General features: G+C 66.7%; 45 protein-coding genes, 3 pseudogenes and 2 riboswitches (2 of these 50 cut by a window edge). Of the genes and pseudogenes, 23 read left to right on the forward strand and 25 right to left on the reverse strand.

The features are described from left to right. The 3 genes from HWX14_RS24070 to HWX14_RS24080 all read right to left on the reverse strand — a co-directional run. Nucleotides 1–562, reverse strand: the 5' portion of a protein-coding gene (locus tag HWX14_RS24070) for an amino acid ABC transporter substrate-binding protein (RefSeq protein WP_175884871.1). Its footprint begins 380 nt before the window's first position; only the first 562 of its 942 coding nucleotides appear in the window; it begins with the start codon at nucleotides 560–562; the stop codon falls past the left edge of the window. Nucleotides 563–575: 13 nt separating this feature from the next. After that, the gene (locus tag HWX14_RS24075; protein ID WP_175884872.1) at nucleotides 576–1,883 is read right to left on the reverse strand and encodes a dicarboxylate/amino acid:cation symporter; all 1,308 of its coding nucleotides are present in this window, start codon (nucleotides 1,881–1,883) and stop codon (nucleotides 576–578) included. 279 nt (nucleotides 1,884–2,162) lie between these two features. After that, on the reverse strand, nucleotides 2,163–3,080 hold the full coding sequence (locus HWX14_RS24080) for a LysR family transcriptional regulator (RefSeq protein ID WP_175884873.1): 918 nt from the start codon (nucleotides 3,078–3,080) through the stop codon (nucleotides 2,163–2,165). A gap of 176 nt (nucleotides 3,081–3,256) precedes the next feature. Here HWX14_RS24080 and gltP point away from each other — a divergent pair, with 176 nt between their 5' ends. Then, nucleotides 3,257–4,585, forward strand: coding sequence for a glutamate/aspartate:proton symporter GltP (gene gltP / locus HWX14_RS24085; protein ID WP_175884874.1), 1,329 nt, complete (start codon nucleotides 3,257–3,259; stop codon nucleotides 4,583–4,585). Between the two features lie 53 nt (nucleotides 4,586–4,638). Next, nucleotides 4,639–5,898 (forward strand): aminotransferase class V-fold PLP-dependent enzyme, encoded by a 1,260-nt coding sequence (locus HWX14_RS24090; RefSeq protein WP_175884875.1) that lies wholly within the window; start codon nucleotides 4,639–4,641, stop codon nucleotides 5,896–5,898. 243 nt (nucleotides 5,899–6,141) lie between these two features. On the opposite strand, the gene HWX14_RS24095 is transcribed toward HWX14_RS24090, so the two are convergent. The 4 genes from HWX14_RS24095 to HWX14_RS24110 form a co-directional block, all read right to left on the reverse strand. Next, nucleotides 6,142–6,966 (reverse strand): OmpA family protein, encoded by an 825-nt coding sequence (locus HWX14_RS24095; RefSeq protein ID WP_175884876.1) that lies wholly within the window; start codon nucleotides 6,964–6,966, stop codon nucleotides 6,142–6,144. Between the two features lie 12 nt (nucleotides 6,967–6,978). Then, nucleotides 6,979–11,280: a YadA-like family protein gene (locus tag HWX14_RS36800; RefSeq protein ID WP_175884877.1), complete on the reverse strand. Its 4,302-nt coding sequence runs from the start codon at nucleotides 11,278–11,280 to the stop codon at nucleotides 6,979–6,981. A 603-nt stretch (nucleotides 11,281–11,883) separates the two neighbouring features. Continuing rightward, a complete protein-coding gene (locus tag HWX14_RS24105; protein WP_175884878.1) occupies nucleotides 11,884–14,244 on the reverse strand; it encodes a CHASE2 domain-containing protein in 2,361 nt (786 codons plus the stop codon). Between the two features lie 42 nt (nucleotides 14,245–14,286). Next, entirely contained in the window at nucleotides 14,287–15,069 is a 783-nt protein-coding gene (locus HWX14_RS24110; protein ID WP_175884879.1) for a response regulator transcription factor, read from the reverse strand. 647 nt (nucleotides 15,070–15,716) lie between these two features. Here HWX14_RS24110 and HWX14_RS24115 point away from each other — a divergent pair. After that, a complete protein-coding gene (locus tag HWX14_RS24115; RefSeq protein ID WP_175884880.1) occupies nucleotides 15,717–15,866 on the forward strand; it encodes a hypothetical protein in 150 nt (49 codons plus the stop codon). 156 nt (nucleotides 15,867–16,022) lie between these two features. Here the strand turns inward: HWX14_RS24115 and HWX14_RS24120 are convergent, their stop codons facing one another. From HWX14_RS24120 to HWX14_RS24145, 6 genes are all read right to left on the reverse strand, one after another. Next, complete coding sequence (locus tag HWX14_RS24120) at nucleotides 16,023–16,757, reverse strand: ABC transporter substrate-binding protein (protein WP_175884881.1); 735 nt, start codon at nucleotides 16,755–16,757, stop codon at nucleotides 16,023–16,025. 135 nt (nucleotides 16,758–16,892) lie between these two features. After that, a complete protein-coding gene (locus tag HWX14_RS24125) occupies nucleotides 16,893–17,099 on the reverse strand; it encodes a hypothetical protein (RefSeq protein WP_175884882.1) in 207 nt (68 codons plus the stop codon). Between the two features lie 9 nt (nucleotides 17,100–17,108). Next, entirely contained in the window at nucleotides 17,109–17,321 is a 213-nt protein-coding gene (gene rpsU / locus HWX14_RS24130) for a 30S ribosomal protein S21 (RefSeq protein WP_011549147.1), read from the reverse strand. A 33-nt stretch (nucleotides 17,322–17,354) separates the two neighbouring features. Then, a complete protein-coding gene (locus HWX14_RS24135) occupies nucleotides 17,355–17,564 on the reverse strand; it encodes a hypothetical protein (RefSeq protein WP_175884883.1) in 210 nt (69 codons plus the stop codon). A 48-nt stretch (nucleotides 17,565–17,612) separates the two neighbouring features. Further along, nucleotides 17,613–17,897: a hypothetical protein gene (locus HWX14_RS24140; protein ID WP_175884884.1), complete on the reverse strand. Its 285-nt coding sequence runs from the start codon at nucleotides 17,895–17,897 to the stop codon at nucleotides 17,613–17,615. A 305-nt stretch (nucleotides 17,898–18,202) separates the two neighbouring features. Next, nucleotides 18,203–18,487, reverse strand: coding sequence for a hypothetical protein (locus tag HWX14_RS24145; RefSeq protein ID WP_175885555.1), 285 nt, complete (start codon nucleotides 18,485–18,487; stop codon nucleotides 18,203–18,205). Nucleotides 18,488–18,921: 434 nt separating this feature from the next. Between HWX14_RS24145 and HWX14_RS24150 the strand changes: the two genes are divergently transcribed. Genes HWX14_RS24150 through HWX14_RS24160 form a run of 3 tightly spaced genes read left to right on the forward strand, consistent with a single transcriptional unit; the run spans nucleotide 18,922 to nucleotide 21,552 of the window. Further along, nucleotides 18,922–19,884, forward strand: a complete 963-nt coding sequence (locus HWX14_RS24150) for a chromate resistance protein ChrB domain-containing protein (RefSeq protein WP_175884885.1) — start codon at nucleotides 18,922–18,924, stop codon at nucleotides 19,882–19,884. Nucleotides 19,885–19,903: 19 nt separating this feature from the next. Next, complete coding sequence (locus HWX14_RS24155; protein ID WP_175884886.1) at nucleotides 19,904–21,076, forward strand: chromate transporter; 1,173 nt, start codon at nucleotides 19,904–19,906, stop codon at nucleotides 21,074–21,076. A gap of 14 nt (nucleotides 21,077–21,090) precedes the next feature. Beyond that, on the forward strand, nucleotides 21,091–21,552 hold the full coding sequence (locus HWX14_RS24160) for a chromate resistance protein ChrB domain-containing protein (RefSeq protein ID WP_175884887.1): 462 nt from the start codon (nucleotides 21,091–21,093) through the stop codon (nucleotides 21,550–21,552). Between the two features lie 303 nt (nucleotides 21,553–21,855). Here the strand turns inward: HWX14_RS24160 and HWX14_RS24165 are convergent, their stop codons facing one another. After that, a complete protein-coding gene (locus tag HWX14_RS24165; RefSeq protein ID WP_175884888.1) occupies nucleotides 21,856–23,013 on the reverse strand; it encodes a DUF4382 domain-containing protein in 1,158 nt (385 codons plus the stop codon). A 430-nt stretch (nucleotides 23,014–23,443) separates the two neighbouring features. On the opposite strand from HWX14_RS24165, the pseudogene HWX14_RS36595 reads away from it, so the two are divergent. After that, nucleotides 23,444–23,533, forward strand: a pseudogene (locus HWX14_RS36595) (AraC family transcriptional regulator); the annotation flags it as partial. A gap of 132 nt (nucleotides 23,534–23,665) precedes the next feature. On the opposite strand, the gene HWX14_RS24170 reads toward HWX14_RS36595, so the two are convergent. After that, a complete protein-coding gene (locus HWX14_RS24170) occupies nucleotides 23,666–24,562 on the reverse strand; it encodes an oxidoreductase (protein WP_175884889.1) in 897 nt (298 codons plus the stop codon). After that, nucleotides 24,559–25,779, reverse strand: a complete 1,221-nt coding sequence (locus tag HWX14_RS24175) for an MFS transporter (RefSeq protein WP_175884890.1) — start codon at nucleotides 25,777–25,779, stop codon at nucleotides 24,559–24,561. The genes HWX14_RS24170 and HWX14_RS24175 overlap by 4 nt, the downstream gene beginning before the upstream one ends. Before the next feature lie 138 nt (nucleotides 25,780–25,917). Between HWX14_RS24175 and gcvA the strand changes: the two genes are divergently transcribed. Then, complete coding sequence (gene gcvA, locus HWX14_RS24180; protein WP_175884891.1) at nucleotides 25,918–26,850, forward strand: transcriptional regulator GcvA; 933 nt, start codon at nucleotides 25,918–25,920, stop codon at nucleotides 26,848–26,850. Nucleotides 26,851–26,920: 70 nt separating this feature from the next. Here gcvA and HWX14_RS24185 read toward each other — a convergent pair whose 3' ends face one another. Both HWX14_RS24185 and HWX14_RS24190 read right to left on the reverse strand, forming a co-directional pair. After that, complete coding sequence (locus HWX14_RS24185) at nucleotides 26,921–28,087, reverse strand: porin (protein ID WP_175884892.1); 1,167 nt, start codon at nucleotides 28,085–28,087, stop codon at nucleotides 26,921–26,923. Nucleotides 28,088–28,707: 620 nt separating this feature from the next. After that, entirely contained in the window at nucleotides 28,708–29,172 is a 465-nt protein-coding gene (locus tag HWX14_RS24190; RefSeq protein WP_175885556.1) for a GNAT family N-acetyltransferase, read from the reverse strand. 149 nt (nucleotides 29,173–29,321) lie between these two features. Between HWX14_RS24190 and HWX14_RS24195 the strand changes: the two genes are divergently transcribed. The 6 genes from HWX14_RS24195 (at nucleotide 29,322) to HWX14_RS24220 (ending at nucleotide 36,021) form a co-directional block, all read left to right on the forward strand. Then, nucleotides 29,322–29,984: a GntR family transcriptional regulator gene (locus tag HWX14_RS24195; protein ID WP_175884893.1), complete on the forward strand. Its 663-nt coding sequence runs from the start codon at nucleotides 29,322–29,324 to the stop codon at nucleotides 29,982–29,984. Next, a complete protein-coding gene (locus tag HWX14_RS24200) occupies nucleotides 29,968–31,206 on the forward strand; it encodes a dicarboxylate/amino acid:cation symporter (protein ID WP_175884894.1) in 1,239 nt (412 codons plus the stop codon). Before HWX14_RS24195 ends, HWX14_RS24200 begins: the two co-directional genes overlap by 17 nt. Nucleotides 31,207–31,375: 169 nt before the next feature. Next, nucleotides 31,376–31,780 carry a hypothetical protein gene (locus tag HWX14_RS24205; RefSeq protein ID WP_175884895.1) on the forward strand — a complete coding sequence of 135 codons (405 nt, stop codon included), beginning with the start codon at nucleotides 31,376–31,378 and terminating at the stop codon, nucleotides 31,778–31,780. A 389-nt stretch (nucleotides 31,781–32,169) separates the two neighbouring features. Further along, complete coding sequence (locus HWX14_RS24210) at nucleotides 32,170–32,625, forward strand: GNAT family N-acetyltransferase (RefSeq protein WP_175884896.1); 456 nt, start codon at nucleotides 32,170–32,172, stop codon at nucleotides 32,623–32,625. Between the two features lie 121 nt (nucleotides 32,626–32,746). Then, the gene (locus tag HWX14_RS24215; RefSeq protein WP_175884897.1) at nucleotides 32,747–34,159 is read left to right on the forward strand and encodes an HD domain-containing phosphohydrolase; all 1,413 of its coding nucleotides are present in this window, start codon (nucleotides 32,747–32,749) and stop codon (nucleotides 34,157–34,159) included. 92 nt (nucleotides 34,160–34,251) lie between these two features. Next, nucleotides 34,252–36,021, forward strand: a complete 1,770-nt coding sequence (locus HWX14_RS24220) for a histidine kinase (protein ID WP_175884898.1) — start codon at nucleotides 34,252–34,254, stop codon at nucleotides 36,019–36,021. A gap of 59 nt (nucleotides 36,022–36,080) precedes the next feature. On the opposite strand, the gene HWX14_RS24225 is transcribed toward HWX14_RS24220, so the two are convergent. Beyond that, complete coding sequence (locus HWX14_RS24225; RefSeq protein ID WP_175885557.1) at nucleotides 36,081–37,196, reverse strand: PHB depolymerase family esterase; 1,116 nt, start codon at nucleotides 37,194–37,196, stop codon at nucleotides 36,081–36,083. 400 nt (nucleotides 37,197–37,596) lie between these two features. Between HWX14_RS24225 and HWX14_RS24230 the strand changes: the two genes are divergently transcribed. From HWX14_RS24230 to HWX14_RS24235, 3 genes and pseudogenes are all read left to right on the forward strand, one after another. Continuing rightward, a complete protein-coding gene (locus HWX14_RS24230; RefSeq protein WP_175885558.1) occupies nucleotides 37,597–38,718 on the forward strand; it encodes a HAMP domain-containing sensor histidine kinase in 1,122 nt (373 codons plus the stop codon). 4 nt (nucleotides 38,719–38,722) lie between these two features. Continuing rightward, nucleotides 38,723–39,332 (forward strand): annotated as a pseudogene (locus HWX14_RS36600) (transposase); the annotation flags it as partial. Between the two features lie 373 nt (nucleotides 39,333–39,705). After that, nucleotides 39,706–40,608: an SDR family oxidoreductase gene (locus tag HWX14_RS24235; protein WP_175884899.1), complete on the forward strand. Its 903-nt coding sequence runs from the start codon at nucleotides 39,706–39,708 to the stop codon at nucleotides 40,606–40,608. Nucleotides 40,609–40,674: 66 nt separating this feature from the next. Here HWX14_RS24235 and HWX14_RS24240 read toward each other — a convergent pair whose 3' ends face one another. Further along, a complete protein-coding gene (locus tag HWX14_RS24240; RefSeq protein WP_175884900.1) occupies nucleotides 40,675–41,208 on the reverse strand; it encodes a TetR/AcrR family transcriptional regulator in 534 nt (177 codons plus the stop codon). 32 nt (nucleotides 41,209–41,240) lie between these two features. Beyond that, nucleotides 41,241–41,465: pseudogene (locus tag HWX14_RS24245) on the reverse strand (acyl-CoA synthetase); the annotation flags it as partial. 306 nt (nucleotides 41,466–41,771) lie between these two features. On the opposite strand from HWX14_RS24245, the gene HWX14_RS24250 reads away from it, so the two are divergent. After that, entirely contained in the window at nucleotides 41,772–42,536 is a 765-nt protein-coding gene (locus HWX14_RS24250) for a TetR/AcrR family transcriptional regulator (protein WP_175884901.1), read from the forward strand. Between the two features lie 261 nt (nucleotides 42,537–42,797). Here the strand turns inward: HWX14_RS24250 and HWX14_RS24255 are convergent, their stop codons facing one another. From HWX14_RS24255 to HWX14_RS24265, 3 genes are read right to left on the reverse strand one after another with little or no spacing between them, the layout of a single operon-like run. Further along, nucleotides 42,798–44,264: an efflux transporter outer membrane subunit gene (locus tag HWX14_RS24255; protein WP_175884902.1), complete on the reverse strand. Its 1,467-nt coding sequence runs from the start codon at nucleotides 44,262–44,264 to the stop codon at nucleotides 42,798–42,800. After that, on the reverse strand, nucleotides 44,264–47,446 hold the full coding sequence (locus HWX14_RS24260) for an efflux RND transporter permease subunit (protein ID WP_175884903.1): 3,183 nt from the start codon (nucleotides 47,444–47,446) through the stop codon (nucleotides 44,264–44,266). The genes HWX14_RS24255 and HWX14_RS24260 overlap by 1 nt, the downstream gene beginning before the upstream one ends. Beyond that, the gene (locus tag HWX14_RS24265; RefSeq protein ID WP_347879867.1) at nucleotides 47,443–48,528 is read right to left on the reverse strand and encodes an efflux RND transporter periplasmic adaptor subunit; all 1,086 of its coding nucleotides are present in this window, start codon (nucleotides 48,526–48,528) and stop codon (nucleotides 47,443–47,445) included. The genes HWX14_RS24260 and HWX14_RS24265 overlap by 4 nt, the downstream gene beginning before the upstream one ends. 568 nt (nucleotides 48,529–49,096) lie before the next feature. Here HWX14_RS24265 and HWX14_RS24270 point away from each other — a divergent pair. Further along, the gene (locus tag HWX14_RS24270; RefSeq protein ID WP_175885560.1) at nucleotides 49,097–49,726 is read left to right on the forward strand and encodes a TetR/AcrR family transcriptional regulator; all 630 of its coding nucleotides are present in this window, start codon (nucleotides 49,097–49,099) and stop codon (nucleotides 49,724–49,726) included. A gap of 147 nt (nucleotides 49,727–49,873) precedes the next feature. Here the strand turns inward: HWX14_RS24270 and HWX14_RS24275 are convergent, their stop codons facing one another. After that, nucleotides 49,874–50,896: an ABC transporter substrate-binding protein gene (locus HWX14_RS24275; protein WP_175884904.1), complete on the reverse strand. Its 1,023-nt coding sequence runs from the start codon at nucleotides 50,894–50,896 to the stop codon at nucleotides 49,874–49,876. 140 nt (nucleotides 50,897–51,036) lie between these two features. Further along, nucleotides 51,037–51,161: riboswitch (guanidine-I (ykkC/yxkD leader) on the reverse strand. A gap of 443 nt (nucleotides 51,162–51,604) precedes the next feature. Next, nucleotides 51,605–51,736: riboswitch (guanidine-I (ykkC/yxkD leader) on the forward strand. Between the two features lie 57 nt (nucleotides 51,737–51,793). On the opposite strand from HWX14_RS24275, the gene HWX14_RS24280 reads away from it, so the two are divergent. The 4 genes in view from HWX14_RS24280 to atzF are tightly spaced (at most 11 nt apart) and all read left to right on the forward strand, a layout consistent with a single transcriptional unit that may run on beyond the window. Beyond that, nucleotides 51,794–52,549, forward strand: a complete 756-nt coding sequence (locus HWX14_RS24280; RefSeq protein ID WP_175884905.1) for an urea amidolyase associated protein UAAP1 — start codon at nucleotides 51,794–51,796, stop codon at nucleotides 52,547–52,549. Nucleotides 52,550–52,560: 11 nt separating this feature from the next. Continuing rightward, complete coding sequence (locus HWX14_RS24285) at nucleotides 52,561–53,217, forward strand: urea amidolyase associated protein UAAP2 (protein WP_175884906.1); 657 nt, start codon at nucleotides 52,561–52,563, stop codon at nucleotides 53,215–53,217. Further along, the gene (gene uca, locus HWX14_RS24290; protein ID WP_175884907.1) at nucleotides 53,214–56,813 is read left to right on the forward strand and encodes an urea carboxylase; all 3,600 of its coding nucleotides are present in this window, start codon (nucleotides 53,214–53,216) and stop codon (nucleotides 56,811–56,813) included. Before HWX14_RS24285 ends, uca begins: the two co-directional genes overlap by 4 nt. Further along, on the forward strand, nucleotides 56,810–57,671 hold the start of the coding sequence (gene atzF, locus HWX14_RS24295) for an allophanate hydrolase (protein WP_175884908.1). The gene runs 1,010 nt beyond the window's last position; 862 of the gene's 1,872 nt are visible here — the first part of the coding sequence; its start codon is at nucleotides 56,810–56,812; its stop codon lies off the right edge, out of view. The genes uca and atzF overlap by 4 nt, the downstream gene beginning before the upstream one ends.

Genomic DNA, 57,671 nt, shown 5'->3' on the forward strand with positions numbered 1-57,671 from the left:
TGAACCGGTCGTTCAGGTCGCGCAGCGCCTTCTCGTTGGTCGTGCCGGCCGTCACCGCGACTTTCTTGCCCGCGAGATCGCGGAACGAGCGGATCGGCGCGCCGCGTTTCACCATCACCTTCGTGCCGGCCACGAAGAAGATCGGCGAGAACGCCACGCGTTTCTGGCGCTCGAGGTTGCTCGTCGTGGAGCCGCATTCCAGATCGACCTTGCCGCTGACCACCGCGTCGATGCGGTTGTCGGACGTGACCGGCACCCAGCGGATCGTCAGGCTCTTGTTGATCGCGTCCTCGATCGACGACACGAGCGCCTTGCACAGCTCGATCGAATAGCCGATCGGCTGGTTGCGCGCGTTCAGGTACGAGAACGGGATCGACGCGTCGCGATAGCCGAGCGCGATCGTGCCGCTGCCGCGCACCTTCGCGAGCGTGCCGGTCAGTTGGGCCGGCGCGAACGGCTCGACGCGCGGCGGCGTCGACGGCGCATCGTCCGCGCGCGCGGACGCGCCCGTCGCAAGCAGGCCCGCGAGCGCGAGCGCACGCCAGAATCGCTGCATCTTCATCGCCGGGCCTCCGTCAGACTTCGGTCGGATGTGCGATCGTCGCTTCCTGTTCCGCTTCGATGCGCGCCGCGTTGGCTTCGGCTTCCGCTTCCGACAGGAGCTGGCCTTCCCATTTCGCGACCACCGCGCTCGCGATCGAGTTGCCCACCGCGTTGGTGGCCGAGCGGCCCATGTCGAGGAACGTGTCGACGCCGAGAATCAGCAGCAGCCCGGCTTCCGGCAGCCCGAACTGGTGCAGCGTGGCCGCGATCACGACGAGCGACGCACGCGGCACGCCGGCCATCCCCTTCGACGTGAGCATCAGCACGAGCAGCATCGTGATCTGCGTGCCGAGCGACAGGTGCATGTTGTACGCCTGCGCGATGAATAGCGACGCGAACGTGCAGTACATCATCGAGCCGTCGAGGTTGAACGAATAGCCCATCGGCATCACGAAGCTCGAGATCTTGCGCTTCACGCCGAAGCGGTCGAGCGCGTCGAGGATCTTCGGATACGCGGCCTCCGAACTCGCGGTCGCGAACGACAGCATGAACGCTTCCTTGATCAGCACCAGCAGCTTGAACACGCGCGGCCCAAGGAACACCAGCCCGGCACACACGAGCAATCCCCAGAGCAGGAACAGGCTGACATAGAAGTCGCCCATGAACACCGCGAACTTCAGCAGCACCGACAGCCCGTTGACCGCGACGGTGGCGGCCATCGCGGCCATCACCGCGAGCGGCGCGAGCTTCATCACGTAGCCGGTGATCTTGAGCATCACGTGCGACAACTGGTCGATCGCGGCGATGAGGATCTTGCCGCGCTCGCCGAGCGCCGCCAGCGCGACGCCGAAGAACATCGAGAACACGACGATCTGCAGGATCTCGTTGTTCGCCATTGCCTCGGCGAACGACCTCGGCACCATGTGGCCGACGAAATCCTTCAGCGTGAACTTGGACGTCGCGAGGTTCGCCGATGCGCCGATGTCCGGCAGCGGCAGGCCGAGATTGTCGCCGGGCCGCAGCAGGTTCGCCATCAGCAGCCCCAGCAGCAGCGACACCAGCGACGCGGTGATGAACCAGGTGATCGATTTCGCGAACACGCGTCCGACCGAGGCCGCGTCGCCCATGTGCGCGATGCCGACGACCAGCGTGGAGAACACGAGCGGCCCGATCACCATCTTGATCAGGCGCAGGAACACGTCGGAGACGAGCGAGATGTATCCGGCGACTTCGGCGGCGGCCTTCTTGTCCGGAAAGCTCATGAAGACCATGTAGCCGATCGCGATGCCTGCCGCCATCGCGACCAGGATCCAGACGGCCGCAGCATTCTTTTTTCGCATCGTAAGCCTCCCATGCACCGGTTTCGCAATCGGGGATGGAAGGACGATACAGGACCAGAATCGCGCTGAACAGTGCAACCGGGTTCGGGTTTGCGCTAGCGCCGGTGGTGCTTCGTGCGTGCGCGGCGGTGCAACCGGCGTACGGATTGGTGCGACGCAGCACCTCGCGTGTTGGGCGGCCGCCGGACGGCGGTGACCGGCGCCGCGCCGTTCGCCCACGTCCCGCACCCCCGACGATGTTGCGCTGCCGGGATGCCGCCACCTACGGGTCAACAGGCTCTAGTCATGCGCCCTTGGATCGAGCAGGCTCGTGCTGAAATCGCACGCCTGCGCCGCGAGCCGGACGATTTCGGCGGTCAGCGACTGCGCGCGTTCGGCGCGATGCAGCGCGACGTAGCGAACCGGCGGCAGCGCCGGTTGCGTGCGCACGATCTCCAGCGCGTCGCAAGCGACGAGGTGCGCGACGCACGCCTTCGGCAGATAGCTGACGCCCAGCCCCGACAGCGTCAGGCCGATCTGCGCGAGCAGGCTGTTGCTCGACAGCACGCGCTGAGTCGCGACGCCGTGTTCCTGCAGAAAGCGCGTGTACAGGTGCCCGGTGCCCGACAGGTTGCCCTGCAGGATCAGCGGAAACCGCGCGAGGTCCGTCAACGACAGGGCGGCCCGGGACTTCGGGATGAATCCGGCCGCGCACATCCATGCGTTGTCGACCTCGCCGACCACCGTCGCCGTGAACGAATCCGTCGCGTGAATCTGCGGGACCACGATCAGGTCGATCGTGCCGGCCGCGAGCCGGTCGCGCAGCGTCGCGGTCAGGTCGACCTCGGCTTCCACGTGCACGCGCGGATACGCGGCCTGGATCGCCGCGATCAGGCGCGGCAGCCACGTCAGCGCGGTCAGTTCGGTCACGCCGATCCGGACATGCCGCACCAGCGCTTCCTTCGAACTCATCCGCTCGACCACGCGGTCGCGCTGTTCGAGCAATGTCTTCGCATGGTCGAACAGTTCGGCGCCCTTGTCGGTGAGCCGCGCGCTGCGATGCGCGCGATCGAACACGGTCAGGTCGAACGCGCGTTCGAGCTCCTGGATCCGCTTCGAGACGGCCGACTGCGTCGTGTTCAGGCGCGTCGCGGCCGCGTCGAACGAGCCGAGCTGCACGATCCAGTACAGCGCTTCCATCTGCTTGAACGTCAGCATCGCGGGTCACTCGATAAATGAAAAAAAGCGATATGTTCTCATGTCAAAAAATCGCTTTTTTTACATATTTAGGCTGTTTAAGGTGCTCCCGTTGCGTCGCCTGGCGAGTGCGTTCATCAGAAAACGCGCCGCATCGCACCCAGCGTTCAATCGAACCCCCATTTCCTGGAGATTGCATGGACACCGTCATCGATTCCCCGCCCGTCGCCGGCGCGGCCCGCAAGCCGCGCGTCGGGCTCGCATGGCAGATCGTCATCGGCATCGTCATCGGCATCGCGACCGGGCTCGTGCTGAACCGGTTTCCGCAATTGCGCGACACGGCCGTGTCCGGGTTGCTGCAGCCGGCCGGCGACATCTTCATCAAGCTGGTGCGGATGATCGTCGTGCCGATCGTGTTCACGAGCATGGTGATCGGCATCGCCGGCGTGGGCGACGGCAAGTCGCTCGGCCGCCTCGGCATCAAGACGCTGCTCTATTTCGAGGTGATCACGACGATCGCGATCGTGCTCGGGCTCGTGATCGGCAACGTGCTGCAGCCGGGCGTCGGCACCGACATGTCGCAACTCGGGCACACCGACATTTCGCGTTACCAGCAGACTACGCAACAGGTGCAGCAGGCGCACCACGGGCTGATGGCGCTGGTGCTCGGCATCATCCCGGACAACATCGTCGCGTCGATGGCGAAGGGCGACCTGCTGCCGGTGATCTTTTTCTCGCTGCTGTTCGGGCTCGGGCTGCAGTCGGTGCCGGAAGAACATCGCAAACCGGTGCTCGCGATGCTCAAGGGCATCGCCGATGCGATGTTCAAGGTGACGAACATGGTGATGCGCTATGCGCCGGTCGGCGTGTGCGCGCTGATCGCGGTGACCGTTTCCAGCTTCGGCTTCGGCTCGCTGCTGCCGCTGCTGAAACTCGTCGCCGTCACTTACTTCGCGATCCTGCTGTTCGCGATCGCCGTGCTCGGCGTGACCGCGCGGCTGTTCGGGTTCCGCATCCTGACGCTGTTGCGCGTGATCAAGGACGAGCTGATCATCGCGTTCTCGACCTGCAGCTCGGCGACCGTGCTGCCGCAACTGATGAAGAAGATGGAGGACTACGGCGTGCCGAAGAGCATCACGACGTTCGTGGTGCCGACCGGCTACACGTTCAACCTCGACGGCGCGTCGATCTATCTCGGCATCGGCACGCTGTTCGTCGCGCAGCTCTATGGCGTGCACCTCGGCTGGCAGCAGCAGGTGCTGCTGACGCTGACGATGGTCGTCACGTCGAAGGGCGCGGCCGGCGTGCCGGGCTTCATGTTCGTGATCATGCTCGCGACGCTCGCGAGCGCCGGGCTGCCGCTCGAAGGGCTCGCATTCATTGCCGGCGTCGACCGGATCATGGACATGGGCCGCACCGCGCTGAACGTCGTCGGCAACGCGCTCGCGCCGCTCGTCATCGCGAAATGGGAAGGCCGGTACGACGCGGAAAAGGGCCGCGCGTACGTCGAATCGCTGCGCGGCTGAACGCCGCCATGCATGCATCGCACAACATTCCGAAGCAAACAGGAGCATCGAAGATGAGCAGTCCCCGTGGCGCACTTTTTCCCGACGCGTTGATGCAGCAGATCAAGTCGCGCTTTCATCGCGTCGATCGCGACGTCGACGGCCGCGAGCGGCTGTTCTTCGACAACGCGGGCGGCTCGTTCCGGTTGAAGGCGGCAATCGACGCGTACGCGCGGGTCGATGCGCTGCCCGATTGCCCGGAGCGCATCCATGCGCGCGCGCTCGATCTGCAGGCGATCCAGTCGCGCGGCGAGGACGACGTGCGCACGATCCTGAACGCGCAGGGCGGCACCGTGTATGCGTCGCTGACCGCGTCGGGCGCGATGTTCGACATGGTGCGCGCGATCATGGAGAACGTGCCGGGCACCAACGCGGTGACGACCGTGCTCGAGCATCCGTCGTCCTACGACGCGATGACGGTTTACGCGGAACGGACCGGCAAGACGCTGCGCATCGCGCCGAGCAATCCGGGGACCGGCGGCGTGGACGTCGACGCGATCGTGTCGCTGGTCGACGCGGACACCGCGCTGCTCAGCGTGATGGCCGCGTCGAACATCTCCGGCGCGAAATTCGACATCGACGCGATCGTCGCGCGGGCGCGCGAGAAGAAACCCGATCTGTTCATCGTCGTCGACGCGGTCCAGCATGCGCCGCACGGGATCATCGACCTGCAGCGCACGCCGGTCGACGGGATCAACTTCGCGCCGTACAAGTTTTTCGGATGCCGCGGCTCGGGCATGTCGTGGTTGTCGGAGCGTGCGGCCGCATTGCCGCATCACCGGCTCGCCGCGAAGGAGAACGGCGTGTGGGAACTCGGCAGCCCGGCGCCCGCGCAGTTCGCGGTCGTGTCGGCGATCGTCGATTACGTGGCGTGGATCGGCCGGTATTTCATCGATTCGGACGACCGGCGCACGCTGTTCGTCGAGGGCATGCACCGGATCGAACTGCATGAACGCGCGCTGCTCGCCGCGTTGCTCGACGGCTTGCGCGCGAACGACGGCGTCGACGTCTACTGGGATCACGACGACCTGACGCAGCGCGACCTGATCGTCGGGATCGGCTTCGCGCATCTCGAACCGACGCAGGCGGTGCGGGAATACGAGAAGCGCGGTGTGATCGTCTATGAGCGTGTTGCGTCGAGCCTGTACTCGGGCCGGATGCTGAAATCGTTCGGGCTCGCCGGCGCGGTGCGGATCTCGCCGCTCCATTGTCATGCGCCGGACGACATCGCGCGATTCCTCGCGATCACCGAAGCGCTTGCGGTGCGGCGCTGATCGACGACACGGCCCGGATCATCCGGGCCGTGTCGCATCCGGCGTCGTCACACCGGCCGCGCAACACGCTGCGGCGACGGGAAGAGGATGGATCGACCCGTATCGTTACGCGCCGAGCGGATCGTTGTGCCCGCCGCGTCGGTCAGGGGCGGGCGCGCATGATTCGCAGCCCGATACGTCAGAGGACCATCGGCAACGCCGCATCGCACATTCGGCGCAACGGCGGCCCCCTGAAGCGCAAACTCAGCGCTGCCCGTACACGGTAATGGTCACGCGCCGGTCTTTCTGCAGGCACGCGATGACGGCGGGCGTTTCACCGGGCGGACAACGCGACACCGGTTGCGACGATCCGACACCGTCGGCCCGAATGCGTGCGGCGTCGATGCCGTGCGTCACCAGATAGCGTTTCACGGTCTCCGCTCGCGCGAGCGACAGCGCACGGTTGCTGTCGTCCGAGCCGATGCGATCGGTGTGGCCGACCACGTCGATGGTCGTCATGCCGGCTTCGGCGCGGATCTTCGCGATCGCGGCGTCCAGCTCGGCGCGGCCTCCCGGCAGCATCGAGTCGACGCTCGACTTCGCGAACGGAAACAGCGCCTCGCCTTCGATCGTGAACTGTTCGAGCGGCGCGGGCTTGGCGGCGACGGCCGCCGCCGGCGCAGTGTCGCGTACGAAGTCCGCGCACTGCGGATCGCGCCAGTACGTCGCGCTCACGCGCATGTTCCCGTCGAACTGCACCTGGTACTGGCAGGACACCACCGTGTCGCCGCGGCGGAAGTCGAACAGGTAGTTCCACACATGGCTGCCCACGAACCACTCGTGAAACTGCGGCGGCCCGATGAGATCGTAGAGCTGGTCCTTGTTGAGGCCCGTGCTCACGTTGCGCAGGTTCGCGACGTTCACGAACGTGCCGCCCGCGGGCGACGCGGACGCGGCGTCCGGAAACCGGGGCGGCGTGTGGGGCACCGCGCATCCCGTCATTGCGACCGCCGTCGCGACGCACGCCGCGAGCAGCCCAGCCTGTTGAGTTTTCATGGTTCGCTTGTCGTTCCGTTTCAAGTTTCGCATCGTCTCGTACGCCTACCACTGATAGCCGGCGCCGACCACGGCGCCGTACGTGCCGCGCGTGTTGGTCGACACGGCCGCCTTGTAGATCCAGTGGTTGTTCTCGGAAATGGTCGAGATGCCGAGCGCCTGGCCCGACTGGCCACGGTACACGCTGCCCGCGATCGCGACCATGCTCTTGCCGGGGCCGGACGGTTGCGGCAGACCGGCGACGGCCATCGCCGTCGCGGTGCCGCCGTCCGCGTCGCGGCGATAGCTGTCGAGGCTGTTGCGCAGGCCCGCGACCTGGCCGTCCGTGTAGCTGTTCGCCTGCGACACCGCGGTGCCTACGCTTGCGTTGAGCTGGTTCACGTTCACCGCATCGGTACCCTGCGTGCCGGCCGCGACGTTCACGACCTGCCGCGCGGAATCCGCCGAGCCGACCGCGACCACGTTCGAGCGGCCGCCGTCGTTGCTGCCCGTGCCGATCGCGGTCGAATTGTTGCCCGCCGCGGTCGAGCCGACGCCGATCGCCGTCGAGCCGTTGCCGGCCGCCGTCGAGCCGTTGCCGACCGCCGTGCTGTTCGAGCCGGACGCGACCGAACCCGAGCCGCCCGCCGACGAATTCGAACCGCTCGCGCCCGGCGGCACGTTGCCGCCGGACGGATTCGACGTGTACGACCCGCCGAGGTTGGTCGTGCGCTGGTCGATCAGCGTCGTCAACTGGTTCGCGACCGAATCGAGTTGCGACACGTTCACCGCGTCGGTGCCGTTCTTGCCGGCGGCAAGGCCGGTGATCTGGCGATTGCCGATGTTGATTTCGCCGGCCGACGATTGCGGGCTGCTCAGGCCGTATGCAACGTAGTTCGTCAGTGCGCCGACCGTGGTCAGCGAACCGGCGCCCAGCGCGACGCTGTTCGCGAACGTGGCCGATGCACCGGCGCCGAGCGCGAGTGCATCGGTCGCCGTGCTGCGCGCACCCGAGCCGAGCGCGACGCTGCCCACGCTGACCGCCACTGCATTCGCACCTTGCGCGACGGACTGCGCGCCGGTCGCCGTCGCGCCGCTACCCAGTGCGATCGCGTCGGCCTGTGCGGAACTCGCCGCCTGGCCGATCGCCACGCCGCCCGGCGCGGTCTGATCGACGATCGCGCCGTTGCCGATGCCCACGCCGTTGTCGCCGTTGACGACCGTCGTCGGCCCGACCGCGACCGATTCCGCGCCGGCCGCGAGCGAATCCGCCGCCGTCGAATTCGCGTGGAAGTACTTCTGGCCCGTGACCGCGAACGACTGCAGCGCGCCGGTGAGCTGGCGCACCGTCACCGCATCCTGTTGCCCGGTGCCGTCCGCGACGTTGGTGATCTGGCGGTACGTCTTGTTCGTCGCATCGCCCACCGATACCGCGCCGAGCAACGTCTGGTCGGTCGTGTCGAACGGAATCGACGCACTGCCGTTGCGGATGATCCCCGACGCCGGCACCGTCGCGCGATCGGCCACCGAACCCGAGCCGAGCGCGATGCTGCCGTCCACACGCGAGATCGCGTTCGGGCCGATCGCGACGCTGTCCAGCCCGAGCGCCTGGCTGTCCGGCGCGGTCGAATTCGCGTGGAAGTACTTGATGCCGTTCGCGTTGATGTTGTCGATCGCCGAACCGACGTTGTTGTTGATCGTCGTCGAGCCGTCGCTGTTGTACGTCACGTACGACGGTGACGAGATCGTGCCGGTGGTCGGATCGTAGGTGGCGCCGCCGCCGATCGCGCCGGCCGTGCTGTTGCCGAGGTTCGTGTTGTTGCTCGCGATCGAGCTGAGGCCGGTCGACAGCGAACCCATGCCCGTCGACGTGGCGGTCGACAGCGAGGTCAGGTTGCTGTCCGTGCTCGACAGGCCGGTCGACAGCGACGTGATCGAGCTGTTGGTCGAACTCAAACCGGTCGACAACGAACCGATGCTGGTGGACGTGGCGGTCGACAGCGACGTCACGTTGCTGTTCGTCGTGCTCAGCCCCGTCGACAGCGAGCCGATACCGGTCGACAGCGACCCGATGCCGGTGGACAGCGAGCCGACGATCGTCGAGGTCGACGTGGACAGCGACGTGATCGTGCTGTTGGTGGAACTCAGGCCGGTGGACAGCGAGCCGACGATCGTCGAGGTCGACGTGGACAGCGACGTGATCGTGCTGTTGGTGGAACTCAGGCCGGTGGACAGCGAGCCGACGATCGTCGAGGTCGACGTGGACAGTGACGTGATCGAGCTGGTGGTCGAACTCAGGCCGGTCGACAACGAGCCGACGGCGGTCGACGTCGACGTGGACAGCGACGTGACCGTGCTGTTGGTGGAACTCAGGCCGGTGGACAGCGAGCCGACGACCGTGGACGTCGACGTGGACAGCGACGTCACCGAGCTATTGGTCGAACTGAGGCCGGTGGACAACGAGCCGATACCGGTCGACGTGGACGTGGACAGCGACGTGATCGTGCTGTTGGTGGAACTCAGGCCGGTGGACAGCGAGCCGATGCCGGTCGACGTGGACGTGGACAGCGACGTCACCGCACTGTTGGTCGAACTGAGGCCGGTGGACAACGAACTGATTCCGGTCGACGTCGAGGTGGACAACGACGAAACGCCCGTCGACAACGACGTGATGCTCGACGCGGTCGACGTCGACAGCGAATCGAGCGCCGTATTCGTCGCGGCGAGCTGCGAGCCGTTGATCGCGTCCGTGCTCGCCGAACTGATCCGCCCGGCCGCGACGTTGGTGATCTGGCGCTCGGTGCCCGCGTTGCCGACGCTGACGACGCTGGTCGGGTTGATGCCGTTGAAGTTGTACGTGACGCCGCCGATGACCGCGCTGGCCGTCGGGTTCGGTGCGGCCGTCACCGACCCGGAGCCGAGCGCGACATCGTTTGCGTTGTTGGCCACGGCCGATGCGCCGAACGCGACGGCCCCTGCCGCCGCCGCCGTCGACGTATTGCCGAGCGCGAGCGAACCCGTGCCCTGCGCGTTGTTGGTATTGCCGATCGCCACCGCGCCGTCGCCGTTCGCGGTGTTGTTCGACCCCATCGTGACCGCGCCGGTGCCGATCGCGGTGCTCGGATCGCCGATCGCGACCGCGCCGTTGCCGCTCACCGTCTGGCCGAAGCCGAGCGCGACGGCGCCGATGCCGCCCAGCACCTTCGAGTTGTTGCCGCCGGCGATCGAGCCCGCACCCGCGGCTGCGGCGACCGAGTTGGAATCGCCGATCGCGATGGTGGACGTCGCCGCCGCGACGCTGTTGATGCCGACCGCCGTCGCATTCGTGGCCGACGCCGTCGCGCCAGCGCCCAGTGCGGTCGCGGATACGCCGCTGCCGAGCGCGAGATTGCCGAGCGCGACCGCGAACTGCTGCGTCGCGGTCGACTGCACGCCCGTTGCGATCGACCCGACGCCCGACGCATTGGCGTTCAAGCCAAATGCCATCGCCCGATCGGCGCCAGCCTTCGTGTTCGAGCCCATCGCGATCGAGCTCGTGCCGAGCGACTGGGTACCCGAGCCGGGCACACCGGCCGTGCCGCCCCAGCCGATCGCGATCGACGTCGCGCCGCTCGCGCCGCTATTTACCCCCATCGCGATGCTCGACGTGCCGCTGACCAGCGCGCCGCTGCCGACCGCGACGCCGGCCGCCGCCGCCGTCGTCGCCGCGGCCTGATTGCCGATCACGACGGCGCCTTGTGCGGCGGCGGTGGTCTGGTTGCCCAGCGCGACCGACACGTCGCCGGTCGCGCTCGCTGCACTACCCAGAGCGACCGACGCACTGCCGGACGAAAAGGATGCGTTCCCTGCCGCGAGGCTCGCGCCGCCGCTCGCGTTCGCGAATGGTCCGAGACCGGCCGCACCCGCGGCCGACGCCTTTGCCCCGGGGCCGATCGCGGCCGAATTGACACCGCCCGCGGACGCCGACGTACCGAACGCCGATGCGCCCTGCGCCGTCGCCTGCGAAAAGATCCCGACGGCCGTGCCGTTGACGCCGCTCGCCGTGACGTTCGCGCCGATCGCGATTCCCCCGCTGGTCGTCGCGGCGTTCGCGTTACAGCCGATCGCAATGCCGTTGTTCGTGTTCGCGGTCGCCGTACCGGCGCAATTCGTCCCGGAAACGGCCACCTGCGCCGCCGCGCCGCCCGACCACATCGCCACGCTGCCGAGCACGGCAAGCGTCAGCGACTTCAGCGCGACCGACGTGCCGGTGCCGCGCGCGTCGGCTCCGGTTCCGGCTTTCCCCTTGCCGTTCGCCCGATCGAGTTCGGACACCGCGACGATTGCGCCGCGTGCCGCGTTCCACACAGTGCGGTAAGTTCTATTCATGGATTTCTGCCGGTAAGCGGCGCGCGCCATTCACGCACCGGGCCAACCCGGAATACCGGGGTGTGCGGAATGCCTGTCGAGCCGTATGAAAACTGTATTTATCGGGAAACGAGTCTTGCGATAAGACGATTTCGATCAATCGATTTCGTTCGGCGGGCGAAAATAATCAATTAAGCCGAGCCAATTTTTATGCCTTTTCCAAGGGCAAATTCGATTAATCGAAACGGGCAAGAACCCGCTGATCCGTAGAATAAGGGAAAGGTATTCCGGGGCGAGAGGGAGTAAATCTGAATAATTGTGAGCGAAATGTGAACAAAGAAAACGGGCGTGCACGCGCGCCCGGTAGACGCGGCTTGGCGACATGTCGACAGGTGGTCGAGCTATGGTTTTCGGCCGGTTTCGATGGTTTTTCGCAACAAAATTAATGCGCTTTGGTGCGCATTTTGATAACCGTCTGCATACGCAAAAAACCGTAAGTCTTTTAAATCGATGAAATGGAAATTCTGCGGCGTAGCGCGGCGACCTTGCGGAGGCGCTTTCGAGCCGGCGACGGAATCGGGAAGTATTGCGGTGCGCGCGGTTCGCGGCGCCGTGCGCCGGATTTCAACGATCGCGCGGCGCGGTGTGTCGAGGCAGCAGCAGCGTGAACACGGACCCGTGTCCGACGGCGCTGTCGACGTGAATTTCTCCGCCCAGCGCGTCGACCACCTGCTTGACGAACGCGAGCCCGAGGCCATGCCCGGCGGTCGCGCCGCTCGTGTCGAGGCGGAAAAACTCGGTGAACAGGTTCGGCAATTGATGTTCCGGGATGCCGACCCCGGTATCGGCGACCGACACGCGCCAGCGTGCGTCGCTTTCGCCGGCAGTGACGGTCACGGTTGCACCGTCCGGGCTGAACCGGATCGCATTGTCGATCAGGTTCGCGAATGCGCGACGCAGCAGCAGCGCATCGGCGACGACGAGCATCCCCGGTTCCGCGATCAACCGGATCCTGATCCGCTTCGCGCTCGCATGCGCCCACAGGTCGTCGGCCGCGTCGCCGAGCAGCGGCGCGAGATCGACCTCCGTCGCTTTCGGCGAGCGGGCCTGCGCGCGTGCGAGCAGCAGGAACTGGTCGGCGAGCGTGAGCGTCTTGCGCGCGTAATGACCGACGAGATCGGTGAACTGCGCTTCGGGCAACTCGGCCGGCGCTTCCCGGCGCTGCTCGATCAGCGCGAGTATCGCGGCCTGCGGCGAACGCATGTCATGCGACAGGAAGCGCAGCGCGGTATCGCGCTGGCGTTCGGCCGCGCGCATCGGCGTGACGTCGGCGACGTGAAAGATCAGCATCGCGTCGCTCGCTTCGTGCGCGGGCACGATCGCGCATTTCACCAGCAGCGAGCGCTGCCTCGCGTCGACGATCTCGAGGCCGTCCATCGGCGCGGACGGTTCGCGTGCGTTCGCGCCGCCGTTGCGCTCGGCCAGCGTACGCAGCGCGCGCTGCACGTATCGGGCCGCGTCGTTCGAGGCGGTCATGTCGCGCAGCACGTGGGCCGCATGGCGGCCGGCGGCCGGCGGCCGCGAACCGCGCTGCGCCGCATCGGTCCCGTACAGGTCGAGCGCCAGACGGTTCGCGAGCATCACGGCACCCGAGGCGGACGCGAGCAGCGTGGCTTCCGGCAGGCTGTTGATCCATTCGGAAATCAGGTGCGCGGAGCGCCGCAGTCGCGCGATCATCGCGGTCATCACGATCACCCGCCGGCGGAACGGATCGATCGCGTTCGTGTGAGCGGGCGTGTCGCCCGGCAGGTACGGGTCTGCGATCGCGCGCTCGGCTTCACGGGTCAGATAGCGCAGCAACGTTTCCTGCCGCCGCCACGCGCTGAGCGCGTACGCCAGCACGCACGCGGTCACCGCGGTGGCCGGAAAGCAGAACAGTTGCGCGGTCTGGAGCACCAGCAGCGACGTGGCGCATGCCGCGAGCGCGATGGCCGTGGACGCGAGCAGCGCGGCGCGCGGGCCGAGCGCGCACAGTGCGGCACAAAGCCACGGCAGCACGGACAGGCTGAACAGCAGCTGGGCGGTCCACGATGCGCTGCGCACGAGCGACCCGCTGGCGAGTGCGTAAGTGGCTTGCGCGACGAACTCGACGCCCGCGCGCGACGGCGGCTCGCGGCCCGGCGTGACGAACTGCGTGTCCGCGGTGCTCGCGGTCGGGCCGACGAGTACGATCGCGTTCTTGAACAAGCCGGGATCGACGCGGCCTTCGAGCGCGTCGACGAAGGAGACCGTGCGATACGACGGGGCGGAACCGACCGGCACGTAGCGGCGGCATGCGCTGGTCCAGCGAATCGCATGACGTGCCGGCGGCTCGTCGCACTCGTCGAACGGCACGCCGCTCGCCCGGAGCAGCGATGCGCTCATGTGCTCGTAGTCGATGGTCGGCGGCCCCTCGCGCAGATAGAAGCTGCGTGACACACCGTCCGCGTTCGGCGCGGCGTTGACCTGGGCGATCGCGAATGCGCCGCGCGCGATCGGCTCGAGCGGCGGCACCACGTTCGGCAACCCGTCCCCGTCGTCGTCGGCCACCACGACCGGCAGCACCACGCGGCCGTTGCGCTCGATCGCGCTCGCCAGCCACGCGTCACCGGCAGGCAGGATTCTGCCCGGATGCGTGATCGCGACGTCGAGCCCGATGGCGGCCGCGCCGGCCGCGGTCAGCCGGTCGATCAGCGTCGCATAATCGGCGCGCTTGACCGGCCAGCCGCCGAGCGCCTTCGCGCTCGCGCCGTCGATCGCGATCAGCACGATCTTCTGCGGCGACGGCCGCTGCAGCAGCGGCTGCACGACGTCGAAGAAGAACAGGTCGGCGCGACGCAGCACGCCGGACGTCGTCAGCGCCACGCACAGCAGCAGCACGAACGCACCCATCACGATGCATTCGCGGATGAAGCCGTCGGGAATACGCGCGTCGTCGGTCAGCATCGGACGTGACTCATCGTTCGAACGCAGGCGTCGACGGTGGCCTCATTCACACTCGAGCCCTGCGGCCGCGAGCGGCGGCGGCGACGCAGGCTGCACGAGCGGACGGTGGTGCGCCGACGCGCTCGCGTGATCGCGGCCCGACGGCACGGCTTCGAGGCGATAGCCGTGCGTGTAGACGGAACTCAGGCGCAAGCCGTTCTCCGGCCCGAGCGCGAGCTTTTGCCGTATCCGGTAGATGTGGGTATCGAGCGTGCGGGACTCCGGATCGAGCTCGCGCCCCCACGTGCTCATGCACACCAGCTTGCGCGACAGCAGCTTGCCGAGGTTGCCGAAGAAGAGTTCCGCGAGGTCGAATTCCTTCGGGGTGAGCCTGATCGGCTCGCCGCGCAACAGGATCGTGCGCTCGCGCGGATTCAGCACGTAGTCGCCCGCGCGGATCAGGCCGAGGCGGTCGGTCTCGCGCGCCGAGCGCTTCAGCAGCGCGTTCACCCGGCTCGCGAGTTCGGCGACGCGGAACGGCTTCGCGATGTAGTCGTCGGCGCCGGCGTCCATCGCCAGCACGATGTCGTCCTCGAGCGTCTTGCTCGTCACGAACAGCACGACCGGCGACGTGCCGAGCGTGCGGCGAATCCAGTACAGCACTTCGAAGCCGCTCATCGCGGGCAGCAGCCAGTCCAGGATCACCAGGTCGAACGGCTCCGCGCGCAACAGCCGCTGCGCCGACTCGCCGTCACGCACTTCAACCACTTCGTGTCCGAGCGGCGCCACGACGCGCGCGGCGGCTTTCGCATGGACGGGATCATCTTCGACTATCAGCACACGCATCGGGGCGTCATCCTTGTCATCAGCATGTGGGCGACCCCGCCCACGTCGTCACTTCGTCTTCGGGCGCGGCCGCGCGCGGCTTGCGCGACGGCGATGCGCGAACGGATCCTCGCGGGGCGCGCGGATGGCGCGCGTGCCGCCGACAGGCCGATGGACACGACGGCGGCACGAGTCGGGCACGGCGGAGGAACGGGAGCGCCATGCGTGCTGCGCTCCCCAGGAGTCAACATCGAACCGCGGGACTCGACGCGCGCACGGCTGGCAGCAAGCGCGCGCGGCGGCCGCGCTACGCAGTCATGGCCATCTGAGGTGAGCCTTCGCGTTCGGGACCCGATGTCGAACGACACTGGAGCAGGGCGCGCGTGGAAGTGCTAATTGAGGTAAACAGTGAGCATGTTTAAGGGCGTTCTGCCGGGCTCTCAGCATCGGGATGCTCATGGTTGCCATGCTCTCGTCAGGCTGCAGGGGTTTCGATCGTGCTTGGGTCGACCGCGCGGAGCGGTCGTTTTTACGCGCAGCGAATATCGGTTTTCTCTTCGGTCATTCGGCGAGCAAATTCTGCCGATTCGACGAGACGGTCCGCTGCTGCAGTGACAATGGGTAGACCCCAATGCCGGCGGATTTTCGCACAAGGGTAACGGTTTGTCATGCGACGACAGACGTTCGATCATCGCCGCGGTCCGCCGCTCGACGATCACATGCGCGCGCTCGATGGCGACGGGCCGATCCGTTCGTTCGGGCCACTCGACGACGCGCTCGCGCTGCCGCGCGCAGCGTCGCTCAAGTCGTCAGGATGACGATCCGCTCGATGAACGCGGCCGGCAAATCAAATCCCCGAGACGACGGTTCGCCGGATGCGTGACCTGCCGCTATTCGAGTACCGCGGGGGTGGGGTGGCGCACGTCCCGCGTCGCCGGGTCTGATGCGCAGCCGCGGCGGCGCGCGCTTGCCGATCAGCCTGCCGGCGCGACCGATGCACCCGTGATGCCGTGCCGGCGCAGCGAATCGGCGACGAAGCCCGACGCCTTCATTTCCTCGACGAAGGCGCTCAGTGCCGCGGCGGCCGCGTCGCCGCGGCTCTTCGGCACGCCCATCGCCTGCCGGATCACCATGAAGCGCTCGTCGAGCAGGCGCAGGCCGGGCGTTTTCGCGGCGTCGGCTTCGAGCTGCTGCTTCACGCCGGCCGCCACTTCCAGTTGCTGCTCGACGAACGTCGGCACGACGGCCTGCGACGTCGGCGCGCGCACGATCTGCGCGGCCTTCAGTTCGCGGGTGAGGAACAGGTCGTACGCGCTGCCCTTGCCGACGGTCACGCGGTTGTGCGGCTGGTCGACGTCCGCGTTGGTGCGGATCGGCGATGCGTCGGGCACGAGATAGAAGCCTTCGATCAGCACGTACGGCGCGGTGAACGCGACCGTTTCGCCGCGCAGCGGATCGACCGCGAAGAAGCCGAAATCGGCGCGCTCGTCGGTCAGCGCCTGCACCGATTTGCCGGCGGCGTCGAACACCACGAGTTCCAGGTCGGCCGACAGGCGCTCGGCGAATGCACGGGCGAGGTCGATCGATACGCCGAACGGTTCGCCCGTTGCCGGGTCGCGGTTCGCGAGGATCGGGTTGCCGAGGTTGATCGATGCGCGGAGCTTGCCGGTGGGCGTGAAGGCGGAGACGACAGCAGGAGCGATGGGCATGGGCGGACTCGCGGGAGGCGGTGGGTCGGTCGGGTGACGGGAGGCGCGACGGCGCGTCGATGCCGAGCTTATCACCGGGACGTCGGGTATGGCCGTGTCGCGGTTGGCGCTACGTGCGATCGCGTCGGTGTCGGCTCACCCCTGAACGCTGAGCGCCTTCTCGAGCGCGGCAATCAGCTTGAACGCATCGCTGCGCGCGATCAGAAACCCGCGGCTGGTGTACTCGCACCCGAACGCATAGAAGCTCGGCAACAATGTCACCATGTCGTTCCGCTGATCGAAATCGACTTCGCATTTCGTCAGCGGGAAGAACGGCGGCGCCTCGGCCGGGATGTTGTACACGGTGGGCTCCTAGTACATTTTCCGGGGCGGCAACAGGCGCTTCGCCTGCAAGCGCTGTCGGGCGACGGCGCTGGCTTTCTTCCGCTTGCGCTCGGTCGTGGGCTTCTCATAACCGGTGCGAGCGCGCAACTCGCGAATCAGCCCGGTTTTCTCGATGTCGCGCCGGAATCGCCGCAGCGCGACATCGATCGGTTCGTTCAGCTTCAGCGTGATTGTCGTCATGTAGATCCTGTCGGGAAAGGTTGGAACGGAAAGCTAGCCGAGCCGTGTCATGACGGCGCTCGCTATCCCGTCGGATTCGAATTCCGAATAGCCTGCTCCGATCGATAGCGCACGTACCGCCATGAACATGTGCAACTCCGGCTGATGGCACATTGCCGAATCGGCGATTCCGGCGGGCACGACGGTGTCGAGCCGGGTGACTTCATGTCGTCTGATCAGGCCGAGCAGTTCGTCGATGATCATTTCGCCCTCCAAAATACCGAAAAATTGCGTTGCGTCGACGAGCGCACATCAGCCCGCGCTGGAAAAGAACCCCTGTGTGCCGCGATTGTCGTCGATGATGTTCTCGGCATAGCGCACCGACGCACGACGGGCGTCACCGGCGTTGTCGAACGGGGACGTGTCGCGCAATCTGAAAGTCTGGCTCTGCGTCAGCGTATCGTTGGTGCCGCGCAGGCAAATCTTGACTGCCGCGTCGAACCCGGCGTCGTAGTTGTGCGGGCAGCCGTGCGGCGCCGACACGTGAGGGTAAATCAGTGGATAAATCTCGAATCCACGATAGACGTGCATGCTCATGACGAACTCCTGGCGTTCGGCCACGACGAGTCGCATGGGCGAACACATCCGGCCAGTGTTCCCGTTGCAGGGCGGGCCGGTGGGTGAAGGGGACAACGTTGCAGCGCGAAGGAGGGGCGATGCAGCAAGCGGGCGGGTGGAGGGGCGAACGGTCAAAGGACGGCTGATCGCGCGGATGGACTCATCATACGCGCATCGTTTGCCGAGCGGTCGATTTATTCCGGGTGGGCGCAAGCACGCGGCGGCGGCCGATCACGTGCCGGCATGGACGTCGCGCCGTGCGATGCGTGGTTCCTGGGACGACGTCAGAGCGTCGTCAGCAAATGCAACTGACGTTCGGTCTCGTTGCCCGCGACCAGCGAAAAGAACCCGGTCTCGCGACGTTCGACGACCGTGAGCCCCTCGCTGTCGGAGAAGACGTTCCACGCGCTGTCGTCGACATGCGCGATCGCGCCGCGCGTGCGCGCGAACGCCAGCAATAGCGGACTCGCCTCGCGGCGGAGCACTTGCCGATCCGAATTCAACACATAGGGTGGCCTGCCGGCCCGAAGGACGAGATAGTAAGGAATGGAGCCGGGATCGATTGTCATTGGAGCGGTTTCGTGGGTGGGACTGCGTTTGCCGTCCAGCGGCATGCGGAACGGTGTCGGCGAAAGCGTGCGATGAAGCGACCGGCGTTCGCCGTGGCGTGCTTTCAGTTTATGCGTTGAACCGCTCGATTCGCAGGATATCGTAACGATGTCGTGCGGGGTTGAGCGCGTACCGGGTTTCGGTGGGGCGCGCCCGATGAAGGCGTGACGCGCACGTTCGGATGTCGTCGCGCGCGACTTCGGCATTCACGTGATACCGGACGTTCTGTCCATTTCGTCGAGATGTCGAGCCGGATGGCGCGGGCGTTGTCGACGGCCATTATTTTGCCTTCCTGCGCCACCGGCCGAGCACCGAGCGGAACTGCCCGCTACCGAAACGTTGTAGCGATATCTACTGAATTGCAGTGCTCGTGACGGCCCATTATGCTGCCGTCATGAATCCCGTCCCGACTTCCTGGCTGCTGTTGATCGTCAGTCTGCCGACCTCCGGCGCGACTGCCCGCATGCGCATCTGGCGTACCGTCAAGGCGCTCGGCTGCGGCGCGCTGCGGGACGGTGCCTACCTGTTGCCGGCGCATGCCGAACAGGCGGCGCAGTTGCGCGAGCTGGCCGACGACGCGCGGAACGGCGAAGGGCACGCATGGCTGCTGGACGTCCGGGCGGACGATCCCGCGGACGAAAGCGCGTACAAGTCGCTGTTCGACCGCACGGGCGATTACGCGGACTGGCTCGCCGAGCTGTCGGAGGCCCGCAAGACGCTGCCCGATCTGGCGGCAGCCGATCTCAATCGCCTGCAACGTCGCCACGCCCGCACGTACGAGGCCATTCGAGGCATCGATTTCTTTCCCGGCGAAACCTCGCTGCGCGCGGATGCGCAATGGCGGGATTTCACCGCCGCGATCGAAGCGTTGCGCTCCCCCGGCGAGCCGCAGGCTGCCCAGCGCGGCATTCCACGCCGCGACCCTGCGCAGTACCAGGGCCGGTTGTGGGCGACGCGCCGTCACCTGTGGGTGGATCGCGTCGCCAGCGCGTGGCTGATTCGGCGTTTCATCGATCCGCATGCGCGCTTCGTGTGGCTGGAGAACCTCGCCGATTGTCCGGCCGATGCACTCGGCTTCGATTTCGACGGCGCGCCGTTCACGCACGTGGGCGATCGCGTGTCGTTCGAGGTGCTGGTCGCGAGCTTTGGACTCGACGACAACGACGGACTCGTCCGGTTGGGGGCCATGGTGCATGCGCTGGACGTGGGCGGCGCCACCGTGCCGGAAGCCGGCGGATTCGAGGCCATTCTCGCGGGCGCCCGCAAGCGTCTTGCCGATGACGATGCATTGCTGATGGAGATCGGCGCGGTACTCGATTCGTTGTACGTGCATTTCCGCGGCAATCGCAAACCCTGACCTTTCTGCCCGCCTCGACATGAATACACATCGCGACCGCCCGGCCTATACGCTGTGGCAACTGATCCTGTACTTCGCGCGGCTCGGCGCGACGGGCTTCGGCGGGCCGGTTGCGCTCGCCGGCTACATGCATCGGGATCTCGTGGATACGCGCCGATGGATCGCGGACGCGGACTACAAGGAAGGCCTGGCGCTCGCGCAGCTCGCGCCGGGCCCGCTCGCCGCGCAACTGGCGATCTATCTCGGCTACGTGCATTACCGCATCGTCGGCGCCACGCTGGTCGGGATCGCGTTCGTGCTGCCGTCGTTTCTGATGGTGGTGGTGCTCGGCTACGCGTACACGCGATTCGGCGGCCTGACGTGGATGCAGTCGGTGTTCTACGGCGTCGGCGCGGCGGTGATCGGCATCATCGCGATCAGCGCGCGCAAGCTGACCGCGAAAAGCATCGGTCACGACAAGCTGCTGTGGGCGGTCTATCTGACGCTGGTTACCGTGACGGTGATCACCGAATCGGAAGTGGCGTGGCTGTTTCTCGCGGCCGGCCTGCTCGTCTGGTTCACGCGCTCGCCGCCCAGGTGGTTACGCGAGCGGCGCGTCAATGCGGCCGTGGCGTTGCCCGTCTCCGCCACCGGCGCGTGGCTCGGTATCGTCGACTGGCCGCAGCTCGCGCAACTCGGCGTTTTCTTTGCGAAAGCCGGCGCGTTCGTGTTCGGCTCGGGGCTCGCGATCGTGCCGTTCCTCTATGGCGGCGTGGTCACCGAGCACCATTGGCTCAACGAGAAGCAATTCGTCGACGCCGTGGCCGTCGCGATGATCACGCCGGGCCCGGTCGTCATCACGGTCGGCTTCATCGGCTACCTGGTGGCGGGGCTGCCCGGCGCATGCGTGGCGGCAGCCGGCACGTTCCTGCCGTGCTATCTGTTCACGGTGTTGCCGGCCCCGTATTTCAAGAAGTACGGCCGGCTGCCGGCGATCCTGGCATTCGTCGACGGCGTGACGGCCGCGGCCGTCGGCGCGATCACCGGGTCGGTGATCGTGCTGGCTCGACGTTCGATCGTCGATGTGCCCACCGCGTTGATGGCGCTCGCGGCGATCGTGCTGCTGGTCAGGTTCAAGAAGCTGTCGGAGCCGGTGGTCGTGGGCGGGGCCGCCGTGATCGGCCTGATCGTGTACCCGCTGTTGCATCACTGATCGTGGAGGCCGCCATGCAATGGATAACGCGACAACGTCCGAAAATCGACCGGGTGGCGTGTCCCTGGCTCATTGCCCGTTTTATCGACGAGACGCCCGAATTTCTGTACGTCCCGCCGGACGACGTGCTGCGAATCGCCGACGAGACCGGGGCGATCCCGTACGACGTTCCGGGGGTGGAATTGACGCACGTCGGCGAGCAATGCAGCTTCGACGCGTTTCTCGACAAGTATGGTCTGGCCGACGATCGGGCGCTGCAGCACATGGCCCGGATCATTCGCGGCGCGGATACGTCGCGGCTCGACCTGACGCCGCAGTCGAGCGGGCTTTATGCGATTTCGCTCGGCCTGTCGGACATGTTTGCCGACGATCACGCCATGCTCGAGCATGGTCTGGTGATGTACGACGCGCTGTATGCGTGGTGCCGGAACTGTCAGGCGGAAGGCCATGCGTGGCCGCCGAAGATGGCGGAGTGACGACGCGGAGAGCGGGAAGGTCGTTGAACCGTCTGGCGCGTTCGACGGATGAAAAAAATGCCCGCGATGCGCGGGCATTTCGTCAACAGTTGCCTTTCTTGGCCTGTCCGGGCGGACAGAATCCATTCCCCGGCCCGCCTTGCGGCGCGACCACGACCGGTGGGCCAGGAACATAGGCGACGCACCCGCTGAGCGCGCCGACCAGGCTCGCCGCTGCGAGCAATGCGATAACCCGTTTTTTCACTTCGTTCTCCCGTTGGTGGGAAAGGGCCGTGCGGCCCTTTCGATGATGCCGTCAGCGCGTCAGAAACTGAAGTTGACGTTGGACTGACTGGTCGTTGCGTTGACGTTTGCCGATTGGGTCGCCCCCGATGCCGCGTCGGCCTCGATCGTATATTGCCCGGCGGCGGCCGGCGCCGCGGCCAGCGAAACCGGCAGCGAACCCGAGTAGGTGCCGACGATCGGCGCCGCGGCGGGCACGGACAGCGCATAGGCGCCGGTGTCCATGTTCGCGTTGATCGCCGTGATCTCGTAGGCGTTCGCATCGATCGTCTGCAGCGCGCGCACGAAGGCGTTCGCGCTTGCCGTCACCGTACCGCTGACGGTGCTCATCGTGGAGGCCGGCAGCGTGATCGGTGCGGTCGACGCCGACACTGCCGTGGTCGTGTTCACGACCACCGGCACCGCGCGGACGATGCCCGACGCGAAGTTGTTCTGCACGATCACGACGTCGTAGTTGCCCTGCGTCGAGCTCTGGATCAGCGGCGACAGCACGAACTTGCCGGAGCTGTCGGCCACCGTGCCGCGGACGACCTTGCCGCCTTGTTCCGCATAGACGGTCGCGCCGGCTTCGGCCGAGGCGACGTAACCGGAGATCGCGCCGCTCACGACGGTCGGGACCGCGGTGACGACGGGTTTCAGCGCATACGAGCCGTTGCCGCGCTGGACGATCGACTTGCATGCGTTGAAGTCGAGCACGAGATCGACGAGCGTGTTGGGCTGGACCGTGAACGGCTGGATGATCTTGTAGCCGCTTTGCGTCGCGCTCGGCGTGGCGAGCGCCTGTTCCGCGCCGCCGGTCGGGACGACCGAGTTCGCGAGGGTGTTGCCTTGATTCTGCGCGAGCACCAGCCGGACTTGCTGATACTGGCCGGCGGGCAGCGCGGTCTGGCCGAGATCGGCGAGCACGCCGTTGGTCAGCGACAGCAGGTCGATCTTCTGCGGCGTCGCGAGGGAGACGGTCGACCAGCCGGCGTCGTTGTCGGCGGCGTTCGCGTTCGCGTTGACGCGGACTTGCGAAACGGTGATGTACACGTGGTCGAAGCCGCACGATGGCGCATCCGTCATCGCGACGTGCAGCGTACCGGTCTGGGTGCCGCCACCGTCGTCGCCGCCGCCGCATCCGGCGAGGACGAACGGTACGAAGGCGGCGCAAAGGGCGCTCTTGATGATGTTGTTCATATGTCACCCCCAGTGGGATCGTTATTGTGGGTGACGGAAGAATAGCGACGCTTCGGCCTACTATTTGGACATCTTTGAAACGAACGGTAACTTTTTGTTCGATCGGTAAATCCTTACCGGGATTGATGTCCTTTCGGAGCGCGCAGGGCGGGTGGTGGAGGCGATTGCTTCGTGCCGAGCGGGAGCAAGCTCTTTTGTCATACGTTTAGCGGCGGCGCTGTTGGCGCGGGGTTCTATATGAACGTTTTATGCCAGCAGGTACGGCTGCATGATTGGAGTGACGCCGGTAGAGCCGACGATGGTTGCGTGCGCATGTAACGGCGAGAAGGGCAGGCGGCTTGCCGGCCATGACACTGAGTCGTCGGCGGAGCAGAGCCGTTCGTGACGGCAATCTGGCAAGATGCGTCGACTGACTGGAGACAGGATCGTGCGCAGCGCGCTGCACTACGTCGCGCCGGTCGGGGAGAAGGACGAGTATGTTGCCCGCGCGCTGACGAATATCAAACCCTGCTTGCGGTAGCTCGGCAGAACACGGCGTAATCTCCATCGCAGCGAGCCGGAATCAGCGAGCGGACAGGCAGCCGTGGCATTGCTCACCGGAGTCGTCTAGGCGCGGATTCACACTGGTCAGGCGGAATAAAGCATTCCTCTATTAACCCGGCCCGTCGCTCGCCGCCGCGAGAAGCGGCACGACCAGATCGCTGATCGGCGTCGGAATGCCGTGCGTTCGTCCGTATCGCTGCACGACGCCATTCCGGCAGTCCCATTCGAGCGGGCGGTTGCCTTGCCGGTCGGCAAGAATCGACGTCCCCAGATCGGGCGGAAAGCCGTGGAATCCATCGACGATCTCCCGCGGCACTTCATCGCCGAGCTGCGCGCCCTCCGCCCGCGCGACCGCGAGACATTCGTTCAAGTAGGCGAGCGACAGTTCGGTGATGTCGCTACGCACGAACATGCCGGCGCGGCGACCGGTCAGCACCATGAGTCCCGCCACCGCGTTCTGCAACAGCTTTCGCCACGCGAGCGAGATGAAATCCTCCGCCACCTCGGGCGAGCATCGCGTGCCGCGCAACGCCGAGACCACCACGTTGCTCGCCGGCGTATCGGGCAGCGTGAGCCGAGGCGTGCTTCGCAGCCACACCGACGTGTCCGATTCGCGTTGCGCGGGAAACCAGACGACCGACGGCACGATCGCGGCGCCGGCCGCATACGGGGCGAAGGCGGCTTTCTGCTCGACGCCGTTTTGCAGCACGCAGACGACGGTATGCGCATCGCATAGCGCGGAGACCCACGGTGCGGCGCTCGCGATCTGTGTGGCCTTGACCGCGACGAACACGAGATCGACCGTTTCCTCGACCGCTCGCGGATCGGTCAGCACGGGCCCCGGCACGACGATCTCGCCGCCATCGAAGCGCAGCGTCAACTGCTCGTGCGCCGAGCGGCCGCAGAGCACCGGCGTGCGGCCGGCTTCGTGAAGGGCCGCGGCGACGGTCGTTCCGATTGCGCCCGGACCGACGAGGGCAACGCTCGGGTAGTCGGATTTCGTCATGGTGTTCGTCCTGTCGAGTCATCTGCCAGATGCGGGCGCAGTGCAAGCGCGAGCGGAAAAATCGCCAGCGCGGTCAACGCGGTCGCATACGTGGCGCCGTGCACACCGATCCTGTCGCCCAGGAAGCCGTAGAGAACGGGCGATATCGCGCCCGACGCGATCGTCCCGGTATAGAAAATCGCGAATGCGCGCTCGGTGCGCTCGGGCGCGGACATCTCCGGGACGGTTCCGTACAGCACCGACGACGTGCCGTTGAGCATCATGCCCAGAATCGGCAGCAGCACCATGGTAAGCGCCAACGGCAGATATATCACCGCGACGATGCACGCAGCCGTACCGCCCTCCGTGAGCAGCACCGTCCGCACCGTCCCCATGCGCGCGCCGAGCCAGCCGCACATGAACTTGCCGGCCGCGCCGCCGATGAAAACGAGTGCCAGGGCCGTTCCCAGCAGTTGCGGCGAGACGCCCTTCGCCTTCAGCAGGAAAGGCAGAAAGGTAAGCAGTCCCATGCGTACGGCCGTATCGAGCACGCCGATGGAAAACAGCGCGGAGAATCCGCTTCTGTGCGTGCCACTGCGTTGCGCGGACGCTTGCTCTTTCGCGGTCGTCTTCGCGGCGCCGCGCGGCACGACGGGAAACCAGAGCGCGATGACGGCGGCGACGACGCAACCCAGTGCGGCGACGACCGACAGCGCATGCCGCCACGGCATCATGGTCACGAGCAGCGAAATGGCGGCCGGCAGCGCGGATTTCCCGAGGTCGCCGGAAAAGTTGTAGATGCTCAGCGGGCCTCTCGCGTCGCGACCATAGACGCGGGAGACGGCGCCCGACGCGATCGGATGCTGCGTGCTGGATCCGCCGCCCGAGATCGCCAGCGCGACGCCCAACCCGAGCAGCCCACCCGACATGCCCGCGATCGCGTAGCCGAGCGCGGCGAGCAGTGTACCGATCGCAAGCGTTGCGCGGCTGCCCAGACGTTGTGCGAGACGCCCGGCGGACAACTGCAGCGTCGCCATCGTGCCGGCATAGACGCCGCGCAGGATAGCCAGGGCCGCAAAGTCGAGCCCGAATTCCGACTGCCACACGGGAAGCAGCGCGTAGATCATGTCGGTATAGCCATCGTGCAGCGCGTGCGCGATGCAGGATAGCCACAGCACGCGTGGCCGCGATGGCGCAGTCTCCTGCGCGACGGGAGGGGAAAAAACGGGCAAGCGCATTGTCATTCTCTCCGTACGAGCGGTGGGTGGAAGTCGCTCGCGGTGCGGTTTTCAGGCTCGATGGGCAAATTTTATGACCGGGATGCCCGCCATTTCAATTGAGCTAAAATCCCGTCAACAGAGAGAAAAAGTCACGTCATGAACGAAAGCCGAGATGCTGCGAAGCCCCGGGACGAGTTGCCCCCGCTCAATGCGCTGCGCGCTTTCGATGCGGTCGCGCGGTACGGCAGCTTCGCCGGTGCCGCGGCGGAACTGCACGTCACCCACTGGGCCGTCGGAAAACAGATCAGGTTGCTGGAAGACTGGTTCGGCCTGCCGTTGTTCGATCGCCGTCCCCGTGGCGTGGTGCTGACCGACGAAGGGGCCGCGTTGCTGAACGACGTCAGCCACGCGTTCGAGCGCCTCGGCACCGCGGTGGTGCGGCTGCGCCACAACCCGTTCGCGCACCGGATATCGGGCGTCGTGCGGGTGAACGTGCCGATGAGTTTTGCGCTGTGCTGGCTGCTGCCGCGGCTCGCCGATTTCCATTCGCGGTATCCCGACATCGACGTCAGGGTGTCGACGACCTCGCGCAAGCTGCGCTACGTCGCCGACGCTTTCGATATCGGTGTTCGTTCCGGTCCCGAGCAAGGCGCGGGCGTCGTGTCGCGCCCGTTGATGCCCGACCCGCGCGTGCCGGCCTGCAATCCCGCATTGCTGCGCCAGCATCCGATCCAGAGCGTGACCGACCTGCGTCATCACACGCTGCTGCATTCGGCCACGACGCGCTCCGCGTGGTCGCACTGGTTGAAGGAAGCGGGGGCGTCCGATCTGCGGGCCGCGCGCCATGTCGAATTCGATCACGTGAATCTTCAGCTCGGCGCGGCGATCGAGGGTCTCGGCGTGGCGCTGGCATCGCTGCCGCTGATCGGGCGCGATCTTGCCGAAGGGCGCCTCGTGTGTCCGATTGCATCGCCTGTATGGCGTGCCGACGACTACATGCTGGTGACGAACGCCGATCGCGCCGACGATGCGGCCGTGTCCGCGTTCGAAGCGTGGATGGAAGGCATGGCGAGCCAGGAGGGCGGCTAGGCTCGCCGGTCGGAGCGGGCGGTACGACGCCGGAGTCGTGCCGCCACTCCTCCGGCATTGCGAGCGGCGATCAGAAGCCGTGGAACATGCCGATGTTGACCTGAACCTGGTTGCCGCCCGACGAGGTGTTGCCGAAGTCGGCAGCCGAAGCCTGCGCGCCCTTGGCGTGCACGTAGGCGCCCATCGCGTAGAGCGCGGTACTCTTCGACAGCGAGTAGGTCGCACCCAGCGACACCTGGTTGATCGAGGCCATCGTGCGACCTTCGGCGGCTTGCGTGGGCGTGGCGGCGGAACCGTACACATACGTGTAACCCGTGGCCAACGACAGCGCCGGCGTGACGCGGTACTGCAGCAGCGCGCCCAGCACGTTGAAGTGGATCGACGGCTGGCCGTCGTTGCCCTTGTACTGCGCGTTCGAATAGCGCAGGCCGGCCGTGTACGGACCCACCTCGTATTGCGCGGCGACTTGCGCGATGCCCGCGCTCTTGAACGCATTGCCGCCGTTGTAGCCCGAACTCGGATAGCCCAGCGCGCCGCCGAAACTCGGTTGGGCGGTGGCGTTCACCCAGCCGTTCTCGCCCTGGTTGGCCGCACGAAAGTAGCCGCCGGCGACCGTCAGGCCGCCTTGCGCGTAGGTCGCGGCCGCCGACCACGATTGCCCCGAACCCGTTGCACCGGCCACGCCGCCGAACGAGTACGCGGCTTCAGCCTGGAAGCCGTGGATGATCGGCGAAATGTACTTCACCGCGTTGTTCTGGTTCGTCGTGTTGTCGTTGTTGTCGACGTCGCCCGGCGTCGAGAAGGTCGACGCCGAAATGGCGTCACCCGTCAGGACCTGAACCATTTCCGTCACGGCGTCGAGCTGGCGCCCCATGCGCAACGCGCCGTACTGATTGGACGCGAGACCCACGTAAGCCTGGCGGTTGAACAGCGAACGCGTGTTACCGATCGGCCCCTGGCCGCCGATGCCGCCCGTCCCGATGCTGAAACCGTTCTCGATCTTGAAGATCGCCTGAAGGCCGCCACCGAGATCCTCCTGCCCCCTGAGGCCCCACTTGTTCGAACCTGAAGCGCCGCCATCGAGGCCGTACCTGCTGTGGCCGTTGATGTTCGACGTATAGCCGATGCCCGCATCGAGCATGCCATACAGGGTGACCGACGACTGTGCCATTGCTGCCGACGATGCTGCGAAGGCGGCAACAGCGATAACGCTGATGTTGATTTTTTTGTTGTTCATCTGCATTTCACTGTCAGGAGTGGTTTCGGGGATGGTTGGAACGGCTTGTGTCGTATTCGAATGCAGGTGGCGGCGCACGGCCCGCGCGTCGTCTCGGTCGCGACGGCCGGCGTCATGTTCGCCCAATCGGCATGTCGCATTCGCTCACTTCGTGGTCCTTACAATTTGCCTTGCTCCGTTGTCGCTTCGGCCATCCTTGCGGACTCACCAAGCGTCCGGTTCAGACGCCGGCGACGTGTGCCAATACAGCCTGGCCGCACTTTGCAAGCGTAAAAACCATATCAGGAACATAAATTCCCGTCAAAATTTGTTTGATATAAGTTAATCTCGTCTGACGGCCGGGCGGCTACGGGATTTCCCTTATAAGAACTGAGACGAAGACGACGGTTGACGCGTCGCGTTGATTACCCAGCGCCGGCCAAAATCGGCCGCCGAGGTTCGCCCTTTATAACCGTTCCATTTGTTCGTTGATTGCAATAATCGAAACGGAGAAGGCGATTGTTGAATGGCTGTCGTATTAGCCGCAAGCGGGCTTTCCGGATGTCACGGTATTTCCGGGCCGGCAGTCAACGCCTGACATCGGCCCCCGATTACGATCGAACATCAGTCGCAGACGAAACTCAGTATTCGATCTGGCGCTGCATCAGATAGAACTTCATGTCGTCGCGGCCATGCATTGAAATCGGTTTCGGATCGCGATCGAAGCCGAGCGCTTCATAGAATGGGTAGGCCGATTCGCGCGCCGTGCACCAGAGCAGGGTGCCGCGCTGTTCGCGGACATGGCGAATGGACAGATTGACGAGCAGGCGCCCGAACCCCAGGCCGCGTACCGACGGATGGACGGCCATGCCGCGAAGGCGCCACGCATTTCCGTTCGAAACGCCGGATTGTGCTTCTTTGCACACCGATGCCACGGCAACGATCGTGTCGTCGTCGCGAACGGCAAAGTGCATCGTCGTGGGGGCGTGGTCTCCGGGTAGCGCGCTTCCCTCTTCATCTCCCGCCATCAGGATCGAGGCTCTGAGGGGATAGGTTTCTTCCGCGTGAACGGCACAGATGGTAAAGCGCACATCTGGTGAAGTCATATAATTATCGGCTCTTTTCGTGACGCGGATTTTCTTCCAATTCTCTTTCGGCATACCCACTCGCAAAATTAGCAGTTGCCGGGCATGGCCAGTAAGGGTAATTTCCTACCTGTTTCTTTTTTTGAATCATACGCTAACTGCGATCACAGATGACGTTGAAAGTATCGACAGATGCAGAACTGGCCTACGACGAGATCCGATCGAGGATCTTTGACGGCCGTCTTGCGCCTGGGCAGAAAGTATCTCACCGAGGCCTGTCGGACGAACTGGGTTTCGGCCAGATGCCGGTGCGCAGCGCATTGCATTTGCTCGAGTCCGAAGGGCTCGTCGTCGTGATTGAAAAGAGTGGCACCTATGTCGCGTCGCCGACGACCAGCGATCTCCGTGAAATTTTTGAAATGCGGCTGGCCCTGGAGAGTACCGCGGCGTTTCTTGCCGCGAAATCGGGCGTCACGGCCGGCCTTCGCGACGCGGCAGCAAAAATGCGGGAACTGGTTGATCGAGACGTGGCGGACATCATGCTCGAGCAACGTATCGGCTGGGTGTTTCATCAAGAGTTGTTTGCTGCCGCACGGAACGTACGAATCTCATCGGCGTATGGTCTATTGCGAGCCCAGACCCTGGCCCTGAACGAACTCCCGCGTGGCGACGCGGAAACCGTACGGCGCGGCACGATCGAGCACCTGCACATCTTTCACGCAATCGAAGCGAACGACGGCGAGCTTGCGCGTCAGCATATGTGGAATCACATCGTTGACGGCACGCCGGCACGGATCAAACTGCTAAAGGCACGGCATGAACACGAAAAATAACGGGCTTTCCCTTCCGATGCAAATGCTTGGCGGCCTTGTCCTCGGCGCCGCTTGCGGCGTATTTGCGCCGGGCTTTGCCGCGAAGCTGGGCTTTCTCAGCACGATGTTCGGCCACGCGATCAAGATGGTCGTCATGCCGCTGATCTTCCTGTCGGTCACGGTCGGCGTCTTTCGTGCGGGCCGGCTTCGCGAGCGGCTCGGCAAGGTTGCCCTGTCGAGTATCGGCTTCTTCATTTTGATGACCGGCCTCGCTGCATCGTTCGGCCTGCTGCTCAACTTCGTATTTCGACCGGGTCTCGGGGCGAGCGTGGTTCACTCCGGCTCGATGCCCGCCGCGCTCGCATCCAGTATCGACTGGACGAAATTCCTCGTCGATTTGATTCCCGCCAACATCGTCGCCGCGCTTGCCGCGGGGAACTCTCTGCCGGTGCTCGTTTTCGGCGTCATTTTCGGCGCGGCATTGTCGGCTGCGCCGGAGCGCGCCGAGCCGGCGATTGCCGTTTTCGAGGCGCTGCTGTCGGGGCTGTTCAAGATGATCCAGTGGGTGATCGCATGGTCGCCGCTCGCGATCTTCGCCGCGATCGCGCAGCTGTTGGCAGCCAAGGGCTTTGCGGGCGCGCACTCGCTCATCGAGCTGCTGGGCGTGGCCTATCTCGGCATGGCGGTTCTGGCGGTCGTCCTCACCATCGTCATTCGCGTCGCCGGTCAGTCGCCTCTCGCCGTGCTCAGGAAGGTGAAGGAGCCGCTGATCCTGGGTTTCACGACGCGTTCGTCCGAAATTACCTATCCGCTGCACCTGAAGAAGCTGGTCGAATTGGGCGTGCCGTACGGCGTCGCGTCCACGATCTTGCCGCTCGCCTATATTTTCAATCGCGACGGCGCGGTCCTCTATACGGCCCTGGCGGTCGGTTATCTGGCCGACGCGTATCACCTCGCCTGGTCCTGGCCGGTGGTGATTACGATCCTGATCCTGACGATCATCACCATCGACGGCGCCGCCAATGTGCCGTCCGGCGCGATCGTCGCGATCACCATCGTTCTCACGTCGATCGGGTTGCCGGCCGATGCGGTGCTGCTGCTGTTGGGCGTCGACGCCTTTTTCGACATGGGGAGAACCGCCCTCAACGTCTACGGAAGCACGGCGGCCGCCGCGGTTGCGGTGAGGCTGTCCGGTTCGGAGAGTACGGCCGCGGAAACCGCGACGCCTCAGGCAAGCGTGTAGATGCTCCGCGAGCGACGGGCGCGGCGCGTTTCGGTGTTGCGCGTGCCCGCTGCATGGCGCTCGCGTGCGTCCACTCGATCATCCGCGCACGGCGAGGAGACGGGATCGGATGAGCGAGCGTCTTGATCAGGTTGCAGTGAGTAGAACGGCATATCGTTGCAGGAGAAACATGATGGTTGGTTCGGAATCCGCGGATTTTTTCATGCTGCGCCTGGGCACGCCGCATCCGTCGTGGACGTTCACAGATGACAGCAACATGATCGGCATGGTCGATTGCGACGGGGTAGTGAGTGCGATGTTCGAGCTGGATCGCAATCAGGTCGCACAGATCAGAGGGCTGGGCCGATCGGTGGAGAGAATCCGGTGTACGGGCGAGCGCGCTGGCCGGGAGCTGCACTTTTATCTCCATGGCAGACAGGTGTCTCAAGGACTGTGGGCCGGGGTCGCGTCGGCCGATCCCGACTATCTGCCGACTGACGCGATGATCGCAACCTGGGAAGTACCGAAGCCCGACCGTGCGTTCCGGTTGACGGACGCCGGTGCAGACCTGATCGCATCCGTTAGCTCAGCCTAAACTGCGATCACAGATTGTTGCGCGGGTTCGAGCCGGGGAGTCCCGGTTTTTGGGCCGGTCGTTTGACATGCCCGCCCGTTTGTCCGCGTACGCCGTCCAATGCATGTGGTTCTGGCACACATCAACCTCGGATCGCCAGGACCTTTTTGCTGGCCAGTTCACTGGCCAGCGCTTTTTATTCCTCGAGCCGATCGCATCGGCTCGCTTGCTTCGCGCTCGCCGATCGAGGAAAGGCGGGCCGCGTCGAAGTCTGCGTCGAGCCAAGATGTCCGGCGTCAGTTCACGCGAGCGCAACGCATCGAGGCGCCGGAGGATCTCCCTCGTCCTCGATGCGCGGTGGCCCCGCGCCACCGAGCCGAGCGCTTGCTTCCCACGCATCCCGCCAGCCCATGACAACGACCCTGACCTTCCTCCCCGTCACGCACGCCGACGTCGAAACCCTCGTCGCGATCCGCATCGCCGCGATGCGCGACAGCCTCGAACGCATCGGCCGTTTCGATCCGCAACGTGCACGCGACCGGTTTCTCGCGTCGTTCGACCCGGCGCTATGCCGCTTCATCGAAGCCGGCGATTCGCGGGCGGGCTTCTACACGCTTCGTCCGATGGCGGATCACTGGCTGCTCGACCACCTGTACATCGTGCCCGCGCATCAGGGCAAGGGCATCGGCGCGGCCGTGCTGCGCGAGATCCTGGCCGAAGCCGACGCACACCGGATGCCCGTGCGCGTCGGCGCGTTGCGCGGCAGCGACTCGAACCGCTTCTACGAACGGCACGGCTTCGTGCGAACCGACGAAGCGGAATGGGACATCTACTACCGGCGCGAACCGGGCGCGGCGACGACGTAGCATGCGCGTGATGCATTCCGGTTGAAATCGACGCACACGCGTTAGCGTTTCCACCAATGTGGAAAACGCGGAACCGGCCGATGTTGCAGAGAGGGCGTAAATAATTAATACGAGGCCGATTATGACGACATCTGCAACAAACGACGTGAATGCCGTGCCGCCCGAAACGTCCGGCAGCGCAGCGGCATCCGGCGACGCGGCCCGCATACCGTCGATCTTGCTGGTCGACGACGAACCGAACGTGCTGTCCGCGCTGCGCCGCGTGTTCCGGCCCGCCGGCTACGACATCGTGACCGCCGACAGCGGCGAGGCCGCGCTCGAGATCCTGGCGTCGACCGACATCGACCTGATCGTGTCCGACATGCGGATGCCGCACATGAGCGGCGCGGAATTCCTGGCGCGCGCGCGGGGGCTGTACCCGGACACGATGCGCATTTTGTTGACCGGCTATGCGGAGATCGCGTCGATCATGCAGGCCGTCAACGAAGGCGGCGTGTATCGCTACCTGAACAAGCCGTGGGACGATCACGACCTGCTGCTGACCATCGAGCAGGCGCTGGAGCAGCGCCGTCTGCGTCGCGAAGCGGCCCGGCTGGCGGCGCTGACGGAGGCGCAGAACGATGCGCTGCGCCGTTTCAATACCGACCTCGAAACGCAGGTTCGCGCGCGCACCGAGGAGCTCGGCCAGACGGTGATGTTTCTCGAAGCGGCGCAGAGCGATTTGAAAAGCAGTTTCACGGCGATGGTTCAGGTGTGCGCGAGCATGATCGAGCTGCGCTGCGGCGCCGCGAGCGGGCATGCGATGCGGGTCGGCGAGATCGCGCGGCGGCTCGCGCTCGCGTCGGGGATGAGCGAACTGCATGCGCAGGACGTCTATTTCGCGGGGCTGTTGCACGGCATCGGCAAGCTGTCGCTGCCGGACGAATTGCTGCACAAGCCGCTCGCGCGGATGACGACGGACGAGCACCGCGTGTTCCAGGAGCATCCGCTGCGTGCGCAGATGGTGCTGACGCCGGTCGCCCAGTTGCACAAGGTCGCATCGATCGTGCTGCACCAGTACGAGCGCTTCAACGGCCGCGGCACGCCGGATGGGCTGGTCGGCGACGCGATCCCGGTCGGGTCGCGGATCGTCGCGATCGCGCGCGATTTCGAAGGGCTGCGCCACGGCGAAATCGGGGCGCCGCATTCGATCGAGCAGGCAATCGACGTGTTGCACTCGCAAGCAGGCGTACGTTACGACCCGCAACTGGTCGCGCGCTTCATCGAATTGATGCGGGATCCGGCGAGTCTCGGGATCGCGGCGTCCGTCGCGGAAATCCGGTCGGCTCAATTGCGCGAAGGCATGCAACTCGCCGACGATCTGCGCACGCATCGCGGCGTGTTGTTGATGACGAAGGGCAGCGTGATGTCAGCGCACCAGATCGAGCTCGTGCGCCGCTTCGAGACGCGCGAGGGCACGCCGTTCGACATTCTCGTGCTGGCCCGTCCGGCCGGGCAAGGGCAGGCCGCCAACGCAGGTGCGCCGCCGGCCTGACGTCGACGCGTCGACACGTCGGCCTGATGGCCGCGGTGCGCGCGACCGCCCGCACCGCGGCGATGCATCCAACCCGCTGCGGGCGTCCGATCATGCATGGCATCTACAACCTTCCGCTCGTTCTGCTGTCGCTCGCGATCGCGACGCTGGCCTCCTATACGACGCTCGACCTCGCCGCATTCATTTCGCTGCTCGACAATCCGAAACTGAAGCGTGCATGGCTCGGCGGCGGCGCGGCGGCGATGGGCACCGGAATCTGGTCGATGCATTTCGTCGGCATGCTCGCGTTTTCATTGCCGGTGCCGCTCGGCTATGCGTGGCAGGAAACCGCCATCTCGCTCGCGATCGCGGTGCTCGTATCGTATTTCGCGCTGAACGTCGTCACGCGCGCCCGGCTGGCGTGGTGGCGGCTGTGCGCGGGCGGCGTGCTGATGGGCGGCGGGATCGCCGGCATGCATTACATGGGGATGGCCGCAATGCACATGCAGCCCGGCATTCGCTACGATGCCGCGCTGTTCGCCGCGTCGATCGGCATCGCGGTGATCGCGTCGACGGCCGCGCTGTGGATCGCCCAGGCGTTGCGCATGCAGCAGGCACGCTACGCGACCGCGCAACGCATCGGCGCGGCCGTCATCATGGGCATCGCGATTACCGGCATGCACTACACGGCGATGGCGGCCGCGCATTTTGCGCCGGATGCGCGGTGCGGCGCCGCGAACGACGTCGACGCGCCGTGGCTCGCGACGACCGTCGCGTTGTTCACGATGGCGACGCTGGTGGTCACGCTGCTGGTGTGCCGTTTCGATGCGCGCACCACTTTCCTGCGCGGGATGACCGACACGCTCGAACGGCTCGTGCGGCTGAGAACCAGTGAACTCGAACGCGCGCTGCACAGCTACGAGCAGACGACGCAGATGCTGCAACGCACGCGCGAGAACATGGCGACCGAGATCGACGAACGCAAGGCCGCGCACGCGCTGCTCGAACAGGAGAAGGACGAACAGCGGCGCCTGCTGCACGCGCTCGAGGAAACGCACGAGCAATTGCTGCAGTCGGAAAAGCTCGCGTCGATCGGCCAGCTCGCGGCCGGCGTCGCGCACGAGATCAACAATCCGATCGGTTTCGTCAGCGCGAACCTCAATACGTTGAAGACGTGGGTGCGCAGCCTGCTCGACGTGGTCGCGGCGCATGAAGCCGCGCTGCCGCGGCTCGATCCGGCCACCCGCGATGCGTTGACGGCCGTGCACCGTGCGGCGGATCTCGACTACGTCCGCGACGAGATCGCGATGCTGATCGACGAGTCGATCGACGGCGCGCTGCGCGTGCGGCGCATCGTGCAGGACCTGCGCGATTTCTCGCGCCCGGCCAGCGACGAATGGAGCGTGGTCGATCTGCATGCGGGCCTCGAGAGCACGCTCAACGTCGTCCACAACGAACTCAAGTACAAGGCCGACGTCGTGCGCGATTACGGCGATGTCCCGCACGTCGAATGCCTGCCGTCGCAGTTGAACCAGGTCTTCATGAACCTGCTTGTCAACGCGGCGCAGGCGATTCCCGAGCGCGGCGTGATCACGATCCGCACGTCGAGCGACGGCGACCAGGTGACGATCGCGATCAGCGATACCGGCGCCGGCATGACGCCCGACGTCGTCCGGCGCATCTTCGATCCGTTCTTCACGACGAAACCGGTCGGGCAGGGCACGGGGCTCGGGCTGTCGGTATCGCACGGCATCGTCGAGCGTCATCGCGGCACCATCGACGTGACCAGCGAGCCGGGGCGCGGCACGACCTTCCGGATACGGTTGCCGATTCGGCGTGCCGGGGACCGTGCGAACGCGGCGGCGCTGGAGCAACGGGTTTGACGTCATGACGTCATGACGGCTCGCTCGCGATCGGCGGGTGCGAGCGTCGTGCGTCACGCCTATCGCTTGCGACGTTGACGACGAAAGAAATGCCAGAACATCGCGGTCGCGTCCGGCCCGGTGGCGGAATGGAACGGCTCGCCCGGATCGCCGCCGCTCCATGCATGCGGCAGCCGCCGGACGATGCACACCCTGACGACCAGCCGTCCCCCCTTCAGATAATCGATGTAGTCCGCATCGTCCTGCGCGTAGCTGCGTTGCTCGCCGACGCGGATCGCACCGTGTTCGTCGACGAGCCGGTTGAGCCGCGCGAACGCGATGCCGAGCTGCGTCGCGTTCCGGTCGGTCACGACCGTATCGAGCGCGCCGTGCACGACGAGGGCCGGCATGCCGGGATAGGACGCGACGTCGGCGCATGCGTCGAGCGCATCGATCGGATCGTCGCGGATGCCGCGCCGCATCAGGCTCATCGCGGCCATCGTCGATGACGGCGGCGCGATGGCCGGGCCGGAGTGCAGGCCGACGGCCGCGAAGCGGTCGGGATACCGGATCGCCAGCGCCGCGGCGAGCCCGGCGCCGGCCGACATGCCGGCCACGTAGATCCGGTCGCGATCGAAGCCGTGGCGCTTCACGATGGCGTCGACCAGCGACGCGACGGCCGCGGCTTCGGATTGGGTCGCATCGCCATGCCAGTGCCAGCAGCGGTGCGCATGGGTCGTCTTGGCTTGCTCGGGAAACAGCACGGCGAACCCGGACCGCTCCGCGAGACGGCAGATGCGCGTGCCCGCGGCGAACGATTCGGCGGTCTGCTTGCAGCCGTGCAGCATGACGACGGCCGGCATGCCCGCTGTCTGGGCCGGTGCGGCGGGAAGATACAGCGCATACGCAAGATGGTTCACGAGCCGGCCGGCGCTCGGGCCGGCGGAATGAAACGAGCGGAGCCAGGTGCCGGGCGGCCGGGCCGACGGGGTGCGCGCCGTGCGTGTGGCGCCCGTCTGTTTGGCGGCGCGGGCGGGGGTGGAAGCCGCCGGTTTGGCGGGCCGTTGAGTGACCTTGGCGGCGGCCTTTTTGGCGGCCGGCCGCGGCTTGCCGGCCCGCTTCTTCGGACGTGCGCCGGCCGCGATGGAGAACAGTTCGAGAGGCCGTAACCAGAGGCTGGATTTTTTCCTGGGCATGTGCAGTTTCGTGCCGGCGGCCGGCCGTGGCGGGAAGAGGCGGCCGACTCCGCCGTCGGATGGAAGTCGAACGGGGGCGGAGCAAGGTTCGTGCTGCCGGTGCCGCGCCGCGGCAATCGGAAGGCGGCGTCCGGCAGAACGGGATGACGCGGATCGATTATCGGCGATGCTAGCCGCCCGGCGTGACGGGCGTGCGAATCGACGTTCGCTTCGGCCCTTGAACAGACAATCGCGCATCCGGAATCGCTCGGTACGCGAGGGCCTGGCCGCTGGGCGTTCATCGCCCGCGCAGCGGGCAATGACGACGGCGACGATCGAATCGCGGGGTATCGCCCTTATTCACGTGATATCTTGCGGTTCGACAGAAGCGTCCACCGTTCATTCCGTTGTGAGGGGCGACATGCGTCTTGCTGATTTCATCGTACGGAACATGGAACCGATCCTGGTGCAGTGGGAAGCATTCGCTGCCACGCTGTTACCGGCCGCGAGACACATGAACTCGCTCGGGCTACGCGACCACGCGCGCGAGATCCTGAACGCCGTCGCCAAGGACATCGCGACCCCGCAAACGCGGGAAGCGCAACACGAAAAATCGCTGGGGCGCGCACCCGAGCCGGTGAACGCCGCCGAGACGGCCGCCGAGACGCACGCCGTTCTGCGCGCCCGGCGGGGCTTCAACATCAACCAGTTGGCAGCCGAGTATCGGGCGCTGCGTGCCAGTGTGCTGCGCCTGTGGATCGACGCGTGTCGGCCGGGCCTGCCTGATATGGACGACATGATTCGCTTCAACGAAGCGATCGACCAAGCGCTGGCGGAATCCGTCGCTTTTTTTACCGAACAGGTCGAACAGGCTCGCAACCTGCTTCTCGGCATGCTGAGTCACGACATGCGCACGCCGCTGCAGACGATCCAGCTTACGGCGTCGTACCTCGCCGCGCTCAATGCGGGTGAGGAAGTGTCGGAGGCCGCCGCGCGGCTGATCCGAAGCGGCGGCCGCATGCAGGGCCTTCTCGACGATCTCTGCGATTTCAATCGAACCCAGCTCGGGCTGGGCATCAACGTCGTTCCCCGCAATGTCGATCTCGCGCACGTACTCGTCAACGTGGTGGACGAGTTGCGGGCCGTTCATCCGGATCGCGAAATTACCGTCGATCTGCGCGGGGATCTTCGAGGTGATTGGGACGACCGGCGAATGCAGCAGTTGCTGAGCAACCTGGTGGACAACGCCATCAAGTACGGCGCGCGCGATACGCCGGTGCGGGTGGCGGCCGCGACGAGCGGCGCCGAAGTGCTCATCGAGGTCGGCAACAGCGGGCCGGCGATCGATCCGCGCACGCTCGACCGCATTTTCGATCCGCTCGAGCGCGGAGACGAGGGGCAGAGAAGGACGGGTGGCGATGCCGGTCTGGGGCTCGGCCTGTTCATCGCCAATGAAATCGCCAAGGCGCATAGCGGCCGGATCGACGCGCGGTCCGATCAGACGGAAACCGTGTTCGCGGTGCGGTTGCCGAGAGGCGGGTGAAGGGGGCTTCGCGGTAGATGCAAGTGTGGTCAAATCGGACGCAAATCGTGCGCGTGGAGTGTCGGGCACGGACGTGATCGATTGGCGTCAGCGCGATGGACCCAGTCGCACGGTACAAGAATATTTGACGGCGCTGGAAGAGGAAAACCCGACGCCTTCCGAGGACGCGGAGTCTTCGATACCGTCGAAGCGAATCTCGCTAACTGATCCGGCGCAATGCTTGGCTGGATGGTTCAGGAGAAACGCATCGATCCGCAGTGCCTGTTTGGCAGCGCCCGCCGCGCACCGATGGGACGCTTCCCAATAGCGACCTCCAGTGAATCGAGTAGAGGCTAACGAGTATCGCTGCCCAGCAGGGCACGCCCTGCGTAGTGACCGCAGACAATTCAAAGAACCGCGATCCCGTATTACAAAGGCCGATACGATCATCTATCGATCAAGTCGACTGCGCCGCATGCGCGATGAAACAACGGTGTTGCCCCAACACACCGATGCGCAAAATGGCACGCAGTGTTCATGAGGCAGCACGGGATGAGGCTTGAGCTATTGCGAAAGCGCCGGCGTATACGCGCTCACGCCGGGAGCGCAAGAAAGTCGAGATGCTATTCGCTCATTGGGCATCGGGGGCTCGCCCCCTTGCGCTGACGCCGGCGTTGCTGGTTTCGACAAAGAAGACGCGCCACCCAAACTCCCACCACAGCGGCGCGCAAAGCGAGTCTTTCGACAGAATCGGCCACTTGCGGTCGGTAAGGCACGTCGGGATGGGCTGCCTAAGCAGCCGAAAATTTACACCGGTGAGTTTACTTTTCGCCAAGAAAACTACACTATGCGGTGTACTTCACCAAAGTAATCCCTGCGGGTCCACCCGGACCGGCCAATACCAGACCCATTTCTCATCTGCATGTGCCTTGTCGGCTGAAGCTGAATGCCTGCCAGTGTCCGCGTCCGAGCCCCGCTTTATCGAATGAAATCATAGGAGAAACGCGAATGTACAAACCTCTTGATCAGCGGGGGCGCCGTATTGTCGTTACCGGAGCCAATAGCGGCACCGGCAAGGAGGCGACTAGACGATTGGCGGCGGCTGGTGCCGACGTCATCATGGCGGTACGCAGCGAGTCGAAAGGCGATGCCGCCCGCCGGGATATACGCAAGGAGTTTCCAGGCGCATCGATTGACGTCCGCACGTTGGATCTCTCCAGCCTCGCGAGCGTGGAGAATTTTGGTCGCCAGTTGCTCGAGGAGGGACGCCCTCTCGACGTGCTCGTCAACAACGCAGGGATCATGATGCCGCCGACGCGTGTACTGAGCTCCGACGGATTCGAGCTACAGTTTGCGACCAATTTCCTGGGTCACTTCGCACTGACCAATCTGCTGTTGCCGCTTCTGCTTGAAGCGAAGTCTCCTCGCGTCGCCACGATGACAAGCAGCGCCGCAATGGGTGCCAAAATCAATTTCGACGACCTTCAAGGCGAAACGTCGTACAAGCCCATGACCGCGTACGCGCAGTCCAAGCTAGCCTGCCTGCTGTTGGCGAATCGATTGGCAGAAATTGCGCGCGAGCGTGGCTGGCCCCTGCTCAGTACGAGTGCCCATCCAGGCCATACACGCACCAATCTTCAGACGAGCGGTCCGAATATGGGTACTGATTCAACCCGCAAGCGGCTATCGTTCCGACTTGTACCGTCCATGGACGTGGAATGGGCCACGGACTCGCTCTTGCACGCGGCAGTCGATCCCACTGCGACCCAGGGCGCATTCTACGGCCCCCGCTTTCTGCTCGTCGGGAACTCGCACGTTGCCAAACAGCCCCGCTCCGCCAGGAGCGCGGATTCAATTCGCCTGTGGCAAGTAGCAGAAGCATTGACGGCGACGAGGCCACCGCTGGTGTGATGAGCACACGCTGCGCGGCCGGCCAGTCCTCGGGCAGCCCCTCGACGGCGCGCCCGTCGCCGCACCCTACGCCGGTTCGTCGCGCGGTGCCTTCCGCGCACCATTACGCAACAACGCGACGCCGAGCAGCGCCCCCCATTCGGCCGACGACGGCATGCGCTCCGGGATCTCTGCGCGATCCGCCGCGCCGCTTGCCGTTGCCTGCGGCACCGGCTCGGCGTGCAGCCGCTCGACGATCTGGCGTAACGCGGCATCGCGCAGCGCGTACAGGTGTACCTCGACCCACAGCGGGAAACATTCCCATTCGGCGGCGATGTCCACGGCGTCGTCGGCAGTGCGGCAGCTCCAATGCGCATGCGCGCTCCCACGCATCCTGGCCAGCAACTGCGGGCGGTCATGGCGCAGAATTTCGACCAGCAGTTCGCGCTTGTGCCTGAAGTTCGCATAGAACGCGCCGCGCGTGTAGCCCGCGCGCTCGGCGATATGCTCGACCGTCGTATCGGCGAAGCCTCTCGCGATGAAGCAGTCCCGCGCGGCGGCGACGAGGCGCTCACGCGTGTCGAGCTGGCGCTGTATGCGGGTAAGGCGGGCGGGTTTCATGCTGCGTCGTCCAGGCGGTGGGAATGGTGGTACTCGGGCTTGAAGATCTTGCCGACACCGGTGAGCGGAATCGCGTCGACGATGCGAACCTGCCTCGGCTGCGCGGCGCGCTCGGCGATTTGTTGCCGCGCGAACGCTTCCAGCTCGTGTTCCGTTGCCTGCGCGCCGGGTTTGAGCTGCACGTGGGCCACCGGCAGTTCGCCCGCGTGTGCGTCGGGGCGGCCGATCGCAGCGGCGAGCTGCACCGCGGAATACCTCGACCGGCATCGGCGCCGCGCCGCACGGCCCGTACTCGAGCGAGCCGATCGCATGGTCGCCGACGGGCACGTCGAGCAGCGCCGCATTCACGTGAAAGAGCGGCAGCCCGCGCGTCGGAGGGCAGCGCGTCGCCTGCGGTGCGTGCGCCCGTCGCTTCAGATGCTCCGCCTCGTCTCCATTCGTCTGTGGATCACAGCCGCGGCGCGTGATGGGATGAGTTTTGTGACATTAAAGTCATAGATGATAACTTTGTCAATGTAGACATTTGAATCTATACTTCGACGGATATCAGAACCGGATCAGTCATGTCGAATCCTCCGAAACGCCGCGCACCGAAACGTGCGGCGGCCGAGCCTGCCGTTACCGCCGACGTTGCCGCGCCGGTCGCCGAAGAGCGCGAACCGCGCGGCGCGCGGCGCAAGCGCGAAACCCGTGGCCGCCTGCTCGAGGCGGCGCTGAAGCTAATGGCCGAGAAAGGCATGGAAGGCGTCGCCATCAACGAGATCACCGAGGCCGCGGACGTCGGCTTCGGGTCGTTCTACAACCACTTCGAATCGAAGGAAGCGATCTACGAGACGCTCGTGGAGACCGTATTCGAGGAGTTCGCCGATTCGCTGGATCGCCTGGCGAGCGGCTTGTCCGATCCGGCCGAGATCGTTGCGGTGTCGGTGCGGCACACGCTGATGCGGGCGCGGCGCGAACCGGTGTGGGGCCATTTCCTGATCCGCGAGGGGTTTTCGGCGCGCGTGCTGACGCTCGGCCTCGGCCAGCGGCTGTTGCGCGACATGGAGCGCGGCATCGCCGCGCAGCGCTTCGCGGTGGCCGATCCCTTCATCGGTTTCCTGTCCGTCGGCGGCACGGTGCTCACCGCGATCTCCGCGGAACTCAATTTCGTCGCGCCCGGTGCGCCGGCTGCCGACGTGCTCGCGCACCTCGGCTTCAGCGGCGAGCACTTTCCGGAACGCACGGCGGCCGCGCTGCTGCAGACGCTCGGGCTCAAGCGCGCGGAAGCCGAGAAGATCGCAAGCCGGCCGCTGCCGGTCGTCGAGCCGGCCGACGTGCCGCGGTGATGTGGCCGGGCGGCCGCCCGATCCGGCCCGCCGCGTCGCCGCGGCACTCGTTCAATCTTCTAGCACGTCCGGCACGTCCGGCGTGCCGCGCCTCGCAGTGCGACGCGTGGCCGCATGGTCGAGCCTACCCGCGCGGCATCCGGCGGGCGGTGCGGCGCGCGTGACACGTCGCACATCGGGCTTCGGCACCTGGAATTCGAAACGCGGAATTCGCCCGGCGCGGCCGGCAGGCACGCGACCGGGCGTCCGCGCACGCATCGGCTATTGCCGGGCGGCGACCGTCTCGCGGGTGTCGGGCGGCAGTTCGCCCATCGCCTGCAGCAGCGCGGCCGTATCCGTCATCCGGCGGCTCGCGGCACGTACCGCATCCAGTTCCGCGCCCAGATAGCGCTGCTCGCTCGCCTGTTGCGCGGACATCGGCACGGCGCCCAGCGTGCGGCGTTGCACCGTTTCGTCGAAAGCCGCGCCCGCCGCGCGTGCCGCGCGTTCGTTCGCGGCCAGCGCTTGCGCGTCGTTGTCCAGCGCCGCCAGCGAATCGGCGACGTCGCCGAACGCGGACAGCACCGCTGCCTGGTATTGCAGCACCGCCGCGTCGTACGAGTCGCGCGTGGCGCGTCGGTGAGCCAGCAGCGCGCCGCCGTGGAAGAGCGGCTGCGACAGCCCGGCGCCGACCGCCCACAGCCCGCCCGCGCCCGACAGCAGCGCGGGCCAGTTGAAGCCGCCGCGCCCCATCGTCGCGGTGAGCGACAGGCTCGGGAACAATTGCGCGGTCGCTTCGCCGACATCCGCCGCCGCCGCCCGCACGGCGGCTTCGGCCGCGCGGATGTCGGGGCGCGCCTTCAGCAGGTCGGACGGCACGGCCACGGGCACGTGTTCCGGCAGCGACAGCGCGGCGAAAGCCGGGATCGGCGGCGGCGCGTCGGGCGTGCGGCCGAGCAGGATCGCGAGCGCGTGAACGGCGCTCGCGCGTTGCTGGCGCAGCGGCGGCAGCGACGCGGCAAGCGACGCGGCGTCTTGCGTCGACGTCAGCGCCTGCACGTGGGTCACCGCACCGAGCGCGTAACGTTGCTGGTCTTCGAGCGCGGAGGCCTCGGCGACGGCAATCAGACGCTCCGTCAGTAGGATCTGGCGGTCGAGCGCGGCCGCATTGATCGCGGTGCCGACGATGTTGGCCGCCAGCGCGCGCCTAGCCGCTTCGAGTTCGCAACCGCGCACGTCGACGCGCGCGGCGCTCGCCGCGTTCGCATAACGCGTGGCGCCGAACAGGTCGAACGTGTAATGCGCCTGCAGCTGTCCGACGAATATGTTGTAGCGCAGGTTTTGCGTGCCGGCGCCGGAGATGTCCGGCGTGCGGGTGCGGGCAACCTGCGCGTTCGCATCGAGCGACGGCAGCGTCGATGCACCGATCTGCGCACGCAGTTCCTGCAGCGCGGCGGCGAGCGTTTTCTCCGTCGCGGCCAGCGTCGGATTCGCGCGCAGGCCTTCGTCGACCAGTGCGTCGAGCGCGCTGGAGCGATACAGGCGCCACCATTGCGGAACGGGCGCGGCGCCGACGTCGAACTGTTGCGCGACGCCTCGCGCGGCCACGGTCTGCTGCACTTGCGGCGCGGCGCCGTAGTGTGCCGGCGACGGCATCGCAGGCGGCGTGCCGCTCGGCGCCATTGCGCAGCCGCTCGTGCCCAGCGCGGCGCTCACGGCGAGCACCGATGTGAGAATAGGGAATTTCATCAGGAGGTCTCCGAGGACGCGACGTTCATCGCGCGCGGCTCGCTCTCGTCGCGGCGCACCTTGAAGCACGCCGCATACAGGGCCGGCAGGAAGAAGATGGTCAGGACCGTCGCGACGGTGATGCCGCCCATCAGCGCGGTCGCCATCGGACCGAAGAAGCCGGAACGCAGCAGCGGAATCAGCGCGAACACGGCGGCGGCAGCGGTCAGCATGATCGGCCGGAAGCGGCGCACGGTCGCGCCGACGATCGCGGCGAAGCGCGGCTGCCCGGCCGCGATGTCCTGGTCGATCTGGTCGACCAGGATCACGGAGTTGCGCATGATGATCCCGAACATCGCGATCACGCCGAGCAGCGCGACGAAGCCGAACGGCTTGCCGAACAGCAGCAGCGCGGCGACCACGCCGATCAGCCCGAGCGGCGCCGTCAGCACGACGATGAAGGTGCGCGAGAAGCGCTTGAGCTGGATCATCAGCAGCGTCAGCACCACGACGATCATCAGCGGCATCTGCGCATTGATCGACGTCTGGCCCTTCATGCTTTCCTCGGCCGCGCCGCCGATCTCGATCCGGTAACCGGCCGGCAGCGTCGCGCGCACCGTCGCGAGCGCGGCGTCGAGGTCGCGCGTCACGCCGATGCTCGGCGCTTCGCCGCGCACGTCGGCCTGCACGGTGACGGTCGGCTGACGGTCGCGTTCCCAGATCACGCCGTATTCGAGCGTGTCGCGCACGTGGCCGATCGCGCCGAGCGGCACCGGGCCGTGCGCCGTCGGGATCGCCAGGCCGGCGAGTTTCGACGGATCGACGCGTTCCCGCTTCGGCGCCCGCAGGTCGACGTCGATGAGCTTGTCGCGCTCGCGATACTGCGTGACGGTGTAGCCGGACAGCGTCATCGCGAGAAAGCTCGACACGTCTTCCGACGTCACGCCGAGCTGGCGTGCCTTGAGCTGGTCGATCTCGAACGAGACCGACCGCTCGGCCGGTTCGTCCCAGTCGAATTGCACGTTGCGCGTGCGGGTGTCGGCGCGGACCTTGTCCGCCACTTTCTCGGCGATGCCGCGCACGGTGGCGATGTCGTCGCCGCTCACCCGGAACTTGATCGGGAAGCCGACGGGCGGCCCGTTCTCGAGCCGCGCGACGCGCGTGCGCACGGTCGGGAAGCGGCTGGCGAGCGTCGCTTCGAGCCAGCGCGACAGCCGGTCGCGCGTCTCGACGTCCTTGGCCGTGATCACGAATTGCGCGAAGTTCGGCTGCTGGAGCTGTTGATCGAGCGGCAGATAGAAACGCGGCGCACCGGTGCCGACGAAGTCGACGACATGGTCGATTTCAGGCCGGCCGTCGAGCGCCTTTTCGAGCCGCTTTGCTTCACGCAGCGTCGCATCGAACGACGCGCCTTCCGGCAAGCGCATGTCGACGAGCAGTTCGGGCCGCTCCGAATTCGGGAAGAACTGCTGCGGCACGCGCGTGAACGCGGCCATCGCGATCGCGAACAGCGCGGCGGTGACGCCGAGCACCACCCAGCGGCGCTCGATGCACGCCGAGATCCATCCGGACAGCCGGCGGTAGAAGCCGGTGTCGTACACCTCGTCGCCATGCGCGTGACCGTCGCGATGCGCGTGCTCGGGCAGCATGTGGTAGCCGAGCAGCGGCACCAGCACGACCGCCGCGAACCACGACACGATCAGCGCGATCGCCGATACCTCGAAGATCGATCGCGTGTATTCGCCGGTGCTCGATTTCGCGAGCGCGATCGGCAGGAAGCCCGATACCGTGACGAGCGTGCCCGTCAGCATCGGGAACGCGGTGCTCGTGTACGCGAATGCCGCGGCGCGGGTCCGGCTCCATCCCTGCTCGAGCTTCACCGCCATCATCTCGACGGCGATGATCGCATCGTCCACCAGCAGCCCGAGCGCGAGCACCAGCGTGCCGAGCGACACCTTGTCGAGGCCGATGCCGAACGCGTGCATGCACAGTGCCGTCACGGCGAGCACGATCGGAATCGTGATGACGACGACCATGCCGGTGCGCAGGCCGAGCGACACGAGGCTGACGACGAGCACGATCGCGACGGCTTCGCCGACCGCTTCGACGAAGTCGTCCACCGAGTGCTTCACCGCGTGCGGCATGCTGGATACCGCCGCCAGCTTCAGGCCGGCCGGCAAGCCGCGCTGCAGCTCGGCGGTCTTCGCGTCGAGCGCCTTGCCGAGGTCGATCACGTCGCCGCCTTTTTGCATCGTGACGCCGATGCCGAGCACCGCGTGACCGGCCGTGCCTGGGCCGGCCGTACGCATCTGCGTGGCCGGCGGATCGTCGTAGCCGCGCGTGACCTTCGCGACGTCGCCGAGCCGGAACGTCCGGCCGTTCACCGCGATCAGCATGTCGGCGAGCGCCTGCGGGTCCTTGAACGCGCCGCTCGGGCGCACGAACACGCGATCGTCCGCCGTCGTGATCGTGCCGACCGGCGCGACCGCGTTTTGCGCATCGATCGCCTGCGCGAGCTGCCGCGGCGTGATCGCGAGCCGCGTCAACTGCGCGTTCGAGATTTCGACGAACACGTGCTGGGCCGGGTCGCCGAAGTAGTCGACCTTCGCGACACCCGGCACGCGCAGCAGCGCGGTGCGCAGCTTGTCCGCGTAATCGTGCAGTTGCGCGGGCGAGTAGCCGTCGCCGTCGAGCGCATAGACGTTGGTATAGACGTCGCCGAATTCGTCGTTGAAGAACGGGCCGACGGTTCCCTTCGGCAGGGTCGCGCGGATATCGCCGACCTTCTTGCGCACCTGGTACCAGGTTTCCGGCACCTGGTCGACCGGCGCCGAATCCTTCATCGCGAAGAAGATCATCGACTCGCCGGGCCGCGAATAGCTCTTGATGTTGTCGACGTACGGCGCGGCCTGGAGCTGGCGGCCGATCCGGTCGGTGACCTGCTCCTGCACCTCGCGCGCCGTGGCGCCCGGCCAGTAAGTCTGGATCACCATGGTGCGGAACGTGAACGGCGGGTCCTCCGATTGCGCGAGGCGCGTATAGCCGATCACGCCGAAGATCGTCGCGAGGCCGATCAGGAAGACCACCAGTTGCTGATGTTTCAGCGCCCAGGCGGAGAGATTGAATCCGCCGTCGTCGTGCGATGTCGCATCGGTTCGTGCGGGGTGGCCGTCGGTCGACGGCCGGTGTTCTGGCGCATTCATGACGAGAGGTCCTCCGCATGCAGCGGCGGCACGACGCGCACGTGCTGGCCGGCGCTGACCGTGTGAACGCCTTGCATCACGACGCGTTCGTCGTCCGCGAGACCCGACGTGACGGTGATCGTGCGTTCGTCGTAACGTCCGATCGTCACCGGGCGCAGCTCCAGCGTGTCGCCGCCCTTGCGGACGACCCACACGGCCGGCGCGTCGCCGCGATGAAAGAGCGCGGTGGCCGGCAGCGTGACCGCGTGGTCCGCGGCGGTGTCGGCCGCGCCGTCGAACGCGATGCTGGCGGTCATCCCCGCGCGCACGTCCGGCCCCGGCGCGAGCAGCGTCAGCTTCACGCGCCAGGTGCGGCTCTGCGGATCGGCGGCCGCCGCGACTTCGCGCACGCGTGCGTCGAGCACCTTGCCGGGCAGCGCCGTCAGGCTGACGTGCGCGGTGCGGCCTGTCGACAGATCGCGCAGGTCGCGCTCCGCGACGTCGCAGACGATGTCGAGGTCGCCGCTCCAGTCCAGATGAAACACCGCCTGGCCGACCTGCACGTTCTGCCCGGTATCGGCATCCTCCGACGTGATGACGCCGTCGTGATCCGCGACGAGCGTCGCGTAGCGCAGCTGATCGCTCGCGAGCGCCATTTGCGCGAGCGCGGAATCGCGTTGCGCGACCGCCGATGCATACGCGTCCTGCGTCGTTTCGAGCTGCGCGGGGGCGATCAGGTTGGCCTGAGCCTGGGCGCGGTCGCGATCCAGCTGCTGCTTCGCATAGGCCACGCGATGCTCGGCGGCATCGAGCTGGGCGCGCGCGTTCAGCAGCGTGTTGCGCAGATCCGCCGGATCGAGCATCGCGACGGTCTGGCCGGCCTTGACGGTGTCGCCGATCCGCACGCGTCGCTCGACGATCTTGCCGCCGACCCGAAACGACAGCGGCGTCGAATAGCGCGCCTGAACCTGTGCGGGCAGCACGCGCTGCGCCGCGCTGTCGGCCGCATGAACGGCCAGCGCGACCACCGGTTGCGGTTCGGGCGCAACGGCGTCGTGCGAGTGGCAGGCGGTGAGCAGAATCGCACAGCACGCGAACGCGATCGGGGCTCGCCGAACCGGCGATGCGATGCGCGTCAGGAACGGGCGCGTTGAAGTCCGCGCGTCAAGACCGGGTGATTTCACGATGTTTCCAGGACAAGTGAGGGGCCAACTTAAAAGTGTTCGGCGACCATGGCGGGTCGCCCCGGTTCATCCAGGTGCGCGCGAGCGTTTCCGCCCCCATGCGCCTGATGATCAATCAGTACTCCGATGTTCAATGCGAAGCCGATTCGGCTCGCCGGCATCGCGCGGCTCGCGCCTGACGCAGGCCGCGTGAGCCGACAGCCCACAGCCGACGCGGCGGTCCGCACGTCTGCGCCGCTCGCCGGCGGGAGTCGCACTCGGTATCCGGACTGGAACCGGTTCTGCGATTTGCGAGATTAGACTCATAACTGATAATATTGTCAAGTATGAGTAGGTAATCTAGAATTTCGCCATGCAGAAGAATCTTTCAGACAATAGTGGCGCGCTCGCGGACGACACACCGGGCCGGCGCGGCCGCTCGCATACATCGGCGGGCGAAGCGGAACCGCGTCAGCCGCGCGGCGCGCGGCGCAAGCAGGCGACGCGTATGCGCCTGCTGCAGGCGGCGTTCGGCCTGATGGCGGAAAAGGGCAGGGACAACGTGGCGATCAGCGAGATCACCGAGGCCGCGGATGTGGGGTTCGGCTCGTTTTACTACCACTTCGACTCGAAGGAAGGCATCTTCGCCGCGCTGACGGAGTGGGTGTTCGACGATTTCGCGGACGGGCTCGACCGGCTGGCGAGCGGATTGTCGGATCCTGCCGAGGTCGTGTCCGTCTGCGTGCGCCACATGCTGATGCGCGCGCGCCGTGAGCGGCGCTGGGGGCGTTTCCTGATGCGGGAGGGTTTTTCGTCGCGCGCGCTCGATCACGGGCTGGGCCAGCGCTTGCGGCGGGACAGCGAGCGCGGAATCGCGGCACGCCGCTTCGCGGTCGGCGATCCGTTCATGAGCGTGCTCGCGATGACGGGCACGATCCTCGCGGCGATCGCGGCCGAGGCCTACGCGGCCGACGCGGTCGCGGGCCGGGCAACGAAGCGGGCCGGGGGCGACAGCCGGCTCCCCGAGCGCGCCGCGGCGGTGGTATTGCAGACGCTCGGCCTGACGTGCGCGGAGGCACGGGACGTCGCGAACCGGCCGCTGCCGCCGGGCGATTTCGCCGCTGCACCGGCCGGTTGATCGGCGGGTGCCGGGCGGCCGGTTCGCATTGCACCGCCCGTGCAACCGGCGCGGCAGTCAACCGGGCGCCGTCGCGAGCGTGCGACCGGACCAGCGTTGCCCGCCGGCGCGACGCGGCACGTCGCCGCGCCGGCGGGCATGCCGCCGTCAATGCGCGTCGATGAACCGCGGATCGATATACGCGTCGACGTCCTGCGACTGCTTGTACACGGCGTTACGCACATTGAATGCATTCGCGTTGCGCGTCGAGCCGTAGATCGAATCGAGCCCGTCGCCCTTGCGGAACGCACGCTTCGCGGCCGCTTCGTCGAGCAGGTGCGTGCCCTTCAGCAGCGGCAGGTATTGCGCCGGCGCGAGCCCGACGCGCGCCGACATGATCTTGACCGCATCGGCCTGCGTCTTCGGATCGTTGATGTACGCGACGCAGCGATACCAGACCTTAACCACCTTCGCCCAGTCGGCCCGGCGCGCGGCGAGGCTCGCCGGCGCGACCGTGATCGCATCGTAGATCAGCCCCGGCGCATCCGCCGACGTGAAGATCGCGCGTGCGCCCGGCGCGCGCTTCAACGCCTCGCCCGCATTCGGTTGCCATGCGGCCACCGCCGCGATGTCGGCCGACGAACCGAGCACCTGCGGCAGCTCGTTGGTTTTCGCATTCACGAGCGTGACGTCGCCGTCCTTGAGCCCGTGCTTCTGCAGCGCGGTTTCGAGCAGCAGGTGATCGACGAGTCCGAGCTCGACGCCGACCTTCTTGCCCTTCAGCGCCTCGACGGTGCGCAGCGGCGGCTTCGCGACGATCATGTCGTTGCCGGCCGAGTAGTCGGTCAGCAGGATCATCACGTTCTTCGCGCCGGATGCGCCCGTCACGAGCGCATCGCCGTTGGTCGCCGCGACCGCATCCAGCTTGCCTGCGGAAAACGCGTCGAGCGACGCCGAATAATCGAACCATTCGAAATCGACGTCGACGCCGGCTTCCTTGAACCAGCCCTTGTCGAGCGCGACCTGGAACGCGACCCAGCCGGGCCAGTCGCTGTAGCCGATCTTCAGCGGTGCGGCAGCGTGCGCGGCAGGCGCCGCCCATAGCGTGGCGGCCGCGGCGGCGGCGCCCAATGCATGACGGATGAAACGGAAGGACGACAGGCGGCGGAACGCCGGGGCGGGACGGGTCATCGTTGTTCTCCAGGAGACCGGGATCGGGATCGTCGATACGGACCGTGCGCGAGCACACGGTCCGGCTGCGTGACCGGTTCCTGCGGATGCGGAACGGACGGAGCGGCCACGGAGAGGCGCGATGGCCGTTGCCATCGCCAATCTCCCGGGCTTTTGTCCCGCCGTGTAGCACGCGTGCATCCGGTCTTGCGACCGGACGAACCCGCGCCGGGCTGCTCTCGGACCAGACGTTCGATAATGAACCGGAACCCTAGCACCCCTAAGATGCGACGCCGCCGCACCTCTCGGCGTCATGCCGAGCGAGAAGCGTGCCAACGGCGCGCGGTAACGCGATTCAACGGCGGCGCGAGGGGCGCTGAAGTTCGATGAAGCGGGCGGCGAACAGCGCGTGCAGTACGCGTCGCAGCAGGTCGAGCTTGTTCATGAAGGAGAGGAGATGAGGTGACGATGCATGGGTTCAGCAATGCCCATGCCATCGCGGATCGCACGGTACGCGAGCGCGCGACGCGCACTGCGCCGGTGCGCGGTTGCGTGCGCATGGTGCGCCGTGCGCCCGCCGCGAGGGCAAGCGAACGCGTCCGCCATTCGCTTGCCGCGCGACATCGCGCCGCCGGGCCGCGTCGTGCGGTCATCGGGCCGTCATCGGACGGCGGCTGGCACGCAACTCGCTTATTCGATGCCCGAGAGGTGCGAAGCAATTTGCATCATCTTCAGGATCGCTAGGGTTCCGGTCGTGCGGCGTGCGCCGCGCGATGCCTGGTCCGAGAGCAATCCGGTCTTGCCTTCGCCTCGATGAGAGGAAACGGCGAGGCTCCACGGAGGGATAAAAGCCCGGGAGGTCGCGATGTCGTTCGGTCGCCCTCTCACGCCTTTTGTCCAACCGACCCCGGAGCCGCCATGTCGCCGAGCCCCCAAGCCGTCCTTGCCCCGCCGCCACACGTCGCGTGGGAAACGCTGATTCCCGCCGGAACCCACTGGTCCGGCATCCTGCGCCGCGGCCTCGCGCTGCGCATCGTCGATGTCGACGGCGGCGCGAACCTGTCCGCCGTCTTTCATCGTCAGGAAGACCTGCTCGAACGCTACAACATGGCCGATACGCTGAAGGCGCAGCACACCGCGCATCTGACGCGCGGCCATGCGCTGTATACGGACATGGGGCGCGTGATCGCGTCGATCACGGCCGACACGCTCGGCTGGCACGACCCGCTCGGCGGCGTCGGCGATGCGCGGCTGTTCGCGCACAAGTACGGCACGTCGTCGTACCAGGCCGATCGCAACGCGATGATCCGCAACGGCCGCGACAGCCTCGTGCTCGAGCTCGCGAAATACGGGCTGTCGGCGCGCGACCTCACGGCGAACGTCAACTTCTTCAGCAAGCTGGACACGCGCGACGACGGCGCGCTCGATTTCGTCGCCAGCCATTCGCCGGCCGGCAGCGCGCTCGACCTGCGCTTCGAGATGAATACGCTCGCGGCGTTCTCGACCGCGCCGCATCCGCTCGATCCGCGTCCGGACTATGCGCCGAAAGCGGTGAAGCTGATCGCGTACCGCGCATATCCGGCCGACGGCGCCGCACCCGACGACGACCCGTGCCGGCGCGCATGCGCGGAGAACACGCGCGGCTTCGCCAATACCGACCGTCTGTTCGCATGAGGAGCGACACCATGCCGATCATCGAAAGCCGACTCGACCCGCGCGACGCGATCCACGACATCACGCTGAAGGCCGGCGACCCGTGGCTGCACGACCTGAAGCGCGGGCAGACCTTCCGCATTCTCGACCTCGAAGGCAACCAGGCCGTCGACACGCTGTTCTACCGCACCGACGATCCCGAGGAACGCTACAGCGCGCAGGACACGATCCGCGCGCAGCGCAACCTGTACCTGAGCGCGGGCAGCGTGCTCGTGTCGAGCCGCGGCAACCCGATGGCGACGATCGTCGCCGACACGTGCGGCCGTCACGACACGCTCGGCGGCGCGTGCGCGGCCGAGAGCAACACGGTGCGCTATGCGCTCGACAAGCGTTACATGCACAACTGCCGCGACAGCTTCCTCAACGCGATCGCGCACTGCACGTGCGGCGCCGGCGCGCGGCTGACCAAGCGCGACCTGGTCGGCAACGTCAACTTCTTCATGAACGTGCCCGTCACGCCGCTCGGCGGGCTCACGTTCGAGGACGGCATCTCCGCGCCCGGCAAGTACGTCGAGATGCGTGCGGAGATGGACGTCACGGTGCTGATCTCCAACTGCCCGCAACTCAACAATCCGTGCAACGGCTACAACCCGACGCCCGTGCGCCTGATGGTCTGGGAGGCGGAATGAGATTCGCCAAAGTCCTCGTCGCGAATCGCGGCGAAATTGCGTGCCGCGTGATCCGCACGCTGAAGCGCCTCGGCATCGCATCGGTCGCGATCTATTCGGACGCCGATCGCGACGCGCGCCACGTGGCGCTCGCCGACGAAGCGGTGCGGGTCGGGCCCGCACCGGCGGCAGACAGCTATCTGAACGTCGCGGCGATCCTCGCCGCCGCGCGCGAGACCGGTGCGCAGGCCGTGCATCCCGGCTACGGCTTCCTGTCCGAGCACGCGGGCTTTGCCGATGCGTGCGAAGCGGCGGGCCTGCGCTTCATCGGGCCGCGCGGCGAGCACATGCGCGCGTTCGGCCTCAAGCACACGGCGCGTGAACTCGCGGCCGCGCACGGCGTCGCGCTGCTGCCCGGCACCGGGCTGCTCGACGACGTCGCGACGGCGCTCGCCGAAGCCGATGCGATCGGCTATCCGGTGATGCTGAAAAGCACCGCGGGCGGCGGCGGCATCGGCATGTCGCTGTGCCGCGATGCCGCGCAGCTCGGCGCGGCGTTCGAATCCGTCGTGCGGCTCGGCGCCGCGAATTTCGCGCATGCGGGCGTCTATCTCGAGAAGTTCGTCGAACACGCGCGACACATCGAGGTGCAGATCTTCGGCGACGGCCGCGGCGGCGCGATCGCGCTCGGCGAACGCGATTGCTCGGTGCAGCGCCGCAACCAGAAGGTGATCGAGGAAACGCCCGCGCCCGACCTGTCCGACGCCGAACGCGACGCGCTGCACGCGAGCGCGGTGCGGCTCGCGCGCGCGGTGGGCTACGCATCGGCCGGTACCGTCGAATTCGTGTTCGACGCGAGCACGCGGCAGTTCTATTTCCTCGAAGTGAACACGCGGCTGCAGGTCGAGCATTGCGTGACCGAAGCCGTGACGGGCATCGATCTCGTGGAATGGATGATCCTGCAGGCCGAAGGCGACCTGCCGCCGCTCGACACGCTCGCCGTTGCGTCGAGTGGAGCAAGCATCCAGGTGCGGCTCTATGCGGAGGATCCGAACAAGCAGTTCCAGCCGAGCGCCGGGCTGCTCACGCACGTCGCGTTTCCCGACAACGTGCGGGTCGACGGCTGGATCGACGCGGGCACGGAGATCAGCGCGCATTACGATCCGCTGCTCGCGAAGCTGATCGTGCGCGGCGACACGCGGCGCGACGCGCTGGCCGCGCTGCGCGCCGCGCTCGACCAGACCGGGCTGTACGGGATCGAGACCAACCTCGACTACCTGCGTGCCGTCGTCGGTTCCGACACGTTCGCGCGCGGCGCGCCGACGACCGCATTCCTGTCACGTTTCGCGTTCGCGCCGCACACGATCGACGTGCTCGACGGCGGCGTGCAGACCACCGTGCAGCAGGCGCCCGGGCGGGTCGGCTACTGGAGCGTCGGCGTGCCGCCGTCGGGGCCGATGGACGATCGCGCGTTCGACCTCGCTAACGCGCTGCTCGGCAACGCGCGCGACGCGGCGGGGCTGGAATTCACGATGGTCGGCGCGACGCTGCGCTTCAATACCGCGACGCTGTTCGTGCTCGGCGGCGCTCCGCTCGCGGCCACGCTCGACGGGGAAGCGGTGCCGTTCTGGCAGGTCGTGCGCGCACGCGCGGGCGCGGTGCTCAAGCTGGGCGGCGTGACGGGCGCGGGCGTACGTGCGTGTCTCGCCGTCAAGGGCGGGCTGCAGGTGCCGGACTATCTCGGCAGCAAGGCGACCTTCACGCTCGGCCAGTTCGGCGGCCATGCGGGCCGCGCGCTGCGCAAGGGCGACGTGCTGCATCTGCACGCGGACGCCGGGCGCGGCGACGCCGGTGCGACGCTGGCCGCCGCCGACGTTCCCGCGCTGACGCATGCGTGGACGCTCGGCGTGCTCGACGGTCCGCATGGCGCACCGGATTTCTTCACGCCGGACGACATCGCGATGCTGTACGGCACGCAGTGGACCGTCCATTACAACTCCAGCCGCACCGGCGTGCGGCTGATCGGCCCGAAGCCGCAATGGGCGCGTGCGGACGGCGGCGAGGCGGGGCTGCATCCGTCCAACATCCACGACAACGCGTATGCGATCGGCGCCGTCGATTTCACCGGCGACATGCCGGTGATTCTTGGCCCGGACGGGCCGAGCCTCGGCGGCTTCGTGTGTCCGGTGACGGTCGTGCGCGACGAGCTGTGGAAGCTCGGGCAGCTGCGGCCGGGCGATACCGTGCAGTTCGTGCGCGCGGGCGCGTCGGCCGGGGTATCGACTGCTGCGATCGTGGATGCGACGCGTGACGTTGCCGCTGCGGCCCCCGACGATTGCGTGCTGCATCGCGACCCGTCGGCCGGCGGCGGCATCGGCGTCGTCTACCGGCGCTCGGGCGACCGCAACGTGCTCGTCGAATACGGGCCGCTGGTGCTCGACCTGAACCTGCGCTTTCGCGTGCATGCGCTGATGGGCTGGCTCGACGCGCATCGCCTGCCCGGCATGCTCGACCTGACGCCGGGCATCCGCTCGCTGCAGGTGCAGTTCGATGCACGGACGCTGCCGCTCGACGCGCTGCTCGCGCATCTGCAGGCCGCCGAGCGCGAACTCGCCGACGTGGCCGACCTGCGCGTGCCGAACCGCATCGTGCATCTGCCGCTGTCGTGGGACGACCCGTCGACGCGCGTCGCGATCGAGCGCTACATGCAGTCGGTGCGACCCGATGCGCCGTGGTGCCCGAGCAATATCGAGTTCATCCGGCGCATCAACGGCCTGGCGAGCATCGACGACGTGAAGCGCATCGTGTTCGACGCGCGCTATCTGGTGATGGGCCTCGGCGACGTCTACCTCGGTGCGCCCGTCGCGACGCCGCTCGATCCGCGGCACCGGCTCGTGACGACGAAATACAACCCCGCGCGCACCTGGACGCCGGAGAACGCGGTCGGCATCGGCGGCGCGTATCTGTGCGTGTACGGGATGGAAGGGCCGGGCGGCTATCAGTTCGTCGGCCGTACCGTGCAGATGTGGAATCGCCACCGCACCACGCGCGAATTCGAGGCCGGCAAGCCGTGGCTGCTGCGCTTCTTCGACGAGATCCGTTTCTACGAAGTCAGCGAGGCCGAACTGACCGCGTTGCGCGCGGATTTCATCGCGGGCCGCGCGACGCTGAAGATCGAGGAATCCGTGTTCGATCTGCGCGCCTACAACCGCTTCCTGCACGACGAGGCGGAGTCGATCGCCGCGTTCAAGGCGACGCAGCAGGCCGCATTCGACGCGGAACGTGAGCGCTGGCGCGCGGCAGGCCATGCGGAATACGTCGGCGATACAGAGCCGGGCGACGCGCAGGCGGACCGCGTAGCGGGCGCGCTCGACGACACGCAGCGCGCGATCGCCGCGGACGTGTCGGGCAGCGTATGGAAGGTGTTGGTGGAAGCCGGCGAGCGCGTGACCGAAGGGCAGGTCGTCGCGATCGTCGAATCGATGAAGATGGAGGTGGCGGTGACGGCAACGGAAGACGGCACGATCGAGACGATCGATTGCGCGCCGGGCGCGGCGGTGGTGGCCGGCCAGCGGCTGATGGTGATGAAGGCGGGCGCCGCCGAGGAGGTCGCATGAGCACGACGGAACGCTCGATCCTGCCCGGGCTTCACTCGATTGCCGCACTGCGCGCGCGCTACGCGGCGGGCGGCCTGACGCCGCATGCGCTCGTCGATGCGATCGCCGCGCATTTCGACGCGGGCGACCCGCACCATGCGTGGATCCGGCCGCTGACGCGCGACGAGATGATGGCGTACGCCGACGCGCTGGCCGGGCGCGACATCGCGTCGTTGCCGCTGTATGGCGTGCCGTTCGCGATCAAGGACAACATCGACGTCGCCGGCATACCGACGACGGCCGGCTGCCCGGCCTACGCGTACACGCCGGCACGCAGCGCGCCCGTGGTCGAGCGGCTGATCGCGGCCGGCGCGATTCCCGTCGGCAAGACCAATCTCGACCAGTTCGCGACCGGGCTCTCGGGGCAGCGCTCGCCTTACGGCGCGTGCCGCAATGCGCTCGACCCGCGCTACGCGTCGGGCGGGTCGAGTTCCGGATCGGCGGTGGCCGTCGCGCTCGGCGTCGCGACGTTCTCGCTCGGCACCGACACGGCGGGCTCCGGGCGCGTGCCGGCCGCCTTCCACGGGCTCGTCGGGCTCAAGCCGACGCGCGGCGTGCTGAGCACGCTCGGCGTGGTGCCGGCGTGCCGGTCGCTCGATTGCGTGTCGGTGTTTGCACGCTCGGCGGACGACGCGCGCACCGTGTTCGCCGCCGCGCACGGCGTGACGGACGGCGATCCGTACGGGCGCGCGTGGCAGCCGCTGTTGGGTGCGGACGGGTTGCGCGCGGACCCGGCGCGGCCGTTCGCGCAATTGCGCTTTGGCACGCCGCGTGCCGATCAGCTCGAATTCTTCGGCGACGAGTCGTACCGCGCGGCGT

This window comes from Burkholderia sp. BCC0044 (assembly GCF_902832955.1).
In the GTDB taxonomy this organism is placed as follows: Bacteria; Pseudomonadota; Gammaproteobacteria; order Burkholderiales; family Burkholderiaceae; genus Burkholderia.

Excerpts from the sequence above, each read along its gene's own strand:
- HWX14_RS24105 (WP_175884878.1), bottom strand. The coding sequence starts at position 14,244 with ATGCTGACCGACGACGCGCGTATTCCCGACGGCTTCATCCGCGAATGC.
- HWX14_RS24195 (WP_175884893.1), top strand. The coding sequence starts at position 29,322 with ATGACGTTGAAAGTATCGACAGATGCAGAACTGGCCTACGACGAGATC.
- gcvA (WP_175884891.1), top strand. The coding sequence starts at position 25,918 with ATGAACGAAAGCCGAGATGCTGCGAAGCCCCGGGACGAGTTGCCCCCG.
- rpsU (WP_011549147.1), bottom strand. The coding sequence starts at position 17,321 with ATGACGACAATCACGCTGAAGCTGAACGAACCGATCGATGTCGCGCTG.
- HWX14_RS24075 (WP_175884872.1), bottom strand. The coding sequence starts at position 1,883 with ATGCGAAAAAAGAATGCTGCGGCCGTCTGGATCCTGGTCGCGATGGCG.
- HWX14_RS24175 (WP_175884890.1), bottom strand. The coding sequence starts at position 25,779 with ATGCGCTTGCCCGTTTTTTCCCCTCCCGTCGCGCAGGAGACTGCGCCA.
- HWX14_RS24240 (WP_175884900.1), bottom strand. The coding sequence starts at position 41,208 with ATGAAACCCGCCCGCCTTACCCGCATACAGCGCCAGCTCGACACGCGT.
- HWX14_RS24115 (WP_175884880.1), top strand. The coding sequence starts at position 15,717 with ATGCGACGACAGACGTTCGATCATCGCCGCGGTCCGCCGCTCGACGAT.
- HWX14_RS24220 (WP_175884898.1), top strand. The coding sequence starts at position 34,252 with ATGCATGGCATCTACAACCTTCCGCTCGTTCTGCTGTCGCTCGCGATC.
- HWX14_RS24185 (WP_175884892.1), bottom strand. The coding sequence starts at position 28,087 with ATGAACAACAAAAAAATCAACATCAGCGTTATCGCTGTTGCCGCCTTC.
- HWX14_RS36800 (WP_175884877.1), bottom strand. The coding sequence starts at position 11,280 with ATGAATAGAACTTACCGCACTGTGTGGAACGCGGCACGCGGCGCAATC.
- HWX14_RS24150 (WP_175884885.1), top strand. The coding sequence starts at position 18,922 with ATGAATCCCGTCCCGACTTCCTGGCTGCTGTTGATCGTCAGTCTGCCG.
- HWX14_RS24270 (WP_175885560.1), top strand. The coding sequence starts at position 49,097 with ATGCGCCTGCTGCAGGCGGCGTTCGGCCTGATGGCGGAAAAGGGCAGG.
- HWX14_RS24250 (WP_175884901.1), top strand. The coding sequence starts at position 41,772 with ATGTCGAATCCTCCGAAACGCCGCGCACCGAAACGTGCGGCGGCCGAG.
- HWX14_RS24260 (WP_175884903.1), bottom strand. The coding sequence starts at position 47,446 with ATGAATGCGCCAGAACACCGGCCGTCGACCGACGGCCACCCCGCACGA.
- HWX14_RS24120 (WP_175884881.1), bottom strand. The coding sequence starts at position 16,757 with ATGCCCATCGCTCCTGCTGTCGTCTCCGCCTTCACGCCCACCGGCAAG.
- HWX14_RS24230 (WP_175885558.1), top strand. The coding sequence starts at position 37,597 with ATGCGTCTTGCTGATTTCATCGTACGGAACATGGAACCGATCCTGGTG.
- HWX14_RS24155 (WP_175884886.1), top strand. The coding sequence starts at position 19,904 with ATGAATACACATCGCGACCGCCCGGCCTATACGCTGTGGCAACTGATC.
- HWX14_RS24215 (WP_175884897.1), top strand. The coding sequence starts at position 32,747 with ATGACGACATCTGCAACAAACGACGTGAATGCCGTGCCGCCCGAAACG.
- HWX14_RS24225 (WP_175885557.1), bottom strand. The coding sequence starts at position 37,196 with ATGCCCAGGAAAAAATCCAGCCTCTGGTTACGGCCTCTCGAACTGTTC.
- HWX14_RS24190 (WP_175885556.1), bottom strand. The coding sequence starts at position 29,172 with ATGACTTCACCAGATGTGCGCTTTACCATCTGTGCCGTTCACGCGGAA.
- HWX14_RS24080 (WP_175884873.1), bottom strand. The coding sequence starts at position 3,080 with ATGCTGACGTTCAAGCAGATGGAAGCGCTGTACTGGATCGTGCAGCTC.
- gltP (WP_175884874.1), top strand. The coding sequence starts at position 3,257 with ATGGACACCGTCATCGATTCCCCGCCCGTCGCCGGCGCGGCCCGCAAG.
- HWX14_RS24110 (WP_175884879.1), bottom strand. The coding sequence starts at position 15,069 with ATGCGTGTGCTGATAGTCGAAGATGATCCCGTCCATGCGAAAGCCGCC.
- HWX14_RS24170 (WP_175884889.1), bottom strand. The coding sequence starts at position 24,562 with ATGACGAAATCCGACTACCCGAGCGTTGCCCTCGTCGGTCCGGGCGCA.
- HWX14_RS24095 (WP_175884876.1), bottom strand. The coding sequence starts at position 6,966 with ATGCGAAACTTGAAACGGAACGACAAGCGAACCATGAAAACTCAACAG.
- HWX14_RS24280 (WP_175884905.1), top strand. The coding sequence starts at position 51,794 with ATGTCGCCGAGCCCCCAAGCCGTCCTTGCCCCGCCGCCACACGTCGCG.
- HWX14_RS24235 (WP_175884899.1), top strand. The coding sequence starts at position 39,706 with ATGTACAAACCTCTTGATCAGCGGGGGCGCCGTATTGTCGTTACCGGA.
- HWX14_RS24285 (WP_175884906.1), top strand. The coding sequence starts at position 52,561 with ATGCCGATCATCGAAAGCCGACTCGACCCGCGCGACGCGATCCACGAC.
- HWX14_RS24210 (WP_175884896.1), top strand. The coding sequence starts at position 32,170 with ATGACAACGACCCTGACCTTCCTCCCCGTCACGCACGCCGACGTCGAA.
- HWX14_RS24275 (WP_175884904.1), bottom strand. The coding sequence starts at position 50,896 with ATGACCCGTCCCGCCCCGGCGTTCCGCCGCCTGTCGTCCTTCCGTTTC.
- uca (WP_175884907.1), top strand. The coding sequence starts at position 53,214 with ATGAGATTCGCCAAAGTCCTCGTCGCGAATCGCGGCGAAATTGCGTGC.
- HWX14_RS24255 (WP_175884902.1), bottom strand. The coding sequence starts at position 44,264 with ATGAAATTCCCTATTCTCACATCGGTGCTCGCCGTGAGCGCCGCGCTG.
- HWX14_RS24205 (WP_175884895.1), top strand. The coding sequence starts at position 31,376 with ATGATGGTTGGTTCGGAATCCGCGGATTTTTTCATGCTGCGCCTGGGC.
- HWX14_RS24090 (WP_175884875.1), top strand. The coding sequence starts at position 4,639 with ATGAGCAGTCCCCGTGGCGCACTTTTTCCCGACGCGTTGATGCAGCAG.
- HWX14_RS24200 (WP_175884894.1), top strand. The coding sequence starts at position 29,968 with ATGAACACGAAAAATAACGGGCTTTCCCTTCCGATGCAAATGCTTGGC.
- HWX14_RS24135 (WP_175884883.1), bottom strand. The coding sequence starts at position 17,564 with ATGATCATCGACGAACTGCTCGGCCTGATCAGACGACATGAAGTCACC.
- HWX14_RS24160 (WP_175884887.1), top strand. The coding sequence starts at position 21,091 with ATGCAATGGATAACGCGACAACGTCCGAAAATCGACCGGGTGGCGTGT.
- HWX14_RS24145 (WP_175885555.1), bottom strand. The coding sequence starts at position 18,487 with ATGACAATCGATCCCGGCTCCATTCCTTACTATCTCGTCCTTCGGGCC.
- HWX14_RS24165 (WP_175884888.1), bottom strand. The coding sequence starts at position 23,013 with ATGAACAACATCATCAAGAGCGCCCTTTGCGCCGCCTTCGTACCGTTC.
- HWX14_RS24140 (WP_175884884.1), bottom strand. The coding sequence starts at position 17,897 with ATGAGCATGCACGTCTATCGTGGATTCGAGATTTATCCACTGATTTAC.